General features: G+C 65.6%; 58 protein-coding genes, 1 tRNA gene and 2 pseudogenes (2 of these 61 running past the window's edge). 26 read left to right on the top strand and 35 right to left on the bottom strand.

What is annotated here, in order from left to right:
• From L0C21_RS06005 to L0C21_RS05975, 7 genes and pseudogenes are all read left to right on the top strand, one after another.
• Positions 1-1,202, top strand: partial view of a pseudouridine synthase gene (locus L0C21_RS06005; RefSeq protein ID WP_259277490.1) — the 3' portion only. It extends 256 nt beyond the left edge of the window; the window shows 1,202 of its 1,458 coding nt (coding positions 257-1,458); the start codon falls outside the window, past its left edge; its stop codon occupies positions 1,200-1,202.
• On the top strand, positions 1,147-1,698 hold the full coding sequence (gene rsmD / locus L0C21_RS06000) for a 16S rRNA (guanine(966)-N(2))-methyltransferase RsmD (protein ID WP_259277489.1): 552 nt from the start codon (positions 1,147-1,149) through the stop codon (positions 1,696-1,698). The genes L0C21_RS06005 and rsmD overlap by 56 nt, the downstream gene beginning before the upstream one ends.
• Positions 1,699-1,980: 282 nt before the next feature.
• Positions 1,981-2,376, top strand: coding sequence for a response regulator (locus L0C21_RS05995; protein WP_259277488.1), 396 nt, complete (start codon positions 1,981-1,983; stop codon positions 2,374-2,376).
• A gap of 87 nt (positions 2,377-2,463) precedes the next feature.
• Positions 2,464-3,309, top strand: coding sequence for a molybdate ABC transporter substrate-binding protein (gene modA, locus L0C21_RS05990; protein WP_259277487.1), 846 nt, complete (start codon positions 2,464-2,466; stop codon positions 3,307-3,309).
• Positions 3,310-3,314: 5 nt separating this feature from the next.
• Positions 3,315-4,019 (top strand): molybdate ABC transporter permease subunit, encoded by a 705-nt coding sequence (gene modB, locus L0C21_RS05985; RefSeq protein WP_259277486.1) that lies wholly within the window; start codon positions 3,315-3,317, stop codon positions 4,017-4,019.
• Positions 4,009-4,632, top strand: a complete 624-nt coding sequence (locus L0C21_RS05980) for a molybdenum ABC transporter ATP-binding protein (protein WP_259277485.1) — start codon at positions 4,009-4,011, stop codon at positions 4,630-4,632. The genes modB and L0C21_RS05980 overlap by 11 nt, the downstream gene beginning before the upstream one ends.
• A 64-nt stretch (positions 4,633-4,696) precedes the next feature.
• Positions 4,697-6,992 (top strand): annotated as a pseudogene (locus tag L0C21_RS05975) (ATP-dependent helicase).
• On the opposite strand, the gene L0C21_RS05970 reads toward L0C21_RS05975, so the two are convergent.
• Positions 6,993-7,601, bottom strand: a complete 609-nt coding sequence (locus L0C21_RS05970; protein WP_259277484.1) for an NAD(P)-dependent oxidoreductase — start codon at positions 7,599-7,601, stop codon at positions 6,993-6,995.
• 149 nt (positions 7,602-7,750) lie between these two features.
• Between L0C21_RS05970 and L0C21_RS05965 the strand changes: the two genes are divergently transcribed.
• Positions 7,751-8,086: a winged helix-turn-helix transcriptional regulator gene (locus L0C21_RS05965; protein WP_259278831.1), complete on the top strand. Its 336-nt coding sequence runs from the start codon at positions 7,751-7,753 to the stop codon at positions 8,084-8,086.
• An 82-nt stretch (positions 8,087-8,168) separates the two neighbouring features.
• A complete protein-coding gene (locus L0C21_RS05960) occupies positions 8,169-9,092 on the top strand; it encodes a 50S ribosomal protein L11 methyltransferase (protein WP_259277483.1) in 924 nt (307 codons plus the stop codon).
• Positions 9,093-9,207: 115 nt separating this feature from the next.
• Here the strand turns inward: L0C21_RS05960 and L0C21_RS05955 are convergent, their stop codons facing one another.
• The 4 genes from L0C21_RS05955 to L0C21_RS05940 all read right to left on the bottom strand — a co-directional run bounded on the left by L0C21_RS05955 (position 9,208) and on the right by L0C21_RS05940 (position 14,232).
• Positions 9,208-9,393 (bottom strand): hypothetical protein, encoded by a 186-nt coding sequence (locus L0C21_RS05955; protein WP_259277482.1) that lies wholly within the window; start codon positions 9,391-9,393, stop codon positions 9,208-9,210.
• Between the two features lie 148 nt (positions 9,394-9,541).
• A complete protein-coding gene (ligA, locus tag L0C21_RS05950) occupies positions 9,542-11,704 on the bottom strand; it encodes an NAD-dependent DNA ligase LigA (RefSeq protein ID WP_374940223.1) in 2,163 nt (720 codons plus the stop codon).
• A gap of 25 nt (positions 11,705-11,729) precedes the next feature.
• A complete protein-coding gene (gene recN / locus L0C21_RS05945; protein ID WP_259277481.1) occupies positions 11,730-13,388 on the bottom strand; it encodes a DNA repair protein RecN in 1,659 nt (552 codons plus the stop codon).
• Positions 13,389-13,398: 10 nt separating this feature from the next.
• On the bottom strand, positions 13,399-14,232 hold the full coding sequence (locus L0C21_RS05940) for an outer membrane protein assembly factor BamD (protein WP_374940222.1): 834 nt from the start codon (positions 14,230-14,232) through the stop codon (positions 13,399-13,401).
• A gap of 142 nt (positions 14,233-14,374) precedes the next feature.
• Here L0C21_RS05940 and L0C21_RS05935 point away from each other — a divergent pair, with 142 nt between their 5' ends.
• On the top strand, positions 14,375-15,559 hold the full coding sequence (locus L0C21_RS05935) for a glycosyltransferase (protein ID WP_259277479.1): 1,185 nt from the start codon (positions 14,375-14,377) through the stop codon (positions 15,557-15,559).
• Here L0C21_RS05935 and L0C21_RS05930 read toward each other — a convergent pair.
• Complete coding sequence (locus L0C21_RS05930; RefSeq protein WP_259277478.1) at positions 15,556-16,188, bottom strand: SOS response-associated peptidase; 633 nt, start codon at positions 16,186-16,188, stop codon at positions 15,556-15,558. The genes L0C21_RS05935 and L0C21_RS05930 overlap by 4 nt on opposite strands.
• 400 nt (positions 16,189-16,588) lie before the next feature.
• On the opposite strand from L0C21_RS05930, the gene L0C21_RS05925 reads away from it, so the two are divergent.
• Positions 16,589-17,854 (top strand): glycosyltransferase family 4 protein, encoded by a 1,266-nt coding sequence (locus L0C21_RS05925; RefSeq protein WP_259277477.1) that lies wholly within the window; start codon positions 16,589-16,591, stop codon positions 17,852-17,854.
• Between the two features lie 44 nt (positions 17,855-17,898).
• Here the strand turns inward: L0C21_RS05925 and L0C21_RS05920 are convergent, their stop codons facing one another.
• Positions 17,899-19,095, bottom strand: coding sequence for an LptF/LptG family permease (locus L0C21_RS05920; protein WP_259277476.1), 1,197 nt, complete (start codon positions 19,093-19,095; stop codon positions 17,899-17,901).
• A 240-nt stretch (positions 19,096-19,335) separates the two neighbouring features.
• On the opposite strand from L0C21_RS05920, the gene L0C21_RS05915 reads away from it, so the two are divergent.
• Positions 19,336-19,686 (top strand): dodecin, encoded by a 351-nt coding sequence (locus L0C21_RS05915; RefSeq protein WP_259277475.1) that lies wholly within the window; start codon positions 19,336-19,338, stop codon positions 19,684-19,686.
• Positions 19,687-19,801: 115 nt separating this feature from the next.
• On the opposite strand, the gene L0C21_RS05910 is transcribed toward L0C21_RS05915, so the two are convergent.
• Positions 19,802-20,347, bottom strand: coding sequence for a hypothetical protein (locus tag L0C21_RS05910; protein ID WP_259277474.1), 546 nt, complete (start codon positions 20,345-20,347; stop codon positions 19,802-19,804).
• Between the two features lie 337 nt (positions 20,348-20,684).
• Positions 20,685-20,837: a hypothetical protein gene (locus tag L0C21_RS05905; protein WP_259277473.1), complete on the bottom strand. Its 153-nt coding sequence runs from the start codon at positions 20,835-20,837 to the stop codon at positions 20,685-20,687.
• A gap of 55 nt (positions 20,838-20,892) precedes the next feature.
• Here L0C21_RS05905 and L0C21_RS05900 point away from each other — a divergent pair, with 55 nt between their 5' ends.
• The 4 genes from L0C21_RS05900 to L0C21_RS05885 all read left to right on the top strand — a co-directional run bounded on the left by L0C21_RS05900 (position 20,893) and on the right by L0C21_RS05885 (position 23,022).
• Positions 20,893-21,510 carry a TetR/AcrR family transcriptional regulator gene (locus L0C21_RS05900; RefSeq protein ID WP_259277472.1) on the top strand — a complete coding sequence of 206 codons (618 nt, stop codon included), beginning with the start codon at positions 20,893-20,895 and terminating at the stop codon, positions 21,508-21,510.
• On the top strand, positions 21,507-22,229 hold the full coding sequence (locus tag L0C21_RS05895) for an SDR family oxidoreductase (RefSeq protein ID WP_259277471.1): 723 nt from the start codon (positions 21,507-21,509) through the stop codon (positions 22,227-22,229). The genes L0C21_RS05900 and L0C21_RS05895 overlap by 4 nt, the downstream gene beginning before the upstream one ends.
• Complete coding sequence (locus L0C21_RS05890; RefSeq protein WP_259277470.1) at positions 22,226-22,708, top strand: ester cyclase; 483 nt, start codon at positions 22,226-22,228, stop codon at positions 22,706-22,708. Before L0C21_RS05895 ends, L0C21_RS05890 begins: the two co-directional genes overlap by 4 nt.
• 68 nt (positions 22,709-22,776) lie before the next feature.
• Positions 22,777-23,022: a hypothetical protein gene (locus L0C21_RS05885; protein ID WP_259277469.1), complete on the top strand. Its 246-nt coding sequence runs from the start codon at positions 22,777-22,779 to the stop codon at positions 23,020-23,022.
• Positions 23,023-23,189: 167 nt separating this feature from the next.
• Here L0C21_RS05885 and L0C21_RS05880 read toward each other — a convergent pair.
• From L0C21_RS05880 to L0C21_RS05850, 7 genes are all read right to left on the bottom strand, one after another.
• Positions 23,190-23,265 (bottom strand) — tRNA-Lys (locus L0C21_RS05880).
• 138 nt (positions 23,266-23,403) lie between these two features.
• Positions 23,404-24,534 (bottom strand): rod shape-determining protein RodA, encoded by a 1,131-nt coding sequence (gene rodA, locus L0C21_RS05875; RefSeq protein ID WP_374940248.1) that lies wholly within the window; start codon positions 24,532-24,534, stop codon positions 23,404-23,406.
• Between the two features lie 6 nt (positions 24,535-24,540).
• Positions 24,541-25,167, bottom strand: a complete 627-nt coding sequence (locus tag L0C21_RS05870; protein ID WP_259277467.1) for a penicillin-binding transpeptidase domain-containing protein — start codon at positions 25,165-25,167, stop codon at positions 24,541-24,543.
• A 14-nt stretch (positions 25,168-25,181) separates the two neighbouring features.
• Positions 25,182-26,597, bottom strand: coding sequence for a penicillin-binding protein 2 (mrdA, locus tag L0C21_RS05865; protein ID WP_259277466.1), 1,416 nt, complete (start codon positions 26,595-26,597; stop codon positions 25,182-25,184).
• 28 nt (positions 26,598-26,625) lie between these two features.
• Positions 26,626-27,156, bottom strand: a complete 531-nt coding sequence (gene mreD / locus L0C21_RS05860; protein ID WP_259277465.1) for a rod shape-determining protein MreD — start codon at positions 27,154-27,156, stop codon at positions 26,626-26,628.
• Positions 27,153-28,235, bottom strand: coding sequence for a rod shape-determining protein MreC (gene mreC / locus L0C21_RS05855; protein ID WP_259277464.1), 1,083 nt, complete (start codon positions 28,233-28,235; stop codon positions 27,153-27,155). The genes mreD and mreC overlap by 4 nt, the downstream gene beginning before the upstream one ends.
• A 64-nt stretch (positions 28,236-28,299) precedes the next feature.
• Entirely contained in the window at positions 28,300-29,346 is a 1,047-nt protein-coding gene (locus tag L0C21_RS05850) for a rod shape-determining protein (protein WP_310593356.1), read from the bottom strand.
• 228 nt (positions 29,347-29,574) lie between these two features.
• Between L0C21_RS05850 and mutL the strand changes: the two genes are divergently transcribed.
• The gene (gene mutL, locus L0C21_RS05845) at positions 29,575-31,446 is read left to right on the top strand and encodes a DNA mismatch repair endonuclease MutL (RefSeq protein ID WP_259277463.1); all 1,872 of its coding nucleotides are present in this window, start codon (positions 29,575-29,577) and stop codon (positions 31,444-31,446) included.
• Between the two features lie 12 nt (positions 31,447-31,458).
• Here mutL and L0C21_RS05840 read toward each other — a convergent pair whose 3' ends face one another.
• On the bottom strand, positions 31,459-32,076 hold the full coding sequence (locus tag L0C21_RS05840; RefSeq protein ID WP_259277462.1) for an Hsp20/alpha crystallin family protein: 618 nt from the start codon (positions 32,074-32,076) through the stop codon (positions 31,459-31,461).
• A gap of 179 nt (positions 32,077-32,255) precedes the next feature.
• Positions 32,256-33,698 carry an NAD-dependent succinate-semialdehyde dehydrogenase gene (locus tag L0C21_RS05835; protein ID WP_259277461.1) on the bottom strand — a complete coding sequence of 481 codons (1,443 nt, stop codon included), beginning with the start codon at positions 33,696-33,698 and terminating at the stop codon, positions 32,256-32,258.
• Positions 33,699-33,906: 208 nt separating this feature from the next.
• On the opposite strand from L0C21_RS05835, the gene L0C21_RS05830 reads away from it, so the two are divergent.
• Together L0C21_RS05830 and L0C21_RS05825 are read left to right on the top strand one after the other, a co-directional pair.
• Positions 33,907-35,007: a 6-phosphofructokinase gene (locus L0C21_RS05830; RefSeq protein WP_259277460.1), complete on the top strand. Its 1,101-nt coding sequence runs from the start codon at positions 33,907-33,909 to the stop codon at positions 35,005-35,007.
• 17 nt (positions 35,008-35,024) lie between these two features.
• Positions 35,025-35,204 carry a hypothetical protein gene (locus L0C21_RS05825; RefSeq protein ID WP_259277459.1) on the top strand — a complete coding sequence of 60 codons (180 nt, stop codon included), beginning with the start codon at positions 35,025-35,027 and terminating at the stop codon, positions 35,202-35,204.
• Positions 35,205-35,235: 31 nt separating this feature from the next.
• On the opposite strand, the gene L0C21_RS05820 is transcribed toward L0C21_RS05825, so the two are convergent.
• Genes L0C21_RS05820 through L0C21_RS05805 form a run of 4 tightly spaced genes read right to left on the bottom strand, consistent with a single transcriptional unit; the run spans position 35,236 to position 36,675 of the window.
• Positions 35,236-35,637: a DUF1801 domain-containing protein gene (locus L0C21_RS05820; RefSeq protein WP_259277458.1), complete on the bottom strand. Its 402-nt coding sequence runs from the start codon at positions 35,635-35,637 to the stop codon at positions 35,236-35,238.
• Positions 35,638-35,666: 29 nt separating this feature from the next.
• Positions 35,667-35,873, bottom strand: coding sequence for a hypothetical protein (locus tag L0C21_RS05815; RefSeq protein WP_259277457.1), 207 nt, complete (start codon positions 35,871-35,873; stop codon positions 35,667-35,669).
• Positions 35,874-35,923: 50 nt separating this feature from the next.
• Positions 35,924-36,355, bottom strand: a complete 432-nt coding sequence (locus tag L0C21_RS05810) for an SRPBCC family protein (protein WP_259277456.1) — start codon at positions 36,353-36,355, stop codon at positions 35,924-35,926.
• Positions 36,352-36,675 carry an ArsR/SmtB family transcription factor gene (locus tag L0C21_RS05805; RefSeq protein WP_259277455.1) on the bottom strand — a complete coding sequence of 108 codons (324 nt, stop codon included), beginning with the start codon at positions 36,673-36,675 and terminating at the stop codon, positions 36,352-36,354. Before L0C21_RS05805 ends, L0C21_RS05810 begins: the two co-directional genes overlap by 4 nt.
• Before the next feature lie 186 nt (positions 36,676-36,861).
• On the opposite strand from L0C21_RS05805, the gene L0C21_RS05800 reads away from it, so the two are divergent.
• Positions 36,862-37,863: an SDR family oxidoreductase gene (locus tag L0C21_RS05800; RefSeq protein WP_259277454.1), complete on the top strand. Its 1,002-nt coding sequence runs from the start codon at positions 36,862-36,864 to the stop codon at positions 37,861-37,863.
• Between the two features lie 49 nt (positions 37,864-37,912).
• Here the strand turns inward: L0C21_RS05800 and L0C21_RS05795 are convergent, their stop codons facing one another.
• From L0C21_RS05795 to L0C21_RS05765, 7 genes are all read right to left on the bottom strand, one after another.
• Positions 37,913-38,503, bottom strand: coding sequence for a YceI family protein (locus tag L0C21_RS05795; RefSeq protein WP_259277453.1), 591 nt, complete (start codon positions 38,501-38,503; stop codon positions 37,913-37,915).
• A gap of 24 nt (positions 38,504-38,527) precedes the next feature.
• Positions 38,528-39,106 (bottom strand): cytochrome b, encoded by a 579-nt coding sequence (locus L0C21_RS05790; RefSeq protein ID WP_259277452.1) that lies wholly within the window; start codon positions 39,104-39,106, stop codon positions 38,528-38,530.
• Positions 39,107-39,118: 12 nt separating this feature from the next.
• The gene (locus L0C21_RS05785) at positions 39,119-39,766 is read right to left on the bottom strand and encodes a YceI family protein (RefSeq protein WP_259277451.1); all 648 of its coding nucleotides are present in this window, start codon (positions 39,764-39,766) and stop codon (positions 39,119-39,121) included.
• A gap of 290 nt (positions 39,767-40,056) precedes the next feature.
• Positions 40,057-40,557, bottom strand: coding sequence for a CarD family transcriptional regulator (locus tag L0C21_RS05780; RefSeq protein ID WP_259277450.1), 501 nt, complete (start codon positions 40,555-40,557; stop codon positions 40,057-40,059).
• A 278-nt stretch (positions 40,558-40,835) separates the two neighbouring features.
• Complete coding sequence (gene fdxA / locus L0C21_RS05775; RefSeq protein ID WP_259277449.1) at positions 40,836-41,174, bottom strand: ferredoxin FdxA; 339 nt, start codon at positions 41,172-41,174, stop codon at positions 40,836-40,838.
• A 156-nt stretch (positions 41,175-41,330) separates the two neighbouring features.
• Positions 41,331-41,633, bottom strand: a complete 303-nt coding sequence (locus L0C21_RS05770) for an RNA-binding S4 domain-containing protein (RefSeq protein ID WP_259277448.1) — start codon at positions 41,631-41,633, stop codon at positions 41,331-41,333.
• A gap of 24 nt (positions 41,634-41,657) precedes the next feature.
• A complete protein-coding gene (locus L0C21_RS05765; RefSeq protein ID WP_374940221.1) occupies positions 41,658-44,234 on the bottom strand; it encodes a helicase-related protein in 2,577 nt (858 codons plus the stop codon).
• A 274-nt stretch (positions 44,235-44,508) separates the two neighbouring features.
• On the opposite strand from L0C21_RS05765, the gene L0C21_RS05760 reads away from it, so the two are divergent.
• Together L0C21_RS05760 and msrC are read left to right on the top strand one after the other, a co-directional pair.
• Positions 44,509-46,023: a M23 family metallopeptidase gene (locus L0C21_RS05760; protein WP_259277446.1), complete on the top strand. Its 1,515-nt coding sequence runs from the start codon at positions 44,509-44,511 to the stop codon at positions 46,021-46,023.
• 355 nt (positions 46,024-46,378) lie between these two features.
• Positions 46,379-46,810 carry a free L-methionine (R)-S-oxide reductase MsrC gene (msrC, locus tag L0C21_RS05755; protein WP_259278828.1) on the top strand — a complete coding sequence of 144 codons (432 nt, stop codon included), beginning with the start codon at positions 46,379-46,381 and terminating at the stop codon, positions 46,808-46,810.
• 227 nt (positions 46,811-47,037) lie between these two features.
• Here the strand turns inward: msrC and L0C21_RS05750 are convergent, their stop codons facing one another.
• From L0C21_RS05750 to gcvA, 6 genes are all read right to left on the bottom strand, one after another.
• Positions 47,038-47,355 (bottom strand): hypothetical protein, encoded by a 318-nt coding sequence (locus L0C21_RS05750; RefSeq protein WP_259277445.1) that lies wholly within the window; start codon positions 47,353-47,355, stop codon positions 47,038-47,040.
• A 20-nt stretch (positions 47,356-47,375) separates the two neighbouring features.
• Positions 47,376-47,834 carry an AAC(3)-I family aminoglycoside N-acetyltransferase gene (locus L0C21_RS05745; protein WP_259277444.1) on the bottom strand — a complete coding sequence of 153 codons (459 nt, stop codon included), beginning with the start codon at positions 47,832-47,834 and terminating at the stop codon, positions 47,376-47,378.
• A 115-nt stretch (positions 47,835-47,949) separates the two neighbouring features.
• Positions 47,950-48,951, bottom strand: a complete 1,002-nt coding sequence (gene acuI, locus L0C21_RS05740; RefSeq protein WP_259277443.1) for an acrylyl-CoA reductase (NADPH) — start codon at positions 48,949-48,951, stop codon at positions 47,950-47,952.
• Between the two features lie 18 nt (positions 48,952-48,969).
• The gene (locus tag L0C21_RS05735) at positions 48,970-49,452 is read right to left on the bottom strand and encodes an NfeD family protein (RefSeq protein WP_259277442.1); all 483 of its coding nucleotides are present in this window, start codon (positions 49,450-49,452) and stop codon (positions 48,970-48,972) included.
• A gap of 7 nt (positions 49,453-49,459) precedes the next feature.
• Complete coding sequence (locus L0C21_RS05730) at positions 49,460-50,410, bottom strand: SPFH domain-containing protein (protein ID WP_259277441.1); 951 nt, start codon at positions 50,408-50,410, stop codon at positions 49,460-49,462.
• 165 nt (positions 50,411-50,575) lie between these two features.
• Positions 50,576-51,484: a transcriptional regulator GcvA gene (gcvA, locus tag L0C21_RS05725; protein WP_259277440.1), complete on the bottom strand. Its 909-nt coding sequence runs from the start codon at positions 51,482-51,484 to the stop codon at positions 50,576-50,578.
• 356 nt (positions 51,485-51,840) lie between these two features.
• On the opposite strand from gcvA, the gene L0C21_RS05720 reads away from it, so the two are divergent.
• The 4 genes and pseudogenes from L0C21_RS05720 to queE form a co-directional block, all read left to right on the top strand.
• A complete protein-coding gene (locus tag L0C21_RS05720) occupies positions 51,841-52,092 on the top strand; it encodes a hypothetical protein (protein WP_259277439.1) in 252 nt (83 codons plus the stop codon).
• A 261-nt stretch (positions 52,093-52,353) separates the two neighbouring features.
• Positions 52,354-53,712: a hypothetical protein gene (locus L0C21_RS05715; RefSeq protein WP_259277438.1), complete on the top strand. Its 1,359-nt coding sequence runs from the start codon at positions 52,354-52,356 to the stop codon at positions 53,710-53,712.
• An 81-nt stretch (positions 53,713-53,793) separates the two neighbouring features.
• A pseudogene (gene queC, locus L0C21_RS05710) lies at positions 53,794-54,493 on the top strand (7-cyano-7-deazaguanine synthase QueC).
• Positions 54,494-54,519: 26 nt separating this feature from the next.
• Positions 54,520-54,822 carry the beginning of a 7-carboxy-7-deazaguanine synthase gene (queE, locus tag L0C21_RS05705; RefSeq protein WP_259277437.1) on the top strand. 330 nt of this gene lie beyond the right edge of the window, so the window shows 303 of its 633 coding nt (coding positions 1-303); its start codon is at positions 54,520-54,522; the stop codon falls past the right edge of the window.

Below are 54,822 nucleotides of genomic sequence, written 5' to 3'. Positions count from 1 at the left end.
AGGTGCTGACCACGCCCGCCACCATCCTCACCAGCCTTGAAGGCGTCGCCGTCGACGGCAAGCCCGTCTCCGATGTGGAGCCCACCCGCCTGTGGCGGTTTTTCAAGCCTGCCGGGTGCCTCACCACCGTGCGCGACCCCGAGGGCCGCCCCACCATCTACGACCTGCTGCCCAAGGGGATGCCGCGCGTCGTCACCATCGGGCGGCTCGATTACAACACCGAAGGCTTGCTGCTGCTCACCAACAACGGCGAGCTGAAGCGCTGGCTGGAGCTGCCCGCCAATTCGGTGGAGCGCATCTACCGCGCCCGCGTGCGCGGCCGGATCGACTACAACGCGCTGGCCGATCTCATCGAGGGCATCACCATCGACGGCGTGCGCTACGGCTCCATCAACACCGAGGTGGAGAGCAGCCACGGCCTTACCCACTGGATTGCGGTGAAGATCCGCGAGGGCAAGAACCGCGAAGTCCGCAACGTCCTCGGTCATCTCGGCCTTCAGGTCTCCCGCCTTATCCGCACCGATTATGGCCCCTTCACGCTCGATGGCCTGCGCGATGGCGAGGTGCAGGAGATCAGCCCCGGCGCCATTCCGGGCGTGCCGGGCGATCTGCTCCCGCCGCCGGGCTTCGAGGTGGAGGATACCATGCCCCGCCGCCGCGAGGAGTTCTTCACCCCGCCGCACCATCGCCGGGAAGCGGAAGCATCCGCGTCCGCCCCTGCCTCCCCCAAGGGGGCATCGCCCAAGGGCCGAGGCCGCGACACGCGGGATGAGGCTCGCCGCCGCGCGCCGCGCGGCGCTGCTTCCGCAATGCCGGAGGCGGAGGCTGCCGCCGAACCGGTGCGCCTCATCCGCCGCCAGACCCGCACCGCCGAGGCCCGTCAGGCCGAAAAGCGCAATACGGAAGCGCGCACCGGCAAGCCTGCCGCCCCGCAAACGGGGCGCGAGCGGCCGCAAGCAGGCAAGCCCGCCAAACCGGCCGCACGCACGCCCCGCAAGGGCACGCTCAGCGCCTCCCCCGCCCGGCAACGGCAGAGACGGGCGAGCTTGGCCGCAAGAAGCTGGAGCGCAAGCCCGGCTGGGCCAAGCCGAAGATCAGCGGCAAGCCCAAGCCCCGCAGCAATTCAAAGCCTCGGGGCCGCAAGCCATGAGAATCATTGCCGGCCAGTGGCGGGGGCGAAAGCTGCTCTCCCCGCCCGATGACGCCGTGCGCCCTACCACCGACCGGGTGCGCGAGGCGCTGTTCAGCATGATCCAGGCGCGCCTCGGTGGCTTTGCGGGCCTCAGGGTGGCGGACATCTTCTCCGGCAGCGGCGCGCTGGGTTTGGAAGCCCTGTCGCGCGGGGCCGAACACGTCACCTTCGTCGACAGCGCCCGCGCCTCCTGCCGCCTCGTGGAGCAGAACGCCGCCGCGCTTCAGGCCGGCGATCGCATTCAGGTGCTCAACCGCCCGGCCACCTCCCTGCCGCCGGCGGCCGAGCCATACGACCTGATTTTCATGGACCCGCCCTACGGTAAGAGCCTGGTGGGGCCCACCCTGGCGCAGCTGGCCTACCAGAATTGGGTAAGCCCCGAGACGATCGTCGTTGTTGAAACACCCCGCGCTGAAGAAATTAACGATCCATCCTGGACCGTTCTTCGCAGCGCAACATATGGGGGAACCCGCGTCAGCTTAATACTACCCGTGCTAAGCCACTGAAATAGAAGGCTAACGCCCCTACGTTGCATACTTGTAATAATACCGCAGTATTAAAAACCCGCCATCCTTCCGACGTTACGAGAAGCAATCAAATTTCTCGCCCAAGGGTTGTCAAGTAATGGTTGCTATGATCTTATCCTTGTTTCGGGGGCTTAGTTGCGTGTTTCTGTAACTATCGACCAACAGCAACGGGGGAGCGGGTCGATGATGTATTTCGTTGAGTATGCATCGGGGCATGCCGACGCAGACAAACGGTCTGCGCTCGGGGAGGCGGCTGTTGCGATGGCCGGGCGTCTGCACGTTCTGGTGGCGGAAGACAACTCGGTCAACCAGCTGCTTGTCAAAACCCTGCTGCATATTGCCGGGCACAGCTGCATTATCGTGGGCGATGGAGCGGCAGCCGTACGCGCCGTGCAGGAGGACCGCTTCGATCTCGTCCTTATGGACATCCGGATGCCGGAGATGTCGGGACTGGAGGCCTGCCGCGCCATCCGGGCGCTGGGCGGGCCCTATGCCGACCTTCCCATCATCGCCATGACCGCCAATTCGGAAGAGGAAGAGGCGGGCAACTGCGCGGCGGCGGGCATGACCGGCTATCTGCCCAAGCCTCTCGACCGGCGCCAGTTCATGGCCCTGCTCGGCATGTGTCAGCAACAGAAGGCCGAAGCCGACGCCTGAGCCGACAGCACGGCAGCCGGCCCCTTAAGCCCTTGCGGCGGCGCGGGGTCTGGCGCGCGGCGGCGGCGCCCTTTATAGATCCGGCAAATGACGACCATGCACCGCCCCACGCGCCGCCAGGGCTTTCCGCCCCCGTCGCACCTCTCCTGCCGCATCGTGCAGGCGATCCTCGTTGCCGCCCTGGGGTTGGCGCTGGCATTCGTTATCCTGCCCCGCGCGGTCTTCGCCGCGCCCGCCAAGGGCCAGCCCGCACTCGTCTTCGCCGCCGCCAGCCTGCAGGAAGCGCTGAACAGCGCGGCCGATGCCTACGCCAAGGCCGGTCATCCGCGCCCGCGCCTCGCCTTTGCGGGTTCCTCAACGCTCGCCCGCCAGATCGAGCGCGGCGCGCCAGCCGACCTGTTCCTCTCGGCCGATATGGCCTGGATGGATTATCTGGATGCCCGGAAGCTGCTGTCGCCCGGCACGCGCACAGATTTCCTCTCCAACCGGCTGGTGCTCATTGCCCCGGCCAGCCAGCCGTTCAAGGCAGACCTCACGAAAACGCAGTGGCCTGCCCGCCTGGGCAAGGGCCGCCTCGCCATGGCCGATCCCGACGCCGTGCCTGCCGGCCGCTACGGCAAGGCCGCGCTGGAGAAGCTGGGCCTGTGGCAGCGCCTCGCGCCTCGCATTGCCCGCGCCGAGAGCGTGCGCGCCGCGCTCGCCTATGTGGAGCGCGCCGAGGCCAACGCCGGCATCGTCTATTCCACCGACGCCGCCGCCTCCCGCAAGGTCGTCATCGCCGGCACCTTCCCGGAGGCCCTGCATCCGCCGATCCGCTATGTTCTTGGCATTCTGAAGGGGCACGACACCCCCGAAAGCCGCGCCTTCCGCGCGTTCCTGCTGTCGGATGCCGGCAAGGCGCACTTCCGCAAATTCGGCTTTGAAGTGCTGTAAGAGGCATGGGGCCCCAGCTCACCCCCGCTGAATGGGACGCGCTCAGTCTCAGCCTCAAGGTGGCGCTGTGGGCCATGCTCGGTGGCCTGCCGGTTGCCTTCGCCCTCGCCTATGCCCTTGCCCGCTGCCGCTTCTGGGGCAAGGGACTGCTGAACGGCCTCGTTCACCTCCCGCTGGTGCTGCCGCCCGTCGTCACCGGTTACCTGCTGCTGCTCGCCTTCGGCCGCACCGGCCCTATCGGCCAGCTGCTGGAGAGCCTGTTCGGCATCACGCTGGCCTTCCGCTGGACCGGCGCGGCGCTGGCGGCGGGCATCATGGGCCTGCCCTTCATGGTGCGCTCCATCCGCCTGTCGCTGGAAGCCATCGATCCCCGGCTGGAGATCGCCGCCCGAACGCTGGGCGCGCGCCGATGGCGGGTGTTCTTCACCATCACCCTGCCGCTCGCCTTGCCGGGCGTGTGCGCGGGCGCGATCCTCGGCTTCGCCAAGGCTCTGGGCGAGTTCGGCGCAACCATCACCTTCGCCTCCAACATTCCGGGCGAGACGCAAACCCTCGCGCTCGCCATCTTCGCCTTCCTGCAGGTGCCGGGGGCGGAAAATCAGGTGCTGCGCCTCTCCATCCTCGCGATCGTCCTCTCCATGGTGGCGCTCTTCGCCGCCGAGGCGCTGAGCGAGCGCTTCCACCAGAGGAGGCGCAGCCATGTCGATTGAGGTTGACGTTATCAAGCAGCTGGGCGAGCGCCGCATCGCCACCGCCTTCACGGCGGGCGAAGGCTTGACCGCCCTGTTCGGCCCCTCCGGCGCGGGGAAAACCAGCGTGCTGCACATGGTGGCGGGCGTGCTGCGGCCCGATAAAGGCCGCATCCTTGTCGGCGGTACGGTGCTGTTCGACAGCGAACGGGGCATCGACCTGCCGCCGGAGGCCCGCCGCGTCGGCTATATCTTTCAGGATGGCCGCCTGTTCCCGCACATGAACGTGCGCGCCAATCTGCTCTACGGCCACGACCTCACCCCGCCTGCGGATCGCTACGTCGATCTGGCGGATGTGCTCGATTTCCTCGGCCTGCGCCATTTGCTCGATCGCCGCCCCGCCACCCTTTCCGGCGGCGAGGCCCAGCGCGTCGCCATCGGCCGGGCCTTACTAGCCAGTCCGCGCTTCCTCTTGATGGACGAGCCGTTGGCCTCGCTAGACCGGGCGCGGAAAGAGGAAATCCTCGTGCTTATCGAGCAGCTGCGCGACACCTTCCGCCTGCCGATCCTCTACGTCACCCACGACGAGCGGGAAGTCACCCGCCTCGCCGCCACCCGCATCGATCTTGAGTGATCTGGCGAAACAATCCCACTTACGGGCGTGACACGCCGGGGCCAGATTGGTTATGGGACGAAACATGAACGTCGCCCCATATTCCGAATCGATTCCGAACGCCCCCTATCTCGACGGTCTCAACGAGCCGCAGCGGGACGCCGTGCTGACGACGGACGGCCCGGTGCTGGTTCTGGCCGGCGCGGGCACGGGCAAGACCAAGGTCTTGACCGCCCGTCTTGCTCACCTCATCGCCACCCGCCGCGCCTGGCCCAGCGAGATCCTCGCCGTCACCTTCACCAACAAGGCGGCGCGGGAGATGCAGCACCGCATCGGGCAGATCATCGGCTCGGCCGTCGAGGGGATGCCGTGGCTGGGCACGTTCCACTCGGTCGCGTCGCGCATCCTGCGCCGCCATGCCGAGCTGGTGGGGCTGAAGTCCAACTTCACCATCCTCGATACGGACGACCAGATCCGCCTCTTGAAGCAGCTTCTGGTCGCCAGCGGCATCGATGAGAAGCGCTGGCCCGCCCGCCAGCTTGCGGGCGTTATCGACAAGTGGAAGAACCGGGGGTGGACGCCGGAAAAGCTGCCAGAAGCGGAGAAGTACAATTTTGCCGAAGGGCGCGGGGCCGATCTCTACGCCCTTTACCAGCAGCGCCTCTCCGTGCTGAACGCCTGCGACTTTGGCGATCTCCTGCTGCACACGCTCACCATCTTCACCAAGCACCCGGACGTGCTGGCGGAGTATCAGCGCCGCTTCAAATACATCATGGTGGACGAGTATCAGGACACCAACGTCAGCCAGTATCTCTGGCTGCGCCTGCTCGCCCAGTCTCGCAAGAACATCTGCTGCGTGGGCGATGATGACCAGTCCATCTATTCCTGGCGCGGCGCGGAGGTGGGCAACATCCTGCGCTTCGAGCAGGACTTCCCCGGCGCCAAGATCATCCGCCTTGAGCAGAACTACCGCTCGACGCCCCACATTCTGGGCGCGGCCTCCGGCCTCATCGCCACCAATCAGGACCGCCTCGGCAAGACGCTGTGGACCGAGTCCGACGACTATTCCGAGAAGGTGCGCGTCGTTGGGGTGTGGGACGGGGCGGACGAGGCCCGCTACGTCGGCGAGCGCATCGAGAGCCTGCAATCGCACGGCACCTCGCTGAAAGACATCGCCATTCTGGTGCGCGCCTCCTTCCAGACCCGCGAGTTCGAAGACCGGTTCATCACGCTCGGCCTGCCCTACAAGATCATCGGCGGCTTCCGCTTCTACGAGCGGGCCGAGGTGCGCGACGCGCTGGCCTACCTGCGCGTCCTCATCCAGCCGGATGACGACCTCGCCTTCGAGCGCATCGTCAACCTGCCCAAGCGCGGCCTTGGTGATAAGAGCCTGCAAAAGATCCACACCATTGCCCGCGCCCAGGGCATCCCCCTCACCCGTGCGGCGCAGGCTGTCATCGAGACTGACGAGTTGCCGCGCGGCGCGCGCAAGGCGCTCGCCGATCTCTTGACCGACTTTGATCGCTGGCGCTCCCAGCTGCCGGACCTGCCGCACGCGGAAGTGGCGCGGCTGGTGCTGGAGGAGTCAGGCTATGTTGCCATGTGGCAGGCGGACCGCACGCCCGAGGCCGCCGGGCGGCTGGAAAACCTGAACGAGCTCACCCGCGCCATCGAGGAGTTCGAGGCTCTTCCCGCCTTCATGGAGCATGTCTCCCTCGTCATGGAGAACGAGGCGCAGGACGACAACGACAAGGTCACGCTGATGACCCTCCACGCCGCCAAGGGGCTGGAGTTCAACGTGGTCTTCCTCGCAGGGTGGGAGGAAGGCGTATTCCCCAACCAGCGCAGCCTGGACGAAGGCGGCACCGCCAGCCTCGAGGAAGAGCGCCGCCTCGCCTATGTGGGCATCACCCGCGCCCGCCGTTCCGCCACCATCCTCCACGCCGCCAACCGGCGGGTGTACGGCCAGTGGCAATCCTGCATCCCCTCGCGCTTCATCGACGAACTGCCGCCCGAGCACATCGCCATCAGAATCCACCATGTCGGGCGGGGCGAGCCTGTGGCAGCAGACAACGGTTGAAACCGATCCCTTTGCCCACCTCCAGCGCGGCAGTGGCCGCGGCCCCGGCTGGGCGCGGGCGCAGGCCCACGGGCGCGGCCAGCAGCCCTTCGGGCGGCGCGGCGGCGCGGTCATCGAGGCCAAGCCCGTCCAGAAGTCGGTCATTTCCGCCAAGACATCGGACATCCCCGTCGGCGCGCGGGTTTTCCACGAGAAGTTCGGCTACGGCACGGTGCTTACGGTCGAGGGCAACAAGCTGGAGATCGAGTTCGAGAAATCCGGCACCAAGCGGGTGGTGGACAGTTTCGTCTCGCTGGCCTGATCAGTAGCCCACGGTGAAGCGGCGGCGGGAATACGCCGGTCTCTCCAGCTCATCGACGAGGGCGACGGCATAATCCTCGAAGGAGATGCTGCTGCCCTGCGCGTTGGTGAGCAGCTGGTCGGTGCCGAGGCGGAACGTGCCGGTGCGCTCGCCCGGATGAATTAGCGCCGAGGGCGAAAGGAACGTCCAGTCCAGCTCCCGTTCCTGCCGCAGGATGCCAAGGAATGCCGCACCGGCCGTCGCTTCGGCCTTGTAGGCGGGCGGGAAATCGGGCGTGTCCACCAGCCGCACGCCGGGCGCGACCTCCAGGCTGCCCGCGCCGCCCACGACGAGATAGCGGCCAACACCCGAGGCCCGCACGGCCTCGATGAGCTTGCGTGGATTGCTTTTCAAGAATGGGACCGCGCTGATAACCGCATCGTGGCCCGCCAGCAGGGCGGCCAACGCGGCTTCGTCGTCGGCATTGCCCTTGCGCGCAGTCACGCCCGTACGCGCCAGCACGGCTTCCGGCTTGCGGACGATGGCCGTGACGTCGTGACCCCGGCTGGCCAGCTCCTCAAGCACGCGGGAGCCGATGCTGCCGGTGGCGCCGATCAGAGCAACTTTCATCGTAACCTCCATCTGGTATACAATAGTAACCAGATGTGATTTTGTTGTATTGGTGTAAAGAAGGCACCAGGGCGTAAGCAGGTAACCCGGGAGTAACCGCCGTGACCAAATTCTGCCCGTCTCCCTATTCCGCCAACTGCCCCACGCGGATGGTGCTGGACCGCGTCACCGACAAGTGGACGGTGCTGGTGCTTGGGTTGCTGGCGGAAGGCCCGGTCCGCTTCAACGAGCTGCGGCGGCGAGTCCAGGGCATTTCGCAGAAAATGTTGTCGCAGACCCTCAAGAGTCTCGAGCGCGATGGCCTGATCGCCCGCAAGGCAATCCCGACGGTCCCTGTAACGGTTGAATACTCCATCAGGCCGCTTGGGCTGACCCTTGCTCAAACACTCGAGGGGCTACGCATCTGGGCCGAGATGCACTTCGACGACGTGATGGCCGCCCAGCAGGAGTATGACGCGCGCGAAACCGGCAACGGCCTGGCGTAGCGCTCAGGAAATTACAGCCAAAACGCAAGGCGGTGCGTCGGGTGGATTGCATTCCGCCCGTCTCGCGCTCTATGTGCGGGGAATGATTGAGAACCCGACACCCGAATCCTGGAAACTCACCCTTCCCTGCCGCAAGACGGAAGCCGAGCAGCTTCAGGAAGACGTGGCGGCCTTTGCCGACCGCGACTTCCCGCCCGTGCTCATGACCTCCGAGCCAGACCCGGCCAAGCCGGAGGAATGGCTGCTGGAAGCCTTCTTCTCGGAGGAGCCGACCGAGGCAGACGTGGAGAAGCTGCTGGAACTGCTGCCCGCCTCCCGCGCGGAAGACGTGGTGATCGAGCCGGTCTATCCGGCCGATTGGGTCGCCCTCAGCCAGAGCCACCTCCAGCCCATCACGGCAGGTCGCTTCCACATCTATGCGGAGCACACGAAGGACAGCCTGAAGCCCGGCTTCATCGGCATTCAGATCGAGGCGGGTCAGGCGTTCGGCACCGGCCAGCACGCCACCACCAGCGGGTGCCTGGCAACGCTCGACGCGCTGGCGACCGATGGCTTTACGCCGAAAAACGCGCTCGACCTCGGCACCGGCTCCGGCATTCTCGCCTTCGCCATGGCCAAGTGCTGGCCATTGGTGCGCGTGACCGCCAGCGATATCGATCCGGTTTCGGTGGATGTGGCGATCGAGAACGCCGCCATGAACAATGTGCCCGTTGGGGAGGAGGCTGGACAGATAACCTTCCTCCCCGCGGCCGGGCTGAACCACCCCACGCTGCGCGCCAATGCGCCCTATGATCTGGTGACCGCCAATATTCTGGCGGGCCCGCTGATCGAACTGGCGCCCGATATCGCCGGCAGCATGAAGGCGGGCGCATGGCTGATCCTCGCTGGCTTGCTGACGAGCCAGGAGGAAGCCGTGCTGGACGCCTACAACGCCCTGGGGTTGGAGCTAAAGCAGCGCCAGCTTAACGGGGATTGGCCGACGCTGCTTCTGCAGAAGCTAAGCTGAGAAACGAATCACAACTCAGAAGCAACTAAGTTACGCAACGGAACAACAATAATATACTAACTTTATGCGACTGGCGCATGGCCAAGCCGGGCTCACTGGGCCCAGCTTGGTCCCGTTACGGCCGCCAGGCGTGGAACAGCGGAAACTGCTGGCCCGCCGGCTTGTAAACGCCCGGACGGCGGCGGTTGCGGCGGCCAGCCTGCTGAACGCCGGCATCCTTGCCGGAAAGGGCCACATGCGCCTGAACCGATTGATTTTCAACGCCGTTTGCACCAACAACACGAGCCTGAAGCGCGGTCATGGGAAGAATCTCCTGGGATAAGGGTCACGGCCCCTCTCGAGCCGTGACCTGTATCTAGGTGATTCATGTTACATTTTGCACCGCAATATAAAGCAGCGCAGCTATGCATTTAATGCATGGAACAAGCGGATTATGTCTGTAGCTTAGATCAGCTGCTGGCGCGGGCCAGAATATCCACCCACGCTGCTTCGTCGATCACCTGCACGCCCAGCTCGGCGGCCTTCTTCAGCTTGGAGCCCGCCCCCGGCCCCGCTACCACGATGTCGGTCTTCTTGGAGACCGACTTGGCGATCTTCGCGCCCAGCCGCTCGGCGCGGCTTTCGGCCTCCTCGCGGGTCATCTGCTCCAGCGAGCCGGTGAACACCATGGTCTTGCCGCTCACTTCCGACTGCACAGTCTCGAACACGAACGGCTCGACCGTGATCTCGGACAAGAGATCGTCAACTACCTCGACGTTGTGCGACTCGGCGAAGAAGTCCACCAGCGCCTCGGCCACCACCGGGCCGATCTGGGCAATGCCGATGCGCGCCTGCATCTCGGCGGCCAGCCGCTTGTCGGCGTCCGCCTCACTCATGCCGTTGGCGCGCCATTGGCCGACCAGCCCCTGCCGTTCCTGCCCCAGCGCCTCCAGCGCAGCGCGCAGCGCCTCGATTGTACCGTAGCCTTTGGCGAGATCCCGCGCCGTCACCTCGCCCACGTGGCGGATGCCCAGCGCGTAGATGAAGCGGTCGAGCGCAATGGTCCGCCGCGCCTCGATGGCCGCCAGCAGGTTGTTGACCGATTGCGGCCCCCAGCCCTCGCGCTGCTTTATCTCGTCAGCGCGGCCGCGCAGGCGGAAGATGTCGGCGGGCGCATTAATGAAGCCGTCGGCGAAAAACGCCTCGATGCTGCGCTCGCCCAGCCCCTCGATGTCGAAGGCGGTGCGGGAGACGAAGTGGCGCAAGCGCTCCACCCGTTGTGCCGGGCAGATGAGGCCGCCGGTGCAGCGGCGGATGGCCTCGCCCGCCTCCCGCTCCGCGTTGCTGCCGCAGGCCGGGCAAGTGTGCGGAAATTCATATTGCGCCGGCTCCGGCGCGGCGCGCTTTTCCAGCACCACGCCGACGATTTGCGGAATCACGTCCCCCGCCCGCTGCACGATCACCGTGTCGCCGATCCGCACGTCCTTACGGGCGATTTCATCCTCGTTGTGCAGCGTCGCGTTGGAGACGACGACGCCGCCCACCGTCACCGGCTCCAGCTTGGCAACCGGCGTCAGCGCGCCGGTGCGGCCCACCTGAATCTCGATGGCCTTGAGCACGGTCGTCGCCTGCTCGGCCGGGAACTTGTGGGCGATAGCCCAGCGCGGGCTGCGCGCTACCTGCCCCAGCCGGTCCTGCCAGTCGAGCCGGTCCACCTTGTAGACCACGCCGTCGATATCGTAGTCGAGCGCCGCCCGCTCCGCCTCGGTCTTGCGGTAGTATTCCAAAATCCCATCCAGCGTCTCGCAGCGCCGGACGCGCGGGTTGACTGGGAAACCGTAGCTTTTCAGCGCCTCCAGCATCCCCCATTGGGTATCGGCGGGCATTTTGGAAACCTCGCCCCAGGCATAGGCGAAGAAGCGCAAGGGGCGCTTCGCCGTCACCGTGGGGTCGATCTGGCGCAGGCTGCCTGCCGCCGCATTCCGCGGGTTGGCGAACACCTTGTCCCCTGCCGCCGCCTGCGCCTCATTGAGCCGCAGGAACGCCGCCTTGGGCATGTAGATTTCGCCCCGCACCTCCAGCACGTCGGGCCAGCCCTCCCCGAACAGGCGTGGCGGCACGTCGGCGATGGTCCGCACGTTGGCGGTCACGTCCTCGCCCTCGCTGCCGTCCCCGCGCGTCGCGGCGGAGACCAGCGCGCCCTTTTCGTAACGCAGGGACATGGAGAGGCCGTCGATTTTGGGTTCGGCGACGATGCACACGTCCGCCTCCGCGCCCAGCTTCAGGAAGCTCTTCACCCGCGCGAGAAAATCGATCACATCCCCGTCCTCGAACGCATTGTCGAGGGAGAGCATGGGCCGGGCGTGGCGGATCTTGCCGAACTTGCCCGCAGGCGCCGCGCCCACCTGATGCGGCGCGCTGAACAGGTCCACCAGATGCGGGAACCGCGCCTCGATTGCCCGGTGGCGCTTCACCAGCGCGTCATAATCCGCGTCGGAAATAGTCGGCGCGTCTTCCTGATAGTAGCGCTTGTTGTGCTCGGCAATCTCGGCCGCCAGCCAACCCAGTTCGGCCTTGGCTTCCTTTTCCGACAGGGCATCAGCCGCTTTACGGCGCACGAGCAAACGATCCACGGGACCTACGCTTTCCGTTTTTGTTTTAGGCTTTTAACAAACGCTGGGCTTGGGCGCGGGCTTCATCGGTCACGATATCGCCCGACAGCATCCGCGCGATCTCCTCCCGCCGCTCGACCTGGCTGAGACGGTGGACGGAGGTCCGCATACCATCCTCATTGGCCGCCTTGGCGATCTGCCATTGGCAGTCGGCGCTTGCCGCCACCTGCGGCGAGTGGGTGACGACGAGCACCTGAGTCTCGCGGCCCAGGCGGCTGAGCCGGTCGCCGATGGCCGAGGCCACCGAACCGCCCACGCCCCGGTCGATTTCGTCAAACACCAGCGTGCCGGCGACGCCCTCGCCCGCCAGCGCCACTTTGAGGGCCAGAATGAAGCGGGACATCTCACCGCCCGAGGCAATCTTCATCAGCGGGCCAAACGGCGCGCTCGGGTTGGTGGAAATGGTGAACTCCACCCGGTCGGAGCCGCCCGCACCCCAGCCGCTCTCGGGCAGGGTCTCGACCATTGTTTTGAACTTGGCGGCTTCCAGCTTCAGCGGCGGCAACTCCGCCGCCATCGCCGCGTCCAGCGCCGCCGCCGCCTTCACCCGCAGCTGGTGCAGCCGCTCGCAGGCCTCCGCAAAGCGCTTCCACGCCTGCCGCTCTTCCGCCTCCAGCTTGGCGAGGCCCACCTCGCCCGCTTCCAGCGTCGCCAGCCGGGCCGAAAGCTCCCCGGTCAGCGCGGCCAAGTCATCAACAGCCACCTTGTGCTTGCGGGCCATGGCGCGCAGGTCGAACAGCCGGGTCTCGACCGCCTCCACCCGCGCCGGATCGTAGTCCATGGCATGGCGGGCGCGAATCAGCGTGTCTTCGGCTTCCGAGGCATCGTTGACTGCCCGGTCCAACGCTTCCAGCGCCTTGGCCAGCGCCTCGTCCTCCGCCGCCAGCCGCTCCAGCTTGCGCGCCGCATGGCGCAGCTTGGGCAGGCCGCCCTCGCTGTTGCCGATGCACTCCAGCACCTGGTCCAGATCGCCGGCCAGCCGCTGCCCCTTCATCATGGTGGCGCGCTCGTCCGCCAGCGTCTGTTCCTCGCCCGGCTCCGGCTTCAGCCGCTGCAACTCATCGACCGCGTGGGTCAGCCACTCGCGGTCGCGCTCGGCTTCCGCGAGGCTGGCCCTTGCCCGCTCCAGCGCATCGCGCGCCGCAACCCACGCCGCATGGCTGCCGGCCGAGGCCGCCAGCGCGTCATCGTACTGGCCGAAAGCGTCCAAGAGGTCGCGGTGGCCGCGCGGGTTGAGAAGGCCCCGTTCGTCGTGCTGGCCATGAATCTCGACCAGCAGGCCACCCACCTCGCGCAGCAGGCTGACGCCGACCGGCTGGTCATTGATGTAGGCGCGCGAACCGCCATCGGCCTTCACGATACGGCGCAGCAGCAGCGGCTCGCCGTCCTCAAGCCCGGCCTCGCGCACCATCTGGCGCGCGGGATGGTCCGCCGGCAACTCGAATGCCGCCGTCACGCTGGCCTGTGTCGAGCCTCGGCGCACCATCGAGGATTCGGCGCGTGCGCCCAGCGCCAGTCCCAGGCTGTCGAGCAGAATCGATTTGCCCGCGCCCGTCTCGCCGGTCAGGACGCACAGCCCCGCCTCGAACTCGATGGTCAATGCCTCGATCAGCACCACATCGCGGATTGTGAGCGATGTCAGCATCGTCAGGCGGTTATCCCCCGATTTGATCTGAAGTCTGGCCCGAAGGCGGGGCCGCCGCCGCTGTCTTGCTGGCCAGCTTGCCGCCACCCAGCAGGTTGTAGGAGCGCTTGTACCACTTGGACCCTGGGTAGTTGTAGCCCAGCACAGCTGCCGTACGCTGCGCTTCGCCGCGCATTCCGAGTTCCAGGTAGCATTCGGTCAGGCGGTGCAGCGCCTCGGGCACGTGCGAGGTGGTCTCGTACTTCTCGATCACGTTGTTGAACCGATGCACGGCGGCCAGACACTCGCCGCGCACCTGATACCACCGCCCCACTTCCATTTCCTTGCCGGCCAGGTGGTCCCGCGTCAGGTCCAGCTTCAGGCGGGCATCGGCTGCGTAGGGCGTCTCCGGGTAGCGGCGCACCAGCTCGGTCAGCGCGTTCAGCGCCTGCTCGGTGATCTTCTGGTCGCGCCGCACGTCCGAAATCTGCTCGTAGTAGGAGACAGCGACCAGATAGTAGGCGTAGGCCGCATCCTTGTTGCCAGGGTGCAGCGAGAGGAACCGCTGCGCCGACAGGATGGCCTCCTGATACTTGTTGGCCTGATAGTAGGAGAAGGACGACATCAGCTGCGCCCGCCGCGCCCAGGCCGAGTAGGGGTGCTGGCGCTCCACCTCGTCGAACAGCAGCGCCGCCTGGAGGTACTGGCCCTTGGCCAGCGTATCCGCGCCGAGGTTGTAGAGCGTCTCCACATCTCGGGCCACGTAGGTCAGCTCGGCCTTGTCCTTGGCGCAGGCGGCAAGAGCAAGGCTCGCGCAGGCGGCGAGCAACAGACGGCGGATGGGCAGCTTCGAGTCGTGTCTCATCATCCTCTTCCTTTAGCGGAGCCGGAGGCGCGGGCCAAGATACAGAAAGGCCCGGAAATATCCTTGCCGTTGATGAGAGAGCCGTGTGCTGCCATAGCTGCGGCAAGTCGTTTCCTGGGGAAGCGCCACCAAGGGAGGCTTCGTGAAGGTTCTCGTTTTCTCAACGCTTTATCCGAGCGCTGCCCAGCCCAACTTCGGCATTTTCGTTGAAAACGCCGTCCGCCAGACGGCAGCAAGCGGCATCGAGACCCGAGTCATCGCCCCCAACGGCGTGCCGCCCTGGCCTTTGTCCCGCCATGCCCGCTACGCGGCCACCAGCGCCCTGCCCCTGCGGGAGGAGTGGCGCGGCCTTGATGTGCTGCGCCCGCGCTTTCCCCTGCTGCCCTCCATCGGCTGGCGCTTCAACCCCGGCTTCATTGCCCGCGCCGGGGCAGCCGCCCTGCGCCAGTTGATGAGCGAGGGCTTCGTGCCCGATGTTATCGACGCCCAGTTCTTCTACCCCTGCGGCGTTGCTGCCGTGCAGGTGGCGCGCCGCTTCGACTTGCCGGTCACGGTCAAGGCGCGCGGGTCGGATATCGCCCTGTGGGGCCAGCGCCCGCTTGCCCGCCGCATGATGCTGGAAGCGGCGCGGCAGGCGGACAGCCTCACCGCCGTCTCGGCCGCGCTCAAGGGCGAAATGGCCAGCCTCGGCATGTCGCCGCAGGGGATCGATGTGCACTACACCGCCGTTGATCTGGAGCGTTTCGCCCCCGGCGACCGCGCTGCCGCCAAGGTGGGCCATGGCTTTGTGCGCCCAACCATCGTCTCGGTCGGCTCCCTCACCGACGTGAAGGACCACGCCCTTCTCATTCGCGCCATGGTCCATGTGCCGGAAGCAAGCCTCGCCATCGCCGGGCATGGCCCGCTGCGCCCGAATCTCGAGGCGTTGGCCGCCGAGCTGGGCCTGGGCACGCGGGTGCGCTTCCTCGGCGCCATTTCCCACGATGTCCTGCCCAGCCTGTATCAGGCGGCAGACGTGTTTGCCCTCACCAGCAAGCGGGAGGGTCTCGCCAATGTCTGGATCGAGTCGCTGGCCTGCGGCACGCCGCTGGTCATCACTGCTGCCGGCGGCGCGCGGGAGGTGGTGGACCGGCCGGAGGCCGGGCGTGTGGTGGAAAGCCGCACGCCCGAAGCCGTTGCTGCCGCCCTCAAGGCCCTGCTCGCCGCCCCGCCGCCTGCTGATGCGGTGCGCGCCTGCGCGGAGCGCTTCACCTGGCGGCGCCATGTGGAGGCCAAGCTGGCCATTCTGACGGAGACGATCGAGCGGCACCGCCGCCGCGCCGGCTAGCCGGCCCGCTCTACCTCTAGCGCTCCATCCGCCAGCGGCCGGGCGAGGCTGAGCGCCTCGCGCGGCGTGCCGTTCAGCCAGGCGTCATACTGGTCCGGCGTCAGGATCACCGGCATGGACTTGGGGTGGATAGGCCGCACGTCGCCGTTGGGCTCGGTGGTCAGGAACGCCATGGTGTCGAGCGAAACCTTCTCGCCCTTCAGCTCTCCCTGCCAATGCCGCCACAGCCCGGCGAAGGCGAACAATCCCTCCGGCGCGTTCTTCAGGCGAAACCAATGCAGCGTCTTGGACGCGTCCTGCGTCCATTCGCCGAAGGCCGTCACCGGCACGAGACAGCGGCGACTCTCGAACGAGGACTTCCAGAAGGAGGAGATGTTCACCTTGTCGCTGCGGGCGTTGGTTACCGGCTTGGGGGCCTTGTCTCCCTGCGGTAGCACAAAGCCCCAGCGCATCAGCGCCAGCTCCCGCCCGCCGTCCTGGCCGCCCTTGCTGGCCTGGCGCACCACCGGCACCCGCTCGGTCGGGCGTACCCGCTCCAGCGACGGCAGGTTCGGCGTCGCCCCGTGCGTCACGTCGAACATCCGGCGGATCGCATCGGCCGGCGCTGTCATGGCGTAGAGATTGCACATCTGCCCTGCCCCTCAAGAAAGCCCCGCGCGAAACCTCCTGAAACACCCATGCCCGGCCGCGCGTTCACGATAAACTTGCCCCAGTGCGGGCTTTATTGGACCGGATCATACCTGCCCGCACCGTGCGGGAGAGAAAAAACCGAAAAAATTTTCAGTTTTGGCGCCGGATCAAACAGGAAGCATTGAACCGTTTCCCGTCTGCATCGTTTCTATAATCGCCGCTAATACCGGAGCTTAGTTTACGGCACAGCGTTGAGCCACCGCCATTTTGGCGTGGCGATGTGACTGATGTAGATTGTTGCATCTGCGCGTGGCCTTCGCCATGAAGCCATGATGGAGGGCCGCCAACCGGTTCTGACCTTATCAAAGCGAGTGGCATCGGATGTTACAGGCGGAAAAAATGCCGGTTTTGGATTCACAGGACGACAGCAACCAGCACGCTGTGACCCAAAACACCCAAGCCCTGTCCTCCGCTCCTGAACTGCGGGTCGCGGTTTTCTCAGGCAACTACAATTACGTGCGAGACGGCGCGAACCTCACGCTGAACCGCCTGGTTGCCTACCTGGAGCGCCAGGGCATTCCGGTCAGGGTCTACTCCCCCACCACCGCAACGCCGGCGTTCGAGCCTGCCGGCACGCTGATTTCCGTCCCCTCCATTCCCCTGCCGCGACGGGCCGAATACCGTATTGCCCTCGGGATGCCCCGCGCGGTGAAGGAAGATCTGGCGCGCTTCCGCCCCACCCTGCTCCACCTCTCCGCGCCCGACCTGCTCGGCTTCTCCGCCTTGAAGCAGGCCCGCCGCCTTGGCATTCCGGCCGTCGCCTCCTTCCACACCCGCTTCGAGACCTACCTGAAATACTATGGGCTGGAGTGGCTCTCCCCGGTTGTGCTGCGTCGCATGCGCCGCTTCTACCACCAGTGCGCCCAAACCTACGCGCCGTGCGCCTGCACCGCCGAGTCGCTGCTGAACGAAGGATTGGCCCGCAACATCCGCATCTGGAGCCGGGGCGTTGATCGCCGCCAGTTCCACCCCGGCCGGCGCGACTGGGGCTGGCGCCAGTCCCTCGGCATCGGCCCGGACGAGGTGGTGCTGCTGTTCGTCGGCCGCCTGGTTCTGGAAAAGGGGCTGGATGTGCTTGCCGCCCTGTCCGAGGGCCTTGGCCAGCGCCGCGTGCCGCACAAGGTCATGATCGTCGGCGAAGGCCCGGAGCGCCAGTACATGGAGCAGCGGCTGCCCGGCGCCATCTTTACCGGCTTTCTCGGCGGGGATGATCTGGCCCGCGCCTACGCCAGTTCCGACATCTTCATCAACCCCAGCACCACCGAGGCGTTCGGCAACGTCACGCTGGAAGCCATGGCCTCCGGCCTGCCCGCCATCTGCGCCGACGCCACCGGCAGCAAGTCGCTCGTGGTACAGGGAACCAGCGGTTATCTCATCACGCCCTCCAGCATCGAGGGCTATACCGACCGCACCCAGGAACTCATTCAAGACGGCATCCTGCGCCGCCACATGGGCGCGGCAGGCCGCAAGCTCAGCGCCCAGTACGACTGGGATAAGGTGATGGAAACGCTGGTCGGCCATTACCGGGAAGTGCTGAGCCTGCACGCCACCGGTGGAGCCCGCACCGCCACGGCGCACAGCGCCTCGGTCCGCATCCTGCGCTAAGGGCGCCCTCCCAGGCTCTCGCTCATGGGGGAGATGCCCTGCCCCTAGGACCGCCCCAGGCGTGGCAGGCGCTTCTGCACCTGGCTGAGAAGCCGGCCCAGCCTGTCGGTGACCATGAACAGCAGCGAGAGCGGATGGCCGCCCACCCGGCGCACCAGCACCCAATAGGCCCCGGCCGAGAGGACGCAAAAACCGGCAAACGGCACCCAGATGGCGAGCCAGGGCGGCGCAGCGCCCAGTTGCACGGCCGCCTCCCCTGCCTTGTTGAACTCATTCAGCAGCAGGAGGAGGAAGATGCCAACGAAAATACCTAGCGACGTGCTGCTGCGCTTGGGCGGCACCGCCAGCGCCAGCCCCAGGAACGGCAGGGGCAGCAACACCGCCATCTGAACCAGCCGCCGGTGCAAGGTGCCGCGCGCCTGGCGCTGAAGTTCCGCCGACCGGTCAGGATCTCCGCTGGCGCTCCACAACTCCGAGAGAGTGAACTCCAGCTGCTTGCCCCTGGCGCGGAAAGATTCCAGGCGTGGCAGGTTGATGGGGATGTCGTGCAGGTTGAAGCTGAGCGCGCGCGGCGCGGTCTGGCTCGTCTTGTCCTGCACCAGCACGCCCCGGAACAAACGCAGCAGCAGCACATCCGGATTGTCCGTCGCCAGGAACCGTGCCTGCTCGGCCGAGGCAACCACCGTGCCGTAATTCTTTTCCTCGGCCCGCAGGAAGACGCCGCGCAGCTTCTGGCCACCGTCTTCCGAGCCCTCGACCCGCATCACGATGTTATCGCCCAGATGAGCAAAGTCGCCCACCTTGATGCTGGCCCCCAGCGCGCCGCTCTGCAATTCGAACCGCAGCCGCTCGTAGGCATAGCGGGAATAGGGTTGCTCGTAGCCCACCAGCCAGACGGTCAGCAGCGCCAGCACCCCGGCGATGGCGAGCGGCACTCGCAGCAGCCGCCCGTGGCTGACGCCCGAGCCCAGCAGGGCATCCAGTTCGCTGTTCAGCGCCAGTGTCCGCACCGCCATCATCACGCCGAGGAGCAGGCTGATCGGCAGGGCGAAGCCGAACTGCTCCGGCATCAGGTTGGCGAGCATCCGCCACACCACCGAAACCGGCCCGCCCTCATTGATAACGAAGTTAAACAGGTTGAGCATGCGCTCCAGCAGTAGGAGCATGGCGGCAATGGTGAGCGTTGCGACCATCGGCACGATCATCAGCCGGCCCATGTACCGATCAATACGCGTAAACATGCGACTTCCCATGCTCTTCCTGCTGCGCGAAGCTACGGAACCCCCGAGGGGCCGGTATGGCTCCAGCCCCCGCCTTTCGTTGGCAAGCGACATATCACCTGCCTTGCCCTATGGCCACTCGTCTGCGCTGCGGAGGCGACGCGACGGTGCGCCCAGCCGCCCGCCGGGCCGGGGAACTGTCATTTGCAGGTGGCGTTGTCCTTAAACCGCCAAGCAGGGGCGATGGCAGGAGTGAGGCCCATGCAGGATCATGTCTACAAGATCGTTGAGCTGGCAGGCTCGTCCGAGACGAGCATTGACGATGCCATTCTAACGGCAGTCGCCCGGGCCGGCTCGTCGCTGCGCCATTTGCGCTGGTTCGAGGTCCAGCAAATCCGCGGCCATATCGAGGACGGCGAAGTCAGCCACTATCAGGTTGTGCTGAAGGTGGGCTTCACCCTCGATGAAGAGGATGAGGACGACGAAGACGAGGAAGAGGAAGAAGACGAGGAGGAGGAGGACGAGGACTACGACGAAGACGAGGAGGAGGACGACGAGGATGAGGACACCGACTCCGAGGAGGAGAACAAGTCCTCATACGGCCCGTCCTGACGCTGCCCCGAGCGCCGCGCGAACCCGCGCTCCGGCCGGCAAGGCGGGCTTTGCCGCCTGCCGGAACACCGGACCGGACACCGGATAGGAAAAGCCGGAACCTATCGGCCCGGCTTCATCCATTTCCAACCTTCTGATGCATCTTCCGCTCCAGGTCACGGGCGCGTCCGCCTCCGGGCGGCTTGACGAACGCGGTCTCCATCTCCTGGCGAAAGCCGTTCATCAGCGTCGCGTTGCCGTTCATCAGCGTTGCGAGACCATGGTGGCCTGGCAGGTTTTGGGCGCATGGATTTTGCCCACCAGGGCTGGGATGATCCGGCACTGGGCTGTCCGCAGTCCGGCTGTCGGGGCCGGGATCGGCCTTGCCATTCTCCTTGCCGGAGCGGCCGCGCGTTGCCCTTACCAGCCGCTTGGGATCGCCGTTATAACGCTCCCAGATGGCCGTGGTGATGCCATGGGAGTGAAGCACGATCTCGATTTCCTTGGCCAGCGCGGGCGTTAGCCGCCCGGCGCCGCCAACGATCTCGGCCGTGCGCCCTCGAACAATAATGGTGGCGGTAAATTCGTAGCCGCACCCACCAGATTTGGCATGCTCCATGCCCTGGTAGTCGCGCCCCGCCCGGACAACTCCAAAGACCCATTCGATGTCAGCGGGTGCCATCGCCTCCCCTTTCCCCTTCGGGTTTTTACAGTCCAATCCCATGTTTCTTCCCTCCCAGGCGGAAACCGGGACCGCTGCATCCCCGGACATGACTACAAATGACTGGAACAGGCACGTCGATACATGCCCGGCTGAAAGACGCTGCGCGATTACAACCGAGCAGGAACAGACTCGCGCAGGCCGGGACGCAATTTACAGAGATGAAATGGTAATTACGCGGTAGGACGAACAGTCATTCTAATCGTAACGCTACTATTTCGTACTCGTATCATCGTAAGCAAGCTTATCATCCTGCATCGAAGATGAACGCAGGACTAACAGAGCGTGATTCATCCCCTCAAATCAACGCATTTTTCAAACTTTTATGTTCCATATTCGTACCGTTTTCCTGCCCAGCTAAAATAAAATTTCGCTCGCCAGCCGACCACCACGCCGCCCATGGAAACATCCATCCGCGATGGCGCTTGACATTATGGAGCGATTGATCCATTTTCAGCGCACTTTATGGAACAACCGCTCCATAACAACGATGCTCGGGATGACTCATGGCAAGACCGCGCGAATTCGACGAACAGGCTGTGCTCGATGCCGCGAGCGACATCTTCTGGACCAAGGGTTACGAGGCAACATCCACCCGTGACCTCGCCGCCCGGACGGGATTGACACCTTCCAGCATGTACGCCGCCTTCGGCGACAAGCGCGGGCTGTTCCGGCGCGCCCTCGACCATTATCTCGGCCGTCTGCGCGAGAAGATGGCGCACCTTGAGGCGACAGCCTCGCCGGGGCAGGCAATCACCGGCTTTTTCGAGGACACGATCGAGCGATCCCTGGAGGACGCCCTGCAGCGTGGCTGCATGTTGGTGAACTCCGCGCTGGAGGCATCGCCGCAGGACGCGGAATTCCGCGGCATCATCGCGCATGAATTGAAACTCATCGAGAGCTTCTTCCGCAGCCGCTTCGCCGCGGGGCAGGAATGCGGTGACATTTCGCCAGACCATTCGGCCGAGGATGCCGCGCGCCAACTGTTAGTGGTGCTGCTGGGCGTGCGCGTTCTGGCGCGGGTTCGCCCGGAAAGGCCGCTGCTGACGGGCGCGGTCGGGCAGACGCTCGCGCTGCTGCGCCTGCCACCCCTCACCCCCCAGGCAATCAGGAGTCTATCATGAGCGGACGGAAATTTCTCATTACAGGCGCGAGCAAGGGCATCGGCCGCGCCCTCTCGAACCGGCTTGCTGCGGCAGGCCACCAGGTCGTCGGCATCGCTCGCGGGCAGGATCCCGAGTTCCCCGGCACGCTGGTATCGATCGACCTCAACGACAGCAAGGCGTCCGGCCAGGCCTTCGCCGATCTCGCGCAACGCCATTCTTTCGATGGCGTCGTCAATAATGTCGGGCTGGCCCGGTTGCATCCGGTTGGCGAAATCGACCTTGATGATGTGGACGAGATGCTGCGCGTCAATATCCATCCGACGATCCAGACGGTGCAGGCGATCCTCCCTGCGATGAAGGCCAAGGGTTGGGGCAGGATCGTAAACGTCACCAGCCTGGTGACCACCGGAATTCCTCTACGCAGCGGCTATGCGGCGGCCAAGGCGGCGATCAACAGCCTCACGCGTACCTGGGCGATGGAGTTGGCCGAGACGGGCATCACCGTCAATGCGGTGGCGCCCGGCCCCGTCGAGACGGAGATGTTCCGCCGCAACACGCCGGTTGGGAGCGAGGCCGAAGGCCGTTTCCTGTCCATGATCCCGATGCGACGGCTCGGCAAGCCGGAGGAGATCGCCGCGGCCATCGCCTTCCTGCTCTCCGAGGATGCCAGTTACATCACCGGGCAGACCCTGTTCGTCGACGGCGGCGGATCGGTCGGCAGGAGTTTCACCGCATGAACGAGGTTCCAGAAGAAGCCGACAATCCGGAGCATGTCGCCATGGAGCGGCCGGACAGCGTGGCCATCGTCGAGAATTTCTGGCGTGAGGTGTGGCAGCAGCCGCAAAACCCGGATGCGATCGATCGCCTGGTCCATGAGGATTTCGTAATCACATCAGGCGGCCGGGATATTGCCGGCCGGGAGCCATTCAAGGCCTGGGTCAGGGACTTTCTGGCCAAGGTTCATGACTTCCAGTTTCACATCATCGAGACGTTTCAGAATCATGATGGCAGCCGTGTCGCGTCGCGCTGGCGCGTCACCGGACGCAACAATGGGCTGATGGGCACGCAACCGAATGGCGCTCCCATCGAGATGACGGGAACCGCGGTGTGGGAAGTGGGGCCGGATGGCCGGCTGCGTCACAACTGGGTCGAGCGCAACGCCTTCGAGGTCCATGGCGCGATTACCCGCGCGGATGCGCGAGCCAACATCTTCTGAGCGGAGCAAAGAGGCGGCTTCCGGGAAGCCGCCCCTCCGCCGTAAACGCATCAACGAAAATCAGCCCCATGGTCGCCGTGATCGCCGTCTTCACGGTCGATCCGGCCCTATATGAAATCGCGCGGACCTTCGCGCCCTTGGCCGAACAGCTTCGGCTCACGACCTTCCGACATGATGGCCTTACCAAACTGGGCAACACCGGCATCGCCGACGTGTGTCTCTTCAGCGGCTACACCCAGCTATCCATCAGCCTCATCTACAACAAGACGACGATGCGGAAGGCCAAGGCAACGGCGATTTACGGCGCAATCTGATCGACGCGCAGGAAATAAACGATGATCAGGAAGACCCCGACAGCAGCACATCCCCGCGTACGGTCAGGACGACCCGCGAGAAATAAACACGAAACATTTATCGGAATGAACTTGGAATGCTCTGTCGGAATGATCGGGAGGCGGCAGCGCTAAGTCTTTGAGAAGAGTGGTGGACGCACAAGGATTCGAACCTTGGACCCGCTGATTAAGAGTCAGCTGCTCTACCAACTGAGCTATGCGTCCACTCGCTGTCGAGGTCGCGGCGTTTAAAACGTTTTCGGACTTCTGTCCAGACCTTTCTCGCTCTTTTTTTGGAAAAAACATTCAACCGCTTGAAAAAACGCCAGATTTAATTTGGTTCCAAACGGCCCTTCCCCAACCCTAGCGCGGGTTAGGACCTTCCGTCAGCATGGCCTTGTCGCGGTTGAGCGAGCAGGACAGCAGCATCCCGAACGCGATCATCACCGTCAGCATGGCCGACCCGCCGTAGGATATGAGCGGCAGCGGCACGCCCACCACCGGAGCAAGGCCCATCACCATCATCAGGTTGATGGCGACATAGAGGAAGATGGTCAGCGTCAGGCCCATGGTCAACAGCCGCCCGAAATGCGAGCGGGACGTGAGGGAAATCCACAGGCCCCAGCTCAGGATGATGGCAAAGCAGGTGAGCAGAAACAGTCCGCCCATCAGCCCCCATTCCTCCGCCATCATGGCGAAGACGAAATCAGTGTGCATTTCGGGCAGGAAGTTCAGGTGGCTTTGCGTGCCCTGCAAAAAACCCTTGCCGAAGATGCCGCCCGAACCAATGGCGATTTTGGACTGGGTAATGTGATAGCCCGAGCCTAGCGGGTCCATCTCCGGGTTGAGGAAGATCAGCACCCGCTTCTGTTGGTAGGTGTGCATCATGCTCCAGGCGATGGGGAGCATGGCGGCAAAAGCCGCGCTGCCGCCCCAGAACAGCCAGGCCCTCACGCCCGCAAGGAACATGAGGCCAATGCCGCCGCAGGTAATCAGCGTCGCCGTGCCCAGGTCCGGCTGCAGCAGCACCAGGCAGGCGGGCGCCGCGATCATCAGCAGCGGCGGCACCATATGGTAGAAGCTGGTGACATAGACCCGCGGCAGGTTGTGGTAGTAGCGCGCGAGCGCCAACACGATGGTCAGCTTCATAAATTCGGAGGGCTGCAGGCGCACGATGCCTAGATCCACCCAGCGCTGGCTGCCGCCTGCCACCTTGCCCAGCAACTCCACCATCACGAGGAGGAACAGCACCGTGCCATAGGCCGGATAGGCCAGCTTCAGCCACCATTTGAGGTCCACGGTCGCCAGCCCCAGCATCATCACCAGGAACACGGCAAAGCGCATCCCCTGCCGCATGGCATAGGGGTCGAAGCTGCCCCCATCGCCGGCGGCGGAATAGAGCACGGCAAGGCCGAAGCTGGTGAGTATGACGATCACCGTCACGATCCACCAGTTGAGGCGGCGCAGCTTCTCCGGAATGGTCAGGTTTTCCACCACCGCTTAGCCTCCGTAGGATGTGGGCGGGCTGTCGGACGCCGCAGTCCCCGCCGGCGCGCCGTCAAGAGGCGCAACTGCGCTGCCCGTATCTGCGGGGGATGCCATGGGCGCAGCCTCGATCGAAGGCGAAGCCTCGGCCACCACGCCTGTCGCGTCGCTTTGAGGCGGCTCCAGCCCGGCCGTTTGCGGCGCGGGTGGCCTTCCCTCCGTCACGGGCTCAGGCGCGGGTGTGGAAGACGCCTCCGGCGCAGGTTTCCCTTCGCGGGCCAGCAGGAAGGTCATGATATCCCGCGCCACCGGCGAGGCCGCCCCCGAGCCGGAGCCGCCGTGGTCCACCACCACCGCGCAGGCGTAGCGCGGGGCCTCCACCGGCGCGAAGGCGACGAACAGCGCATGGTCGCGGTATTTCCACGGCAGCGCATCGTTGCTGATGACGCCCGTGCGCCGCTCCGCCGCCGTAATACGACGCACCTGCGCCGTGCCGGTCTTGCCCGCCATGGTTACGCCCGGCAGCTTGAGACGGGCAACACGCGCCGTCCCCTCTGGGGAGTTGACCACGTCGCTCATCGCCTCGCGCACCAGCCTTAGGTGCTCTTCGGGAATGTCCAGCGGCCGCGCCGGGGCGACCACGCCTTCCGGCCGGATCAGCCGGGGGACACCTCGCGCCCGCTGGCAAGCCTTGCCGCCATCACCGCCAGCTGCAGCGGCGTTGCCTGCATGTAGCCCTGCCCGATGGAAGCGTTCAGCGTCTCGCCCATCAGCCAGGACTTGCCGTAGCGCTTGCGCTTCCATTCCTGATCCGGCACCAGCCCCGAGCGCTGCGAGGGCAGCGGCAGCTCGTGCTCCTGGCCCAGGCCGAAGCGCCGCGCCATACGGGCAATGGCATCGATGCCGATGCGGCGGCTCATTTCGTAAAAATAGGTATCGCAGCTTTGGAAGATGCCGCGCTTCATGTTGACGAAGCCGTGGCCGCCCCGCTTCCAGCAGTGGAAGGCATGATTGCCCAGCATGTAGCGGCCGGTGCACACCAGCCCGTCCTCGGGCGCGATTCCCGCCTCCAGCGCCGCCAGCGCCACCACGCCCTTGAAGGTGGACCCGGGCGGATAGAGGCCCTGGAGCGGCTTGTTGAGCAGCGGGTGGTGCTCATCCGCCAGCAGCGCCTTCCAGACCTTGGTGCGGATGCCGCCCGAGAAGTCGTTGGGATCGAACGCCGGCGTCGAGCACAGGGCGAGGATCTCGCCCGTATGGCAGTCCATCACCACGGCCGAGGCCGCCTCGCCCTGCAGCCGCCAGGCTGCGTAGACCTGCAGCTCCCGATCCAGCGTCAGGGTGATGGAGTCGCCCGGCGTGTCCTCGGTCCGGCCCAGCGAGCGCAGGATGCGCCCGCGCGCGTTCACCTCCACCTTGTCCGCCCCGGCGCGGCCGCGCAACTGCTTGTCGAAGGTCTGCTCCAGCCCGCCTCGGCCCACCTTGAAGCCCGGCAGGCGCAGGATCGGGTCCGGGTCCTTCTCCAGCACCTTGTCGTTGGGCGACCCCACATAGCCGAGCACGTGCGCCACCGCCTCGCCGTCCGGATAGTAGCGGGTATAGCCCTGGATGGGCTGCACGCCTTCAAGCGTCGGCATCTTCACGTTGATGGCGGTAAAGGCCTGCCAGTCGATGTCGCGCGCCACTTCCACCGGCATGAAGCCGGGCACGCGCTTCACCATGTCCCGCACCTTCTGCCGCTCCTCCTCATCGATGGGAATGATGCGGCTGATGGCATCCAGCGTCGCCTCCAGGTCCTCCACCTCTTCCGGCACGAGGGCAAGGCGGTAGTCCTGGCGGTTCAGCGCCAGCGGGTAACCGTTGCGATCGAGGATCAGGCCCCGGCGCGGCAGGATCGGGCGGATGGAGACCCGGTTATCCTCCGCCAGCAGGCGATAGCGGTTGTTCTCGAACACCGAGAGGTAGCCCATGCGCGCGGCCAGCGTCGCAAACACGACGGCCTGCGCGCCGCCCAGAATGAGCGCGCGGCGGGAAAACACGCGAATGCGGTCGGCTTCGGTTTCCATGCTCATCGGCTGGAGGCAGCCCCTGACCCCATAATCAAAACCTGTCCACGACCCGGACCTGTAGGAAGGCACCGACCCGGAACACAAACGGCAACATGGCCAGGGTTGTCAGCCCCTGCACCAGAAACGGCGCAAGGTGCAACTCCGGCTGGAAAAACAGCAATAGCACCCAACTCAGCAGTTGAAAGAGCAGTACGACGAAGGCCCCCACAGCAAGGCTGAAGGCAAACGGGCGCGACTGGAACACCATCACCTGGCTGGCGAGGCCCGCCGAGAACAGGGTAAACAGGGTGGCGTTCAGCCCGATGGGCAGGGTCAGCGTGGCATCGATCACCAGCCCGGCGAGGAAGGCTGCCCAGCTGGGCATCAGGTCGGGCCGGTGGATCGACCAGTAGAAGATGCACAGGAACGGCAGGTGGGGCAGCACCGGGCCGGGCAGGAACACCGGCAGCACCATGCCGATCACCGACACGATGGTCATGAAGGTGGGCACGGCCCGCCGCCAGCTGGCGGCAACAAGGGCCAGCCGCTCTTCCCGGCTAAGAAGCGCCCAGGGTTGCGTCATTGCCTGCTTGCCGCCCCCTGCGCCTGTGGCGCGTTCGCCGATCTTGCCTGTGGCGCGTTCGCCGGCTTCGTCTGCGATGCATTTGTTGGCTGGGCGGCGGCTGAGGCTGCCGGCTCATCCGGCGCCGGTTGAACGCCCGGAAGGGGCTTACTTGGCACCGGGAACGGCGGCTTGGCAATCGCCTGGGGCCCGTCCGGCGTCGTCCCATCCAACGTCAGGGCATTTTGAGGATGGATGGTCGCCTCCGGCATGAATGGGCGCAGAATGGCAACGAAGTCCAGTCCGCCCGGATTGGCGAGCGGCCGCGCGCGCGGCTCCGGGCCGCGCGGCTCGGTCACGATCGCAACTGGAATGCCCGGCGGAAAGGTGCCGCCGTCGCCCGATGTCACCAGCCGGTCACCAGCCCGCAGCGGCGGCCCCGGCGAGAGGAACTGCAGCAGCAGATCCTTCTCGTTCATGCCGGCGGCAATGGCGGTGCGGTTGCTCTCCTCCACCCGCACCGGAATGCGGCTGGCCAGGTCCGTCAGCAGCAGGATACGCGCCGAGGCATGGCCCACGTCGATCACCTGGCCGACCAGGCCGTCGGAATCGCGCACCGGCTGCCCCTTGGCAACGCCATCCCGCGCGCCGCGCAGGATGATGGCACTGCGAACGTAGGAGCCCGCCGTCGAGCCGACGATGCGCGCCGCGCCTACCACGTCCGGCGAAGGCTCGGTGATGCCGAGCAGCTGCTTCAGGCGGCGGTTCTCCGCCAGCACCGTGCGGTAGCGGCTTTCGATTTCCTTGAGGCGCACCTGCTCCCGCAGCAACTCCTGATTGCGGGAGCGGACGAGGAAGTAGCTTTCCACCTCGTTGGAGGCGATCTTCACCCATTCGAACGGCGCGCGCATGGCGGAGAGCACCGGCGCGACGCCGTCCAGCGCCGCCTGCGTCAGCCCATCGCCGAAGCGCACGGACGAGCGGTTGAGCACCATGAGCAGCGCACCGGCGAGCACCAGCACGACGATGAGGACGCGCGACAGGAACCAGCGCCAGCGCGCCGGTTGATAAGAAGGTGTCGCGCCTTGCGGCAACGGCATGCCGGGCTCCCCGTCCGTTCAGCAGCCAACCGAGCCCCAGGCTGATCTTGCCAGGGGGCTGGTTTTAATAGGCAGTGGTCAGGACGCCGCGATAGATGGGGTCTTCCAGCGCCCGCCCCGTACCCAGGGCCACGCAGCTGAGCGGCTCTTCTGCCACGGCGACCGGCAGGCCGGTCTCCTCGCGCAGAACCCGGTCGATGTCGCCCAGCAGCGCGCCGCCGCCCGTCAGAACGATGCCCTTGTCCACGATGTCGGCCGCCAGTTCGGGGGCCGTGTTTTCCAGCGCCACCTTCACGCCTTCAACGATGGCCGAAACCGTCTCGCTCAGCGCATCGGCCACCTGGGCCTGGTTGATGACGATTTCCTTCGGCACGCCGTTCATCAGGTCGCGGCCCTTGATCTCCAAGGACTGGCCCTGGCCGTCTGCCGGCGCATAGGCGGTGCCGATTTCCTTCTTGATCCGCTCGGCGGTGGAATCGCCGATCAGAAGGTTATGGTTGCGGCGAACGTAGTTGATGATGGCTTCGTCCATCTTGTCGCCGCCCACGCGCACCGAGTTGGCATAGGCGATGCCGCGCAGCGACAGAACCGCCACCTCGGTGGTGCCGCCGCCGATGTCCACCACCATCGAGCCCGTCGGCTCGATGACCGGAAGGCCTGCGCCAATCGCCGCCGCCATCGGCTCTTCGATCAGGTACACCTGGCTCGCGCCGGCGTTGTTGGCGGCGTCGCGGATGGCGCGGCGCTCCACCGACGTGGAGCCGGACGGCACGCAAATCACGATCTCCGGCGAAGCGAAGGAGCGACGGTTGTGCACCTTGCGGATGAAATGCTTGATCATTTCTTCCGCGACATAGATGTCGGCGATCACGCCGTCGCGCAGCGGCCGAATGACCTCGATGTTACCGGGCGTGCGGCCCATCATCAGCTTGGCTTCGTTGCCGACAGCCAGCACATGCTTGCGGCCATTGTCGTTCTGAATGGCCACGACGGACGGCTCGTTCAGGACGACACCCCGCCCCCGCACGTAGACGAGGGTGTTGGCCGTACCGAGGTCGATTGCCATGTCCGACGAAAGGAAACTGAGAAAGCGGCTGAACATCCCTGCCATGTATCGTTCCGTATGGTAATGGCGTCACGGTTGCTTCGTATTAGAAGCAACTCGAATCACAGTGTTTCAGCGCTGCACAATGGCGGCTCAGCCGCGCATCGCCAAGCAGAAAGTTGATTTAACCATAAAACGTCGCACGAACTTTCCTTCTAATTCAGTAATTTGGTTTCGGCGTCGTGCGTTTTTCAACTCTGGCGCGACACAGTCCACCTCTTTAAAGTGGGCTCCATGAAGATCCGTCGCCTCCCCGATCATCTGGTCAATCAGATCGCCGCCGGCGAAGTCGTCGAGCGCCCCGCCAACGCGATCAAGGAATTGCTGGAAAATTCCCTGGACGCGGGCGCGCGGCGCATCACGATCGATCTGGAGGAAGGCGGCCGCCGCCTCATCCGCATCACAGACGACGGCTGCGGCATGACGCCGGAGGAAATTCGGCTGGCGCTGGAGCGCCATGCCACTTCCAAGCTGCCGACCGACGATCTCTCGCTCATCCGCTCGCTCGGCTTTCGCGGCGAGGCCCTGCCCTCTATCGCGTCCGTTAGTTGTATCGAGATATCCAGCCGCCCGGCGGAGGCTGAGACCGGCTGGCGGGTGAAGGTTGACTACGGCCAGGTAACGGCCGATGCCCCCGTCGGCATGAACCCCGGCACGCGCATCGCCGTCTCGGATCTGTTTGCGCGCCTGCCCGCCCGGCTGAAGTTCCTCAAGTCCGAGCGATCGGAACTGACCGCCTGTCTCGACATCGTCCGCCGCCTTGCCATGGCCCATCCGCATGTGGGCTTTACCGTCACCCATGGCGGGCGCACGCTGTTTCAAAGCGCGGCCCAGTCCGGCGACCTGTTCGCCGCTGGAGCCGGACGGCTGACGGACGTGCTCGGCGTCGAGTTCACCGACAATGCGATCCCAGTGGATGTGAGCCGCGACGGGCTGAGGCTTTCCGGGTTTGCCAGCCTGCCCACCTACAACCGGGGCGTGGGCGACCACCAGTTCCTGTTCGTTGATGGCCGCCCGGTGCGCGACCGGTTGCTGCTCGGTGCCATTCGCGGCGCCTATCAGGACGTGCTGGCGCACGATCGCTTCCCCGTCGTCGTGCTGTTTCTCGAAACCCCTGAGGGCTTCGTCGATGTAAACGTCCACCCCACCAAGGCGGAGGTGCGCTTCGCCGATGCGGCGCTGGTGCGCGGCCTCATTGTCGGCGGCCTGCGCGCGGGGTTGCAGGCGGCGGGCCAGCGCTCGTCCACCACCGTCGCCGCTGCCGCGCTCGGCGCGCTGGGGCGGAGCGCAACGGCACCCGCCGCCCCGTCCAGCGTGCCCTCTGGCGGCTTTGGCTACCAGTCCCGGCCTTCAGCACCGTCCATGTCCCCGCGCCTCAGCGACTGGTCCGTCGCCTACAACACGGGCGGAAACGCCGTGCCCCCCGCCCAGTCCCGGCTGGCGGATTTCGCCCCGCACGCGCCCGCCGCCTCCAGCGCCGCGCATGAGGAGCACCCCGCGCCGGAAGCGGAAGACGCCACCCGCTTTCCCATGGGTGCGGCCCGCGCCCAGATCAACAACACCTACATCGTTGCCGAAACGGCGGACGGCGGCATGGTGCTCGTTGACCAGCACGCCGCCCACGAGCGCCTGGTCTATGAGCGCATGAAGGCCGCGCTCGCCGAAGGCGGCATCAAGCGGCAATTGCTGTTGCTGCCGGAGGTGGTGGAGCTGGACCAGATAGCCGCCGATGCGCTGGAGACACGCGCGGGCGACCTGGACTCCCTGGGGCTCGTCATCGAGCGCTTTGGCCCCGCCGCCATATTGGTGCGCGAGGTGCCGGCTCTTCTCGGCAAGGCGGATGTGCCTGGCCTCGTGCGCGACCTAGCGGATGAAATCGTCCATCTGGGCGAGGCCTTTTCCCTCAAGGAAAAGCTGCACGAGGTTTGCGCCACCATGGCCTGCCACGGCTCGGTTCGCGCCGGGCGGCGGCTGTCTGTCACGGAAATGAATGCGCTGCTCCGCGAGATGGAAGCCACGCCCAACTCCGGCCAGTGCAACCATGGCCGCCCGACCTGGCTCAAGCTCCACCAAGCCGACATCGAGAAGCTGTTCGGCCGCCGTTAAACCGCCGCCCGCCTACTCCTGCGGCTGCACGGAAGGCTTGCCGCGCCCTGGGGAACGGGACGCCCCGCCCTGTTCCGGTTGCTGCTGCGGTTGTTGCCACTGCTGCTGGCCCTGCAAATTCTGCTGTTGCTGCTGACCCTGCGGCTGGCGACCCACGGCCGCCTGCTGCATGGCGGGCTCGCCCTGCTGTCCCCGCGCGCCGATGGGAATGCGCCGGCCCCGCTGCGCCTGCTGGCTCTTTTGCAGGGTGATGCTGAGCACGCCATTGCGGAAGTCCGCCTGGGCACTGTTTTCGTCCACCCCGTTCGGCAGGGCGATGCGCCGCTCGAAGTGGCCATAATAGCGCTCCGAGTAGCCGCGCTCCTGATCCTGCGTTTCGGTCTTCTTCTCGCCGCGCAGGATGAGCACGCCATCCTCGACAAACGCTTCCACATCATCCTCGCTGAGGCCCGGCACTTCCGCCGTGATGCGGAGATCATTCTCGGTCTCGTTGACCTCGATGCTCGGCCACGCGGCCATGGGGCTGCCGGTCATGCCCGCCATGGGGCCGCCCATCCGTGCCAGCGGCGAAAATCCGCCACGGAACATGTCCTCGAACATGCTCTCGATCTCGCGCCGCAGGTTCAGCATCGGGCTTTGAAAATCGCCTGGACCAAACGGGGCCCCACCAAGCAAACCGCCACGACCACGAGGCATCAAATCACGCATCGCCATGGTCCGTCTCCTCCTGCTCAAATTTGCTGGAGGCAACGTTCAGGCGCGGCGCGGGTGCCATCGCATCCGCACCGGTCGTCGCAAGCGGGAGGCCCCTACCGGTCGAGGCCACCGAGGCAGATATATTTGGTCTCCAGGAACTCCTCCAACCCTTCATGGCCGCCTTCACGGCCAAGGCCGGATTCCTTCACGCCGCCGAACGGCACCACTTCGGAAGAGAGGATCCCGTCGTTGACGCCAACCATGCCGTATTCCAGCGCCTCGCTCACCTTGACCACGCGATTGACGTCGCGGGTGAAGATGTAGGCGGCCAGCCCATACTGGGTGTTGTTGGCCATGCGGATGCCGTCTTCATCCGTCTCGAAGCGGAACAGCGGCGCGACGGGGCCGAAAATCTCCTCCTCGAACAGCGCCATCTGGTCGGTAGCGTCCGTCAGCACGGTCGGCTCATAGAACAGGCCGCCCATCGGCGCGCGCGTGGCCCCGGTGATGGCCTTGGCCCCGCCCTTCAGCGCGTCCTCCACCAGACGCTCCACCTTGGCGAGCCCGTCCTCGCTGATGAGCGGGCCGACCGTCACCCCCTCCTCCAGCCCGTTGCCCACCTTCATCGCCGCCACCCGCTCGGCGAGCTTCTGCGCGAAGGCATCGTAAATGCCGCTCTGCACGAGGATGCGGTTGGCGCACACGCAGGTCTGCCCGGCGTTGCGGTATTTAGAGGCGAGCGTCCCTTCCACCGCTTGGGCAAGGTCCGCGTCGTCGAACACGATGAGCGGCGCGTTGCCGCCCAGCTCCAGCCCCAGCTTCTTCACCGTGTCGGCGCACTGCTTGTAGAGGATCTTGCCGACCTCCGTGGAGCCGGTGAAGGAGAGCGCCTTCACGATCGGGCTTTCGCACAGCACCTTGCCTACCGTTTTGGAGTCGGTCGTCGTCACGATGTTGAGCACGCCGGCGGGCAACCCCGCCTCTTCGGCCAGCCGCGCCAGCTCCAGCGCGCACAGCGGCGTCTCGGACGGCGGCTTCAGCACCATGGTGCAGCCCGCCGCCAGCGCCGGGCCCGCCTTGCGGGTAATCATGGCGATGGGGAAGTTCCACGGCGTGATGGCCGCCACCACGCCGATCGGCTGGCGGATGGTGAGATACCGCTTGCTGCCCGCCGTCGTCGGGATCACGTCGCCGTAGACCCGCTTGGCCTCCTCGGCGAACCACTCGATGAACGAGGCGCCATAGGCCACCTCGCCGCGCGACTCCGCAATCGGCTTGCCCTGCTCGAGGGTCATCAGCCGGGCGAGGCTTTCGGCGTTGGAAATGATGAGGTCGAACCAGCGGCGCAGAATCTGCGAGCGCTCCTTGGCGGTCTTGGCCGCCCAGGCGGGGAAGGCCCGGTGCGCCGCATCGATGGCCTGTTTCGTCTCCTCCGCCCCCAGGTCCGGCACATGGGCCAGCACCTCACCGGTGGCCGGGTTGGTCACCTCGAAGCGTGCCGTGCCATCAACCCATGCGCCATCCACATAGGCTTTTCTGAGAGTCGCCACGTCCATATTGTCTCTCCTTCCGGCCGGAAGCCTGTCTTCAGGCGTTGCATGTGTACGTCCCCGGGCCTTCGTTCAATCCTGCCCCCCAATCATGGGAGCCGTGCGGCCCGCCTCAACCACGGACATGGGGTGCGCGGCGTCCCTGTAAACCGGAAATCCATGAAAACGGCAAACTTGAGGCTATATTAGTCCCAACAGGTCGGGGAAAATAGGCATGCGGATTGGCATTTTGACGGGCGGCGGCGATGTTCCGGGGCTCAACCCCTGCATCAAGGCGATCGTGGAGGGCGCGGCGGAACGCGGCTGGGCCGTCACCGGTTTCCTGCGCGGCTGGCTTGGCCCGCTCGCCATCGACCCCGAGCTGCCGGACATGACCTGCGAGAACGGCAGCATGGAGCTGACCCCGGCGCGCGTGCGCGGCATCGACCGGGAGGGCGGCACGATCCTCCACACTTCCCGCACCGACCCCCGCACTCGCCCCGAGGGCGACAGGACCGAGCATGTCCGCGCCGTTCTGGACGCGCTGGGCATCGATGTGATGATTACGCTCGGCGGCGACGGCACGCTGCGCTTCTCGGCTTATCTCTCGAGCCTCGGCGTGCCGGTCATCGCCATCCCGAAGACCATGGACAACGATGTCTTCGGCACTGACTACTGCATCGGTTTCTCAACCGCCGTCAGCCGCTCGGTCGAGGCGATCAACGCGCTTCGCACCACCTCGGCCAGCCACGAGCGCATCGCCGTCATCGAGCTGTTCGGGCGGCGCAGCGGCGAGACCGCACTCCTCTCCGGCTTTCTCGCCCAGGCGGACCGCATCGCCATCGCCGAGGTGCCGATCGAGGAAGAGCGGCTCATCGCCCAGCTGGTGGCCGACCGCGAGGCAAGCCCCGAGAACTACTCCGTGCTCGTCATCTCCGAAGGGGCAAAGCTCGCCAGCGAGGCGGAGGGAGAGGATCAGCTCTCCCGTTCCAACACCCAGCGAAACATGGGCGTCGGCCATCGACTTGCCCGCCAGATCGAGAAGCAAAGCGGCGTCGGCACGGTGGTGCAGGAGCTGGCCTATCTCATGCGCGCCGGCGCGCCCGATGCGCTCGATCGCATGGTGGGTTTTGCCTTCGGCACGCTCGCCATCCAGCTGATCGAGCGAGGGCAAACCGGGCGGCTGGTCGCCCTGCGCGACGGCAACTACGAGCATGTGCCCATCGATACCGTGATGCAGCAGGTAAAGAGGCTGAACGTCGCCCGGCTTTACGATCCCGAAACCCACCGCGCCAAGATCGCCTCGGTCGAGGGCGTGCCCATGTTCTTCTATTGAGAACCGAAGAGGCAGGCATGCGTACCCGGCTGAGCATCTGCCGCAGGAAGGTGAATTACCCGACCGAGCCGGAGGCGCTTGCCGTCGCCCTGCGCGCTAACATCTCGCTCCGGCCCTATCGCTGCGATCGGTGCCGGCAGTTTCACCTGACCAGCCGCACCAAGGGCAAGCGGGTGCCCGCCGCGCTGCGGCAGTGAGGAGCCGGGGCGAGCCTTCGCCCCCGCCGTCTCACTTGCCCTTTTTGCGGGGTTTGTTCAGCGCCGCCGCCGCGCGGACAAGCGCCATCAGCGCCGGCTCGTTGATCTCCTCGCCCTCGCGGAAATCGATGGCGCGGCGCGTGTTGCCCTCCAGGCTGGCATTGAACAGGCCCGCCGGGTCCTCCAGCGAAGCCCCCTTGGCGAAGGTCATCTTCACGACGGCCTTGTAGGTCTCGCCGGTGCAGATCATGCCGTCCCGATACCACACCGGCACCCCGCGCCACTTCCACTCCTCCACCACGTCAGGCACCGCTTGCCGGATGACGGCGCGCAGCCGGGCGAGCATTTCGCCCCGCCAGTCGCCCAGCTCCGCAATCTTGGCGTCAATCAACGCGGATGGCGACATATCCGCCTGAGCCCCGCCCTGTTCCATGATGTCTTCCCTTCTAGCGTTCGTCGTTTTCAACCGCCGCGCCGCTTGGCGGCATAGGGCAGCACGAACAGGTAAAGCCCCGTGAACAGCAGCAAAAAGAGCGGCGGCAGCGGCGCATAGACCACCCATGGGAAAGGCTCCCCCAGCCCCATCGCCACGAAATTGGCAATGACAGCCACCGTAAAGGCAATGGATACCCAGCGGTGAAACTGTCGGACCCCTTTGTTCCAGTTCATAAAATCCCCCTTGAAAAAAACAGAAGCGCAGGTCGGCCGGCCAGCAGGCCTTAGCCCGCCTGTTCCAGCACCTTTTCCAGCTTGCCGAAAAAGCCCTGCCAGCCGTGCCGCGCCCCGTTGAACGCCTGCTTCTGGCTTGGGCGAAAGCCCGCCTGCTCCATGCGAAGGAGCGTCCCCTTGCCCGTCGAGGCGAGGGTAAAGGTCACGACGCTCCGCAGATTATAGGCCGCGTCCTCGTGCGCGAAATTCCAAGTGTAGGACAGGGTCTTGTGCGGCTCAATCTCCAGCACCTCGCAGTCCAGCACCCCGCCCCACTCGCCGCGCAGATTGAAACGATGACCCACGCTCGGCGCAAAATCATTCTTCATCAGCCACTCCTCGATCAGGTGCGGCTGCGTGAGCGCGCGCCAGAGTTTCTCCGGCGGATGCGGAAACTCCCGTTCGACAACGACGGAGAGCGTTTCGTCGGATAAGACGGTCATTGATCCATCCTTTTCAGCAGATCTTCGAGGGCGTCGAAACGGCTCTCCCAGAACCCGGCCATTTGGCTGGTCCAGTCGACCAGCGGGGCCAGCGCATCAACCTGCGCGCTGTAATGGGTCTGGCGGCCTTCGTGACGGTCGCGCACCAGCCCGGCCTGCTTCAAGACTCCCAGATGCTTGGAGACGGCCGGCTGCGAGATACCGGCCCGCGCCGTCAGCGCCCCGACCGTCTGCTCCCCTTCGCGGCACAACCGCTCGAAGATCGCCCGCCGTGTCGGGTCCGCCAGTGTTTTGAAAAGCAGGTCCTGCGCGTTCGACATTAAAATCCATAACTCACTGGTTATGCGATACTCATAACCAGTGAGTTATAAATGAGTCAAGGGGGGTCAGGCTTGGCCTGCCCAGGGCGCACTGGTGCGCCCGGATATTCGTTGGACACAAGCAATCAACCATCGGCGCGGGAGATCGTTGGCCCCAACGCGACCTTCACAGCCAAGGAGCCGATCATGAGCGCCGATACACCTGAGTCTCCTTCCCGCCGCCGTGTGATGGGCGGCATGGCTGCCGGTCTGGTGGCGGGCGTTGCCGCTCCTGCCCTCGCGCAGCAGCAGGGTGCGGGAACCGCGGCGCAGCCCCGTGATCCGACGACGGCCTATCCCCGTCCACCCTTTCCGGCCCAGCAGCAGCCCTGGCCCGGTCTCGCAGGCAAGATGCAGCCCAAACCCGACCACGGCGAGACCAGCTATCGCGGCTCCGGTCGGCTGGCGGGCCGCAAGGCACTGATTACCGGAGGAGACTCCGGCATGGGCCGCGCGGCCGCCATCGCCTTTGCACGGGAAGGCGCTGATGTCGCGATCAATTATCTTCCCGACGAAGAGCCGGACGCCCGGGAGGTCGTGCAGCTCATCACCTCCGCCGGACGGCGCGCCGCGCCCATCCCGGGCGACATCCGGAACGAGGCCTTCTGCAATCAACTGGTGCAGGATGCCGTGCGTCAGCTCGGCGGTCTGGACATTCTGGTCAACAACGCTGGTCGCCAGCAGAGCCACGACCTGTTCACGGAAATCACCACCGAGCAGTTCGACTGGACGATGAAGACCAACGTCTATGCGCCCTTCTGGATCACCAAGGCGGCGCTGCCCTATCTGAAGCCGGGTTCATCGATCATCATCACCAGCTCGGTCGTTGCCTACGAGCCGCCCGAGAACCTGTTCGACTATGCCCAGACCAAGGCCGCCAACATGATCTACGCCAAGGTTCTGGCCAAGCAGCTGGCCAAGCGGGGCATTCGGGTCAATGCCGTGGCGCCGGGGCCGGTATGGACCCCGCTTCAGGTCACCGGCGGCCAACCTGCCGACAAAATCCCGACCTTCGGGCAGAATACGCCCCTGGGCCGCCCCGGCCAGCCCGCCGAGCTGGCATCCATCTACGTGCAACTCGCCGCCGCCGATGCCAGCTACGCCACCGGCCAGGTCTATGGTGCCACAGGCGGGCGGGGCGGACCGTAAGCGAACACGCGCCGCGGCCCGGCAGCAAGAAGCCCCCCTGCCTCGCCACCTACTTCGCTGTGGCCACCACGTGCACCTGCACGGGGATTTGCAGGGAAACCCACTCACCCTTGGCATCGGAGCCGCCGCCGATGCCCCAGGCTGTGCGGGTCAGCGTCACCTTGCCGTCCATCGTCGCCGTGTTGCCGGTGATATTCAGCGTGAACGGCAGCTTCACCGGCACGGCCTTGCCACGGATGGCAAGCGTGCCGTCCGCCACATACGCGTTGCCGCCGGTTTTAGTGATTTTCGTCGCGGTGAACTTTGCCTGCCGCACCTTGGCGGCATCGAACCAGTCGGCCGTCGGCAGGGTCTTGTCATACATGGCCTCGCCGGTCTTGGCCGAGGCGAGGTCGATGGTCACGGCCACCTTGGCCGCCTCCGGCTTGGCGGGATCGAAGTCGATGCTTGCCTGCCAGGCCTCGAACCGGCCCTTGAAGGTCTTGCCCACGTGCTGGCCGCTGAAGGTGATGGCGCTTCTCTTTGCATCCACCGCCCAGGGCCGGGCCTCAGCCACGGTTGCCGCGCCAAGGCTGGCGAGGCCAAGCCCGGCGGCCAGCAATAGGCGCGCGCCATGCCATGAGAAATCGGTCGTCATCATATCAGCCTCCTTGTCTTCGGGGCATTAGGCGTTGCTGCGCGGGCTGAGCCACGGGGCCATGCGAACCAGCACGTTGTCGCGGTCGATGAAGTGGTGCTTGAGCGCGCCTGCCACGTGCAGGAACAGCAGCCCCAGCGTACCCCAGGCGAGCAGCTCGTGCACCTCCTCGAAGGTCGCGTTCAGCTGCTGGGCGTTCGCCGCCTCGGCCAGCGGCGCGATGTGCGGCCACTCGAACAGGCCGAACCACATCGTCGGCAGGCCGAAGGGGCTCGTCGAGACGATCGCCCAGCCCGACAGCGGCATCACCAGCAGAATCGCATAGAACGCCCAAGCGGTGGCGTGCGCCGCCGTCTTTTGCCAGCGCGGCATGGTGTCCGGCAGTGCCGGGGGCCGGTGGCCAAGCCGCCAGGCCAGCCGCGCCAGCGTGAGCGCCAGCACGGTAAGGCCCAGCGATTTATGCAGCTGGAAGACCTCGAAGGCCACCGCCTGCGTCTCCGGCTTCCGGATGGCGCCACCCATCCAGAAGCCTGCGATCAGCAGCGCGATCACCGACAGGGCGATCAGCCAATGCAAAATGACCGCAACGGTCGAATACCGACTCATGACAATGACAGCTTACTTCTGTTCGGCGAATTCGGCCTCAACCTGCACGGTCACCTCGTCGCCCACCATCGGCACCAGGGTGGTCACGCCGAAGTCCGAGCGCTTGAAGGTGGTGGTGCCGGAAAAGCCGAGCGCGCCGACACCGAGCATCGGGTGCTTCTTCGCGCCCACCAGCTTCACGTTCATCACGATCGGCTTGGTGACGCCATGGAAGGTCAGGTTGCCGTGCACCTTGCCCGCATCCGTGCCGAGCCGCTCCACCTTGGTGGAGACGAACTTGATCTCCGGATACTTGGCGGCGTCAAGGAAGTCCGGCCCGGCGATCTTGGCGTCGAAGTCTTCCTTCTCCGGGAACGGATAGTCCGTCCGCACCGACTTGGGGTCGATGCTCACCGTGAGGCTGCTCTTCTCAGGATTGCCCGCATCGAAATCGAGCGTGGCATTGAACTTGGTAAAGCGCGCCGTGTAGTTGGACAGCCCCAGGTGGTTCACCTTCCAGGTGACGCTGGCATGGGTCGGATCGAGGGCATAGGTGCCGCTCGGCACCTCCAGCGCGGGGGCCGCCGTCTGCGCGACAGCAACGCCGGCCATGCCGCCCACCAGCAGCGGGCCAGCCAGCAGCGGGGCGGCGACAAGTGCGGCCAGAACCTTGTTTTTCATTGTGTTTCACCCTCCGGAGAAAATCAGGATCGTCAGCTTATCAGTCAGCCGGGGAGCGTCAACGCCAGGTCGCGCTCCCTTCGCCTGCGGCCTCTCGCCCCTCGGCTCGTAACGGCTGCGTCTCTAGATATGCCGGTCGAGGGCTCGCGACGAGTTGGCAGGCAGCGGTTTCTCTCTCCGCGATTTGCGAACGATACTCCATATTCCCTGCCCCGGAAACGAGAACGGCCGCCCTTTTGAGGGCGGCCGTTCTCGCATTGCGCCGGTAAAACCGGGCTGGGCAAAATGGTTCAGGCTGCTTTCAGCACCTTGTGGATCTTGTCCTGCGCGGTCTGCTCGTCGATGTTCTCCATCGCTGCCAGCTCGCGGGCCAGACGGCTGATGGCCGCCTCGTAGATCTGCCGCTCGGAGTAGGACTGCTCCGGCTGGTCCTCGGCGCGGTGCAGGTCGCGCACCACCTCGGCGATGGAGACCAGATCGCCCGAATTGATCTTGGCTTCGTATTCCTGCGCCCGGCGTGACCACATGGTGCGCTTGATCCGCGGCTTGCCCTTGAGCGTCGTGAGCGCTTCCTGAAGGGTCGCCTGGCTGGACAGCTTACGCATACCAACGGCTTCCGCCTTGTTCATCGGAACTCGCAGCGTCATCCGCTCCTTCTCGAAACGGATCACATAGAGTTCAAGCGGAAAACCGGCGACTTCCGTCGTTTCCAGCTCGATAACCCGTCCGACGCCATGCTTGGGGTAAACCACATAGTCACCCACGACGAACTTAAGGGATTTTGCCGCCATTCTTATATCCTGTCGCTTCTCTGCACTGGCACGACTCATACCGTTTCAGCGCTGACCACATTGGTGGCCGCGGGGTGCCCGCTGAAATCCGGGGAAGGGGACTGGCTGGTGCCTTTGCGCCAAAACAGTTCAAATTCGTGCGTTAGACAACGTCGCAAGCATGTAACATAAACGGAGCATAATTTCCACTCCTTTATGCCGCATTGCAACGTAGAACGCCCCGCGTTCGGGACGAACGCGAGGGGAGAACGCTCCTTATAAACGCACGAGCTGGTCTTTTAGCTGCCCTGGCCCGGATTCTCCGAGAAATAGGCTTCAAGCTTGCCGTCCACGCCCTTGAACTCGTCCGCATCGGCGGGCGGGGTTCCCTTGGTGGTGATGTTCGGCCAGACGGCGGAGTACTTGGCGTTCAGCTCCAGCCAGGACTCGAGGCCGGACTCGGTGTCCGGCAGAATGGCCTCGGCCGGGCACTCCGGCTCGCACACGCCGCAATCGATGCATTCGCTAGGATTGATGACGAGCATGTTCTCACCCTCGTAGAAGCAATCCACGGGGCACACCTCAACGCAATCCATGTACTTGCAACGAATGCACGCGTCGGTAACGACGTAGGCCATCTTAAATCCGGCTCCCTCAACTCGATGCCTGTCTGCTAGCGAAGCACCATGGGGCCGTCAACACCCATCTGGGCTTAAAAACGGCCGTTCCGCAGCCTGGGACCGCGGCAAAACGGCATCAATGCCGAAGTTGTCCCTGCCTTGGGCCTGGCTCGGCTATGCCGTTGCCGGCTCAGGCGCGACGGCCTGTACCGACGGGCTCATGTCGCAGTAGAGCAGCCGGGCGGTCGAATAGGGGCCGCGCCGTTCGGCAAAGCCCTCCACCTTCACCACGATCACCCGCCCCGCCTTGGGGAAGCTGATGACCGAACCGAGTCTCACCGCCGCATGCGGCTTGTCCACCACGCGCCCATCCATCCGGAGGTGGCGGCTGCTGCACATGGCGGCGGCCTCCGCGCGGGTTTTGAACAGACGGGCAAACCACAACCACTTGTCAAGCCGCTGCGAGCCGTTGTCCATGCAGGTCTCTCTCCTCGTTTCAACCTATCCGCTGCGCCATGCCGCAAGCGCGGCAAACGGCGAGGCAGCCGGCGCCGGCTTGCGCTCCTCGCCTCTCGCTGCGCGGCGCCGGTTCGCGGCATAGCCCTTCCACTTGTACGCCACTGTTGTCTCGCCCTCGGCCCCCTCGCCTTCCGGCTGCACGAGGGTACGCCGGTAGCCAAGCGCCACCATCAGGCGGGAAAAGTCAGCCTGGCTCAGCCCCACCATGGAGACGAGCTGGCCTGTCGGGATCACCGGCGCCCCGCCCTTGGCCTGTTCGCGCAGCACGTCCAGCAGCCGCTCGACCAGGTCCACGCGCACGGCCTTGTCGCCCACCACCCAGTAGCCGGCAACGGCATAGACCGCCTTGGGGGCGGATGGATCCACGGGCACGCTCACCGGCCCGTTCTCGGGCAGGCTCGGCAGCGGGCCCTCGAAGTGGCTGGCCGCCGCCCACAGGGCGACGCGCCACTGCATGGCGGCGGGTTTCAGCACGGCGGGCGCATAGACATGCCGCGCGCCGATCTTGATGCCGGCCTTGGCGAGCCAGCGCCTCTCGTCGCGGCTGAGGGCGCTGATCTGCGCCTCGGCGCTCTCGCGCCGCGCCACGCCCAGCCCTTGCACCAGATGCACGGCAAGGCCCCGCGCCGCGCCGCCGATGCCTTGTGGCCCCTCGCCTTCCGCCAGGGCAGCCAGGCGCATCAGCGGTTTGAGAAGATCCTGCGTCCGCGCCATCACCCAGGCCTCCAGCCGGGCAAGGACGGACGCCTTCTCGGTGGCCGCCAGCAGGCTTGCGCCCGCCTCCAGCCGCACGCGGGGGCTGAGCGGATCGCGCCCCGGCGCAAGATAGGCCACCCGCGCGCCCTTCCACAGCAGGCGCACGTGGGGGGCCTGCTGCCCCAGCTCGAAGCCGATATCCCCTTCCCCGCTTTCCGCCAGCGCCTTGGCCCGGCGGGTCATTTCGGCGGACAAGGCGCGCTCGGCCGCGGCCATCATGCGGCGGCGGTCCTCATGGCGGGCGTCCGCATCCATGGTGAAGGTGAAGCCGGAGAGCGTGCCGATGGAGTGGCCTTCCACCTCCACCGTGCCGGCCTCGTCCACCTCCACGTCGATCGCGCCCCGGCCGCCCGCCGAGCGCAGCAGCACCGAGGTGCGCCGGTCAACGAACCGCTGGATCAGCCGCTCGTGCAGCACATCCGACAAACGGTCCTCCAGCGCGCGGGCGCGTCCCGCCCAGTGGGCCGGGTCCTCCAGCCAGTCGGCGCGCTGGGAGATGTACGACCAGGTGCGGATGCCCGCGATACGGCCTGCGATGGTCTCGATATCGCCGTTCACCTGATCGAGCCGGGCGATCTCGCCTGCAATCCAGTCCGTCGGCAGGGTGCCATTGCCCTCGGAGAGGTGCTTGAAGATCCGCAGCACCAGCCGGGCATGGATGTCCGGGCTCACCTTGCGATAGTCGGGCACTTGGCAGGCGTCCCACAGCCGGCGCACGCGCGGGCTGCGGCGCGCCCGCTCCTCCACCAGCGGTTCCTGCGCCAGGCGGCGCAGCACGGCCAGGTCGATGGCGTCGTCCGCCTTCAGGAGTTCGGGCCGGGGCGGCCGCGCATCCAGCGAGCGGATGAGCGCGCCCACCGACTGGAAGTCGAGGCTGGCGCTGCGCCACATCAGATGCTCCAGCGGCGCGAACGTATGGTTCTCGATGGCGAGGATCTCTTCCGGCGTCAGCTGCCGCCGCTCCTCGCCGAACTGCACGGTGCCAAAGGTGCCGTCCCGCTGGTGCCGCCCGGCGCGCCCCGCGATCTGGGCCATTTCGGCGGGGGTGAGGCGGCGGTGGCGCTTGCCGTCGAATTTGCTGAGGCCCGCGAAGGCCACATGACTGATGTCCATGTTGAGGCCCATGCCGATGGCATCGGTCGCCACCAGATAGTCCACCTCGCCGGATTGATACATCCCCACCTGCGCGTTGCGGGTGCGAGGGCTGAGCGAGCCCATCACCACGGCAACGCCGCCGCGCTGGCGGCGCAGCATCTCGCCGATGGCGTAGACCTGATCGGCCGAGAAGGCGACGATGGCCGTGCGCTTCGGCACGCGCGAGAGCTTCTTCGGCGCGGCGTAGCTGAGGGTGGAGAACCGCGGCCGGGAGATGATCTCCGCGTCGGGGAGCAGCTTGCTCACCAGCGGCCGCAGGGCATCGGAGCCGAGGATCATCGTCTCGTCGCGCCCGCGGGCGCGCAGCAGGCGGTCGGTGAAGATGTGGCCGCGCTCGTCGTCCGCGCCCAGCTGCGCCTCGTCGAGCGCAAGGAAGGAGACCTCCCGGTCCAGCGGCATCGACTCGGCGGTGCAGAGGAAATAGCGGGCGTTCGGCGGGACGATTCGCTCCTCGCCGGTAATCAGCGCCACCTGCTCAGGGCCCTTGATGGCCACCACCCGGTCATAGACCTCCCGCGCCAGAAGACGCAGGGGAAAGCCAATCATTCCAGATGAATGGGCGCACAGGCGCTCAACCGCCAGATGGGTCTTCCCGGTGTTTGTCGGCCCCAGGACGGCCGTTACCTTGCTCAAACCCAATGCACCCATGTCGTCTACGAATCTGATGTGCGGGCAGCGTCAATGCAAGGGCATTTGGGCAAAGATATTGTGCGCTTCACCGTATCGAACTCTCGATTTCGTATGCGGGGTGGAATGTTAAGAGATTGTTTACGTCGAAAGATGAAGGTTTTGCTTGGAACCAGCTTGGCAATTGGTTGACATTGGCACTTAAGCACGACAGTTTTCCCAACTGTTGTGTTTGGATTACCTGTCTCTCTTGATTGGGCGGGTGAGTCGTGCAGGGACTCAAGGAGACTGGGGTTTGCTGAAAACGGGCTTCGTCGCGCTTGCAAAAAGCGAAACGGAAACTGCTGCCGCAGCGCCATCTGAAGCGCTCGGCGAAATCGAGCTGGCGGTCGATCTCGGCCATCAGATCGGCTCGCTGCGCTGGTGGCGCGGGCTTGCCACGCTGGGCGGCCTGCTCACGGCGGCAAGCTGGCTCGTGCTGACCAACCCCATCCAGTCCCTGCCCGGAAGCACCTCCCCCATCCTTACCTCCGTCCAGTCCGAAGCGATTCAGCCCGCCGTCATCGGCCCGCTGATGACCGGCGCGCAGACCGGCGAGCGCGTTCCCATGCTGCCGCTGGCCAAGGCGATCGCTGATGAGGCGGAGCCCGAGATCGAGCAGAAGGAAGTGCCGCTGCTGCGGAACGCCAGCCTGGAGACGATCCTGCGCCGCGCCGGCGTTTCGCGGGCGGAAGCGCGCAAGATCGCCGATGCGCTGGGCGCCAACGCCCAGATCAAGGACCCGCCGCGCGGCGCCAGCGTGCAGCTCACCCTCGGCCGCCGGGTGTCCAGCAAGGACCCGCGCCCGCTCGAAATGCTCTCCTTCCGCCCCACCTTCGACAACCACGTGCAGGTGGCCCGGGTCGGCAACGACTTCATGGTCAAGACCATGCCGATCAAGGTGGTCAGCGCCCCGGCCCGCGTCGAGGGCGAAGTGGGCGGCAGCCTTTACGTCTCCGCCCGCAAGCTGGGCGTTCCGGCCAAGGTCATCAACCAGTACGTCAAGGCCCTCTCCTACAGCGTGGACTTTACCCGCGAGGTGGCGGCCAGCGACCATTTCAGCCTCGTTTACGAGCGCGACGTGGCCGAGACCGGCGACGTGAAGACCGGTCGGCTGCTCTATGCGAACCTGCAGCGCGGCGGCAAGCGCAGCGATCTCGAACTGGTCTGGTTCGAGCCCAAGAACGGGCGCGGCCAATTCTACCACGCGGACGGCTCGTCCATTGAAAAGCTGCTGATGCGGACGCCGGTTGACGGCGCGCGCATCTCGTCCCGCTTCGGCATGCGGCACCACCCGGTGCTGGGCTACGGCCGCATGCACAAGGGCATGGACTTCGCCGCGCCGAGCGGCACGCCGATCATGGCGTCGGGCTCGGGCACAGTGGTGTTTGCCGGCCGTCACGGTGGCCACGGCAATTACATCAAGATCCGTCACTCGGGCGGCTACGAAACCGCCTACGCCCACATGAAGGGCTTCAAGTCCGGCATTCGCCGCGGCGTCAAGGTCGCGCAGGGCCAGGTCATCGGCTACGTGGGCACCACCGGCCTCTCCACCGGCCCGCACCTGCATTACGAAGTCTACAAGAACGGCAAGGTCATCAACCCGGCCAGCATGGAACTGCCCACCGGCTCGTCGCTGCGCGGGACTGAACTGGTCCGGTTCAAGGAACAGGTAAAGAAGTTCCGCTCCCTGCCCCGCAATCAGGTGCCGGAGCAGGTGCTGGTGGCCGCAGGCATCAACCCGCGCAAGGCAACGAAGCAGCCGGGCTAAGCGCCCTTCTCCTTCGCGACAGGCCAAACGGGGCGAGGCCAGGCTTGGCAATGCCCCGTAAAGGCCCGCAGAGGGCCCTTACAGCGTGATTCCAGGCCGGCCCGCTACCACCCTAGCCAAAATAGGCAAAAACCTCCCAGTGGGTGTTTGAGGCCGATCTAGGGGCTATTGTCTTTTGTCCGGATGAACGGGCGGGCCGTTCGCCGCCCCCTCCTCCCGCACGGCCCCCTCTTGTTGCGCGCCGGAACAGGGCGTATCTGCCTGTTCGGTATTCCCCCATGTTTCATGAATGATCGGACGGCCGCATGTTTGAAGTAAAGCCCTCAGCGCCAACAAGGCGGACAGCTACAAGGAACTGCTGGCGCAGCTCGACTCGATGACCAGCGACGAGCCGGATCCAATCGCCAACATGGCCAATGCCGCCTCGCTGATCTTCCACAGCCTGCCGGGCCTCAACTGGGCTGGTTTCTACCGTCTGGTGGACGACGTTCTGGTGCTCGGCCCCTTCCAGGGCCGCCCGGCCTGCATCCGCATCCCCGTCGGCCGGGGCGTCTGCGGCGCGGCGGTTGCGGAAAACGCCACCCAATGCGTGCGCGACGTTGACGCCTTCCCCGGCCACATCGCCTGCGACAGCGCCTCGCGCAGCGAACTGGTGGTGCCCATCACCCACGAGGGGCGCATCATCGGCGTCCTTGACCTGGACAGCCCCTCCCTCGCCCGTTTCGACGCGGAAGACGCCAAGGGGTGCGAACGCCTCATGGAACTGCTGGCCCCGCGCATCGCCTGAGGCGGCTTTTCTTCAAGACGAATGTTTTCTTTGCAGGGGTCTCAGACCCCTGCGCTCCTTCGTTTTATCGGGCCGTGTTTCCGACGCGCCCCCATTTCATGCAGGTCGTCAGAACTGCAGGTTTCCGGCGAAGAAGGGGATGCTCAGAGGGCATGCCCCCTTGAGAGGAAGCCAGGGCATCAGGACACGGCGACAAGGGAGCCTCGACGAGGCGCATTCTCTCACAACTAAACTGAGAAAAACCGCTTCTCGAGAAGAGATGTCATACACTTAGCCATAAACCCCCAGATGAATAGCGAAATACCGATAAAGCCGAAAATAACACTAATAACCAGGAATGGCACACTCGGTATGGAGCCCGCTTGGTTTAATAATTTAATATACTCAGGCCCGATACTCCCCATAGCGTAGCCGTAATAGCCCGCCTCAATCCAGCATATTACTGTAATGGTAAATATCACTGTCGTCGAGACCTCATCCCAGTTCTTGCGTTTACGCGACTTCATCTTCTGATATAATGTGGCGATATTCTTGAGCATAGCCATGGTCACGCACCTTTCATATGCTAAGGCTCGATATCGAAGTGGAGGACTTCCTCGCGGGTGCCGAGTTTCTCGTAAAGCGCGATAGCCGGATCGTCGCCATAGTCGGCCTGCACGAAGATGACCCATGCGCCGCGCGACGCGGCAATGCCGCGCAGATGATCGATGAGCGCGGTCGCAATGCCCTGGCGCCGATGCGCCTCAGCAACCGCAAGGTCGTAGATGTAAACCTCGCGCCGGGCGCGTTCGAACTTGTCCAGCTCATAGGCGACCAATCCGCCAACGACAGCGCCGTCCATCAGCGCCGCCAGCGCGATCACATGGTCTTTGGCGAGGAGGTCCCGCAGGTAAGCCTCCTCGGGCGGCGCGCCGCCATAGGTTTCCGGGTCGGCGAACGCCGTGCCGAACATCCCGTTCAGGCCGCGCATCAGCGCGACATCGGACGAGCCGAGGCGACAAACCTGAAACGGAAGCGATGCCATACCCTTGTCTTTTGCTGAGCCCACGACCGGAGAGACGCCCCGCTACAGCAGAACACGGCCCGAGAAACGAATGGGGGCGCAGGGGTTACAGACCCCCGCAAGGGATTTTAAGTCCCTACCCGATCTCCACCACGACCCGGCCCTTCACCTTGCCCGCCAGAAACTCGGGCGCAAGCGCGGTCACGTCCTCCAGCTTCACCGTACGCGTCATGCGCTTCAGCTTGCCGCGGTCGATGAGCTGGTCGAGGCGCAGCCAGGCCTCGCGGCGCAGGGCCATGGGGGCCTGAACGGAATCGACGCCCGCCAGCGTTACCGAGCGCAGGATGAACGGCAGCACGGTTGTCGGCAGGTCCGAACCCTGCGCGAGGCCGCAGGCGGCAACGCAGCCGCCGTAGCGCATCTGGGCCAGCACGTTGGCGAGCGTGTGGGAGCCGACCGTATCGATGGCCCCGCACCAGCGTTCCTTGGCGAGCGGCTTGCCCGTGGGCTCGGAGAGTTCGCGGCGGTCGATCACCTCCTCCGCGCCGAGGGACTTGAGGTACTCCGCCTCCTCAGGCCGCCCGGTCGAGGCAACGACACGGTAGCCGAGGTCCGCCAGCAGGGAGACGGCGACACTGCCGACGCCGCCCGCCGCGCCGGTCACCAGCACCTGCCCCACGGTCTGGTGGACGAGGTGGCGCTCCAGCGCCATCACGCACAGCATGGCGGTATAGCCCGCCGTGCCGAGGGCCATGGCCTCGAACGGGGTGATGTTCTCCAGCGGCACCAGCCAGTCGCCCTTCACCCGGGCGCGCTGCGCGTATCCGCCGTAGTGGGTCTCCCCCAGCCCGTAGCCGTTCAGCACCACCGCATCGCCCGGCTTGAAGTCCGGGTGGCTTGAGGATCGCACATGGCCGGCCAGGTCGATGCCGGGGATCATGGGGTAGCGCCGCACCACCGGGGCGGCGCCGGTGAGGGCGAGGCCATCCTTGTAGTTCATCGAGGAGTGGCTGACATCCACCACCACGTCGCCGTCCATCAGGTCGCTCTCGCCGATGGTGACGAACCCGGCCTTCGGCGCGTCGCCCTCCTTCGTCAGCAGGAGGGCCTGAAATCTCTCGTTCGCATCCCCGCTCATCGATCTGCCTCCACCGTTTCAAACGGGTTCAACGATCAAGGCCGCCCCTTCGGTTCGTACAACCCGCATAACCGTGCCCACGGGGGCGTCCGGGCCGCGCACTTCCCACACGGTGTCGTCCAGCTCCGCCCGGCCCGCGCCGTGGACGATGGGCTCCACCAGCACCACCGTGCGCCCCACCAGCTGGCCCGCGCGGCGGCTGACCGGCCGCTCGTCCGCCTGCTGGCTGCGCCGCGCCCAACGCCGCCCTGCCAGCACCGAGGCGATGGCCAGCACGGCGAACACCGCCAGCTGCGCCTCCAGCCCCATCTCGCGGCCGGCAACCAGGTCGAAGATCAGCGTCACGACGCCGGTCAGCCCGGCCGCCAGCCCCAGCCAGATGAGAAAAGCGCCGGGCGCCGCCATTTCCGCCGCCGCCAGCAGCAGCGCGGCGGTCCACCAGAGCCACCAGGCCTCAAGGCTGAGAGTGACGGTCAGTTTCAGCGTTTCCGGCTCGGTCATGGCAACCTCACTTGTCTCCGGTGCGCGGCAGGCCCGTGGCGCCCGCCGGCGCCGACGGGCCATCCCCCGCCACCGCCTTCACCAGCTCGCCGATGCCGCCGAGCGAGCCGACGAGGGCCGACGCCTCCATCGGCATGAAGATGACCTTGCTATTGCGGCTCTCGGCAAAGGCGGTCATCGCCTCCACATACTTCTGGGCGACGAAGTAGTTGATCGCCTGCGCGCTGCCCTTGTTGATCGCCTCGCTCACCAGTTCGGTCGCCTTGGCTTCAGCCTCCGCCGCGCGCTCGCGGGCCTCGGCGTCGCGGAACGCGGCCTCTCGGCGGCCCTCGGCCTCCAGAATCTGCGACTGCTTGGCGCCCTCCGCCCGCAGGATCTCCGAGTTCCGCTGGCCCTCGGCCTCCAGAATGGCGGCACGCTTCTCGCGCTCGGCCTTCATCTGGCGGGCCATGGCGTTGACGATGTCCTGCGGCGGTCGGATGTCCTTGATCTCGACGCGCGTCACCTTCACGCCCCAGCTGTGGGTGGCCTTGTCCACCACGGTCAGCAGCCGGGCGTTGATGGCGTCGCGCTGGGAGAGCGTTTCGTCCAGATCCATCGAGCCCATCACGGTTCGCAGGTTGGTGGTGGTGAGGTTCATGATGGCATTCATCAGGTCCGACACCTCATAGGCCGCCCGCGCCGCATCCAGCACCTGGAAGAACACCACGCCATCCACGCCCACCATGGCGTTGTCGCGGGTGATGATCTCCTGCCCCGGAATGTCGAGCACCTGCTCCATCATGTTGATGCGCCGGCCCACGCGGTCGATGAACGGCACGATCAGGTGAAAGCCCGGCGTCAGCGTCCTGGTGTAGCGACCAAACCGCTCGACCGTGTACTCATGGCCCTGCCGGACCGTGACGACCCCCATGGCCACCGTAGCGATGGCCACAATCACCAGTACGATGAAGAACATTTGGCGCTTCCCTTTCCAGTTGCGTCCGCATTGTGACGCATCCGGCATGGTTAGCAAGCGCCGTGCTTGCGGGGAGAGCGCCCCGTTCAAACGAATGGGGGATTTTAAGGAGGTCCGAGACGCCCCTTAAGGTCTTTCTTTATGTTCGTGCGTCTCGAAAAGCCCTCAGGCCTGATGCTTGGCGGCTTCCGCCTTCACCCAGTTGATGAAGGTCTGCACCTTCTTCTGCCGCCACTGGGGCTCGGGGGCCACCAGATAGTAGCCGAACTCGACCGCATGGGCGCTGTCGAACAGGCGCACCAGCCGCCCGGCCTCGATGTCGGCCGCGGCGATGGCCGCCTTGGCCAGCACCACGCCCTTGCCCGCCGTCGCCGCCTCGATGGCCAGCGACGACTGGTTGAAGTGGATGCCGCGCTCCGGGTCCGGGTGGTCGACGCCCGCCGCCTTCAGCCACATGGCCCAGGTGGGGCACCCATCGTCCACGTCGGCGGATTCATCGTGGATGAGCGGCAGGTTGATGAGGTCCGCTGCCGTCTTGATCGGGAAGCGCTCCAGCAGCGAGGGCGCGCAGGCCGGATACACATGCTCGTCCAGCAGCTTCTCGACCATCAGCTCCGGGTAGTCGCCGCGCCCGAAGCGGATGGCGAGATCGATGTTCTCCTGATTGAAGTCCACCAGCTGCATGGCGGCGAAAATCCGCACCTGCATGTCCGGGTGGCTTTCGGCGAACCGCTCGATGCGCGGCACCAGCCACTTGGCCGCGAACGATGGCGGCACGCTGATGGTGAGCGACTTGGAGGTCTGCGCCGCTTGAAGCGTCCGCACCGCTTCCTCGAACTTGAGGAAGCCGTCGCGCAGCGGCGGCAGCGCGCGCTCGGCCTCCGGCGTCAGCGCCAGGTTGCGGCCCAGCCGCTTGAACAGGATGACGCCAAGCAGGTCTTCCAGCGCGCGGATGTGCTGCCCCACGGCAGCCGGCGTGACCGCGAGCTCGTCCGCCGCCTTGGTAAAGGACAGGTGACGGGCTGCGGCATCGAAGACGCGCAGGGCATTGAGCGGCAAATGGGTACGCTTCATATCCCTTGGGTTAGGGCTTTTCCGCCCCTCTGTTCAACTCTTTTTGCGCGGGAAAACGCAGCGTCGCCCTGAAGGAAACCAAGCCGGGCGAAGCGTCCCTCCCCCCGCCGGCCCGTTCAGACGCCATTCAGCGTAGCCGCGCTATTTTGCTATCAGCATCTTACTCCCTTGAAGGTGCCTTCTGAAAAGAAGAACTGCGGGCCGCCTGGTCACTTCCCCCGTTCCAGGCGGTCCGCTCCCCCTTCATTCTGTCGGCAGGCTTTACACTCCCAGGCATTTCTCCCGATGAATTAACCTTGTTTTTGGCGCTTTTCCGCCATTAAAATCCATTTGGCCCGCTCATTGCTTAACGATTTATGGAACTCGTTGAGGAGCACAGAGCCATACTGGTCACGCCCGCCCTTCCCGCGCCATACCGGCCCGCGCTTTCCCGGCAGGACGGCCCTTCCGCCGCTGCCCAGCCGAACCGCTTTCGGACGGTGCTGCCGCTGACCGATACGGACGCTGATTCGGGCGAACACGCGCAGCGGCGGCTGTTGTCGCGCTTTGCCCAGACCAGCAGCCTGGCGGGCAAGAACAAGGGCCTGGTTCTGGATATCTCCGCCTGAGCGGGCCTGTTGCCGGCGCGCCTTCGCGAACGCCCCATGCCTTAACTATTTATTAATTTTGAATCTCTAGACTTTCCGAACCTGGATGTGACTTGGGCGTTGTCAGGCTAGACCTCCTCTCCCGGCCTTCCGGTCGGATCGACTCCAGATTGAGCCCGTATGGGACCTCCCGATTTTAGTACCATTGGTCAGCGCCTCCGCTCTCTGCTCTTCAAGCAGGAAAAACAGGAAGATGCGTCCGGCAGCGCCGCACCCAACGCAATGGCGGGACCAAGCGAGACGCATAATGCTGAGGACTTCGCCGAACAGCTGAAATCCCTTGCCCACGCGCACGGCCAGTTGGCCGTCGGAAGGCTCCAGATCCTCGGCTTCAAGGCCGTCGAGGAGCGGCTGGGCGATCGCTGGCCCCAGATGCGGGACCGCATTCCCCAGATCATCGAGGGCACGTTCCGCCGCCGCCTCTCGCCCCGCGACGTGTTCCGCCGCCATCAGGAACTGGTCTACCTCGTGATCTTCGCCGAGCTTTCCGTCGAGGAGGCGCAGGTGAAGGCTCACCTCCTCGCCGAGGAGATCTGGCAGCAGCTCTTCGGCGTGGGCGAGGCGGAGGGCAAGCTCGACGTATCCCTCCTCACGATCAACCTGGAAACCAACCAGGTGGAAAACGTGGCCGATCTGGACACGCTTCTGGCCCAGCAATTCGAAAAGGCCGCGCTGGAAGCCGCCGCCCTGCAAAAGGGAGCGGCCGCGGGAGGCCCCGCTCCGCCGCCAGCCGGAGCGGCCGCATCTCCAACGCCGGCTCCAACGCCGGCCCCGGCTCCGGCTCCGCTTCTGGTGATCGAGCCCGATCCCACACCGGCCGCGCTGCAACCGACGGCGCCCGAGCCCGCGAGCCACACCTATCTGTCCTATGCGCCGTTGTGGACACCCGGCCTCAACGCCGTCACCTCCTACTATGCCCGCATGTGCCTGATCGGCGGGCCCATGAAGAGGGTTTACGGCCACGACATGCTCCGCCGCTCCTCGGCGCCGCGCGACGTTTACGATTTCGACCTCGCCACCCTGGCGCGGGTGCAGGCCGCGGCCCTGCTCCTGGGGCGCAACCGCTCCCCCGCCGTGCTCGTCTGCCAGGTGCATTACACGACCCTCATCAACAGCGAGGCCCGGCGGGAATATCTGGCGCTGTGCGCGGGGTTGCCCCGCTTCGCCGTCCGCCACCTCATCCTCGAGGTCGGCGGCTTCGCGGAGGGCTTCCCGGCCCACACCGCCTTTGAAATTCGGCACTGGCTGCGCACCTACTGCCGCGCCGCCTGGGCGCTGCTGCCGCCTTCCCCCGCCGCCGTCCACAACCTGAAGGAGGCGGGCTATGCCGCCGTGGGCTTCGATGCCCGCCGCCTCGGGATGCTCAGCCGACTTGCGGGCACGGGGCCGCAGTTCGTCGAGGCGGCGCGCAAGCATCGGATGCGCCCCTTTGTCCACGGCATCGTCATGCCGCAGGCGGTCATCACCGCCGCCAATGCCGGGTTCGACTTCCTGAGCGGCGATGCCGTCCAGCGCCCGTTCGACAAGGTGCCGCCACCCTATCGGCTCACGCTCGACGAGATCAGCCTGCCGAACGACTAGCTCCTCCCAACCGGTCCCCAACCTCTCTTGCCGGGACGCCCCCCCTTGCCCCGCCGGCGCGCAGGGCCCATAGGAAGTGCCATGACCAAATCTGCCGTTGTATTGCTGAGCGGTGGCCTGGATTCTGGCCACCTGTGCCGCCATCGCCAAAAGCGAAGGCTACGACATCTACGCGCTGACCATCGACTACAACCAGCGCCACCGGGTGGAGCTGGACTGCGCCCGCACCCTGGCGCAGGTGTTCGGCGCAAAAGGCCACGTGGAGCTGCCGGTCAACCTCTCCGCCTTCGGCGGCTCGGCGCTCACCGGCCACTTCGACGTGCCGAAGGACCGCGACGAGGCCGCGATGGCGGACGACATCCCCATCACCTACGTGCCCGCCCGCAACACCGTGTTCCTCAGCCTCGCGCTCGGCTGGGCGGAAGTCGTCGGCGCGGAGGATATCTTCATCGGCGTCAACGCGCTGGACTACTCCGGCTACCCCGACTGCCGCCCCGCCTTCATCCACGCCTTCGAGGCCATGGCGCTGCAAGCCACCAAGCGCGGCGTCGAGGGGGACTGGAAGCTGACCATCCACACGCCGCTCATCGAGATGACCAAGGCCGACACCATCAAGACCGGCCTCGCGCTGGGCATGGACTACGGCCTCACCTGGAGCTGCTACGACCCCACCCCCGAAGGGCTGCACTGCGGCCACTGCGACAGCTGCAAGCTGCGCCGCAAGGGCTTCACGGAAGCAGGCGTGCCCGACCCGACCAAATACGCCTGCGAGCCGGTCTGAGCCCGTTTGCGGAGGCAAACAAACAAATGACTTACTCCGTAAAAGAGCTGTTCCTCACCCTGCAAGGTGAAGGCGCGCATACCGGCCGCCGGGCCGTCTTCGTGCGCTTTTCGGGCTGCAACCTATGGACCGGCCGGGAGGAAGATCGCGCTAAAGCCATCTGCCAGTTCTGCGACACGGACTTTGTGGGGACGGACGGCCCCGGCGGCGGCAAGTTCGCGAGCCCCGAAGCACTGGTGGATGCCGTCGAGACCGCATGGGGACCCACCCTGCCGCACCGCTACGTCGTCTGCACCGGCGGCGAACCGCTCCTCCAGCTGGACGCGCCC

Origin of the sequence: Pedomonas mirosovicensis, assembly GCF_022569295.1 — a bacterium.
Taxonomy (GTDB): Bacteria; Pseudomonadota; Alphaproteobacteria; order Sphingomonadales; family Sphingomonadaceae; genus Pedomonas; species Pedomonas mirosovicensis.
The sequence above is the reverse complement of the archived record's forward strand: the minus strand, read 5'-3'. Positions and strand labels throughout refer to the sequence as shown.

Coding starts and splice junctions, on each gene's coding strand:
- rsmD (WP_259277489.1), top strand. CDS start 1,147: ATGAGAATCATTGCCGGCCAGTGGCGGGGGCGAAAGCTGCTCTCCCCG.
- L0C21_RS05995 (WP_259277488.1), top strand. CDS start 1,981: ATGGCCGGGCGTCTGCACGTTCTGGTGGCGGAAGACAACTCGGTCAAC.
- modA (WP_259277487.1), top strand. CDS start 2,464: ATGACGACCATGCACCGCCCCACGCGCCGCCAGGGCTTTCCGCCCCCG.
- modB (WP_259277486.1), top strand. CDS start 3,315: ATGGGGCCCCAGCTCACCCCCGCTGAATGGGACGCGCTCAGTCTCAGC.
- L0C21_RS05980 (WP_259277485.1), top strand. CDS start 4,009: ATGTCGATTGAGGTTGACGTTATCAAGCAGCTGGGCGAGCGCCGCATC.
- L0C21_RS05970 (WP_259277484.1), bottom strand. CDS start 7,601: ATGAAAGTTGCTCTGATCGGCGCCACCGGCAGCATCGGCTCCCGCGTG.
- L0C21_RS05965 (WP_259278831.1), top strand. CDS start 7,751: ATGGTGCTGGACCGCGTCACCGACAAGTGGACGGTGCTGGTGCTTGGG.
- L0C21_RS05960 (WP_259277483.1), top strand. CDS start 8,169: ATGATTGAGAACCCGACACCCGAATCCTGGAAACTCACCCTTCCCTGC.
- L0C21_RS05955 (WP_259277482.1), bottom strand. CDS start 9,393: ATGACCGCGCTTCAGGCTCGTGTTGTTGGTGCAAACGGCGTTGAAAAT.
- recN (WP_259277481.1), bottom strand. CDS start 13,388: ATGCTGACATCGCTCACAATCCGCGATGTGGTGCTGATCGAGGCATTG.
- L0C21_RS05940 (WP_374940222.1), bottom strand. CDS start 14,232: ATGAGACACGACTCGAAGCTGCCCATCCGCCGTCTGTTGCTCGCCGCC.
- L0C21_RS05930 (WP_259277478.1), bottom strand. CDS start 16,188: ATGTGCAATCTCTACGCCATGACAGCGCCGGCCGATGCGATCCGCCGG.
- L0C21_RS05925 (WP_259277477.1), top strand. CDS start 16,589: ATGCCGGTTTTGGATTCACAGGACGACAGCAACCAGCACGCTGTGACC.
- L0C21_RS05920 (WP_259277476.1), bottom strand. CDS start 19,095: ATGTTTACGCGTATTGATCGGTACATGGGCCGGCTGATGATCGTGCCG.
- L0C21_RS05915 (WP_259277475.1), top strand. CDS start 19,336: ATGCAGGATCATGTCTACAAGATCGTTGAGCTGGCAGGCTCGTCCGAG.
- L0C21_RS05910 (WP_259277474.1), bottom strand. CDS start 20,347: ATGGCACCCGCTGACATCGAATGGGTCTTTGGAGTTGTCCGGGCGGGG.
- L0C21_RS05905 (WP_259277473.1), bottom strand. CDS start 20,837: ATGGATCAATCGCTCCATAATGTCAAGCGCCATCGCGGATGGATGTTT.
- L0C21_RS05900 (WP_259277472.1), top strand. CDS start 20,893: ATGGCAAGACCGCGCGAATTCGACGAACAGGCTGTGCTCGATGCCGCG.
- L0C21_RS05895 (WP_259277471.1), top strand. CDS start 21,507: ATGAGCGGACGGAAATTTCTCATTACAGGCGCGAGCAAGGGCATCGGC.
- L0C21_RS05890 (WP_259277470.1), top strand. CDS start 22,226: ATGAACGAGGTTCCAGAAGAAGCCGACAATCCGGAGCATGTCGCCATG.
- L0C21_RS05885 (WP_259277469.1), top strand. CDS start 22,777: ATGGTCGCCGTGATCGCCGTCTTCACGGTCGATCCGGCCCTATATGAA.
- mrdA (WP_259277466.1), bottom strand. CDS start 26,597: ATGAGCATGGAAACCGAAGCCGACCGCATTCGCGTGTTTTCCCGCCGC.
- mreD (WP_259277465.1), bottom strand. CDS start 27,156: ATGACGCAACCCTGGGCGCTTCTTAGCCGGGAAGAGCGGCTGGCCCTT.
- mreC (WP_259277464.1), bottom strand. CDS start 28,235: ATGCCGTTGCCGCAAGGCGCGACACCTTCTTATCAACCGGCGCGCTGG.
- L0C21_RS05850 (WP_310593356.1), bottom strand. CDS start 29,346: ATGGCAGGGATGTTCAGCCGCTTTCTCAGTTTCCTTTCGTCGGACATG.
- mutL (WP_259277463.1), top strand. CDS start 29,575: ATGAAGATCCGTCGCCTCCCCGATCATCTGGTCAATCAGATCGCCGCC.
- L0C21_RS05840 (WP_259277462.1), bottom strand. CDS start 32,076: ATGCTGAACCTGCGGCGCGAGATCGAGAGCATGTTCGAGGACATGTTC.
- L0C21_RS05835 (WP_259277461.1), bottom strand. CDS start 33,698: ATGGACGTGGCGACTCTCAGAAAAGCCTATGTGGATGGCGCATGGGTT.
- L0C21_RS05830 (WP_259277460.1), top strand. CDS start 33,907: ATGCGGATTGGCATTTTGACGGGCGGCGGCGATGTTCCGGGGCTCAAC.
- L0C21_RS05825 (WP_259277459.1), top strand. CDS start 35,025: ATGCGTACCCGGCTGAGCATCTGCCGCAGGAAGGTGAATTACCCGACC.
- L0C21_RS05820 (WP_259277458.1), bottom strand. CDS start 35,637: ATGGAACAGGGCGGGGCTCAGGCGGATATGTCGCCATCCGCGTTGATT.
- L0C21_RS05815 (WP_259277457.1), bottom strand. CDS start 35,873: ATGAACTGGAACAAAGGGGTCCGACAGTTTCACCGCTGGGTATCCATT.
- L0C21_RS05810 (WP_259277456.1), bottom strand. CDS start 36,355: ATGACCGTCTTATCCGACGAAACGCTCTCCGTCGTTGTCGAACGGGAG.
- L0C21_RS05805 (WP_259277455.1), bottom strand. CDS start 36,675: ATGTCGAACGCGCAGGACCTGCTTTTCAAAACACTGGCGGACCCGACA.
- L0C21_RS05800 (WP_259277454.1), top strand. CDS start 36,862: ATGAGCGCCGATACACCTGAGTCTCCTTCCCGCCGCCGTGTGATGGGC.
- L0C21_RS05795 (WP_259277453.1), bottom strand. CDS start 38,503: ATGATGACGACCGATTTCTCATGGCATGGCGCGCGCCTATTGCTGGCC.
- L0C21_RS05790 (WP_259277452.1), bottom strand. CDS start 39,106: ATGAGTCGGTATTCGACCGTTGCGGTCATTTTGCATTGGCTGATCGCC.
- L0C21_RS05785 (WP_259277451.1), bottom strand. CDS start 39,766: ATGAAAAACAAGGTTCTGGCCGCACTTGTCGCCGCCCCGCTGCTGGCT.
- L0C21_RS05780 (WP_259277450.1), bottom strand. CDS start 40,557: ATGGCGGCAAAATCCCTTAAGTTCGTCGTGGGTGACTATGTGGTTTAC.
- fdxA (WP_259277449.1), bottom strand. CDS start 41,174: ATGGCCTACGTCGTTACCGACGCGTGCATTCGTTGCAAGTACATGGAT.
- L0C21_RS05770 (WP_259277448.1), bottom strand. CDS start 41,633: ATGGACAACGGCTCGCAGCGGCTTGACAAGTGGTTGTGGTTTGCCCGT.
- L0C21_RS05765 (WP_374940221.1), bottom strand. CDS start 44,234: ATGGGTGCATTGGGTTTGAGCAAGGTAACGGCCGTCCTGGGGCCGACA.
- L0C21_RS05750 (WP_259277445.1), bottom strand. CDS start 47,355: ATGGCTATGCTCAAGAATATCGCCACATTATATCAGAAGATGAAGTCG.
- L0C21_RS05745 (WP_259277444.1), bottom strand. CDS start 47,834: ATGGCATCGCTTCCGTTTCAGGTTTGTCGCCTCGGCTCGTCCGATGTC.
- acuI (WP_259277443.1), bottom strand. CDS start 48,951: ATGAGCGGGGATGCGAACGAGAGATTTCAGGCCCTCCTGCTGACGAAG.
- L0C21_RS05735 (WP_259277442.1), bottom strand. CDS start 49,452: ATGACCGAGCCGGAAACGCTGAAACTGACCGTCACTCTCAGCCTTGAG.
- L0C21_RS05730 (WP_259277441.1), bottom strand. CDS start 50,410: ATGTTCTTCATCGTACTGGTGATTGTGGCCATCGCTACGGTGGCCATG.
- gcvA (WP_259277440.1), bottom strand. CDS start 51,484: ATGAAGCGTACCCATTTGCCGCTCAATGCCCTGCGCGTCTTCGATGCC.
- L0C21_RS05720 (WP_259277439.1), top strand. CDS start 51,841: ATGGAACTCGTTGAGGAGCACAGAGCCATACTGGTCACGCCCGCCCTT.
- L0C21_RS05715 (WP_259277438.1), top strand. CDS start 52,354: ATGGCGGGACCAAGCGAGACGCATAATGCTGAGGACTTCGCCGAACAG.